Raw genomic sequence first — 57,671 nt, 5'->3', positions numbered from 1 at the left:
GCACTACTGTAGTGAATTTCACAATTGCTGCAACCACTCGTGTGCTTGATCCACAAACCTCGCAATACAAAGATGCCGGCACCGTTTTTATGCGCTGCACAGCATGGAGAGCGTTAGCAGAACATGTAGCTAAAAGCCTTACAAAAGGCATGAGAGTTATCGCGTATGGGAAGCTAGAACAAAGCACGTACGAAGCAGAAGATGGCTCACGTCACACTTCAATCAAACTCAGCGTAGAGGATATTGGAGCATCAATGCGATTTGCAACAGCGCAAATCACGCAAATAAAGCAGCAAGGCACTCAGCAAATGATTTCACAGCCTCAGACAATGCAGCAATCACAACAAGCTCAAGCGGCTAGTCAAGAACCTTGGGCTTCAAAAAGCAATATAGACAACTACTACAGCGAAGAACCAGCATTTTAATAACTAAATTAACGAATTTTAGAAAACTATATACAAACCTTACGAAAGGAACAATAATGGCACCACTATCTGCAGCAAGGCGAAAAGAAGCGTGCGAATTGGTTATTATCGCAAAATGCGATGGTATTAATACGTTAGATTCTAGAGAATTGAGACTTGTTAAACGATACATGCAAGAAATAGGCGTGGAATCGTTAGAAGAAGCTTACAAGCAGGCTTTAGAAGAAAAGAAAGCTCCTGAGGATCAGCAAAAACCAAGGAAAGCAAAAGAAAAGAATCTTAATCAACAGAAAAAGCCAGAATCTAAAAGCAACAATATTTCTACAAATTCGGAGGAGTTGCTTGAAAACTGGCCTGAAGGGTCATTTGAGAAGTTTGCTTATCCATTGCATTACAAAGATTTTGTTGACAAATGTAAAGCTAATCCAAATCGTGTGGCGCTGTTCAAAGAAGGTCTTACAAGGCATACAGCATCTGATACGGCTTTACGAGTAAGGAATGCTAGATATAGGGCGTTTGTAGCCAGTAAAGGCCATTTTGAGGCACGAATACTGCAATGTGATGAATCCTATTCGGTATACGTGAAATATGTTCCACAAAAAGCAGCGTAAAAGGGAGTAAACAATGATAAAAAGATATTCTGAGTATAAACCTTTGTATCCGAGATTGAGATATTTTGAACAGGCGCATCGCATTTATGCTAATAGCGCGTACGCAAAACCTGAGATAGTTCCAGTTGCGCTTACAGGTTCGCAGTACTTCAATAAAACCATTTTTGCCAATAGGCAAGAAGTTGTAATAAAACCACAAAACTACAACAAGCTTGTATATGCACATAGTTGCAAGACGAATAGATCATATCCGTATGCTTTAGAACTTTATGGGTATTGGGCAAAAAATGAGCAAGATGAAAAAGCGAGTTCTAACCAAAAACAAAAAATCAGCGTAAACCCTTTTAAGGCATATTAGAACGTTAAATCTGCAGGGGGCAGTTGGAATAGGTAAAAGTTTTTCTAGTTCCTCTACAGTACTCGCATTGGCCAAATGCGGGACAATTTAATGCGGCATAGACTTACGCCTCTTAGGCAGCGTAAATAGCCGCTGTAAAGACCTATATCGGTTTCCCTACCGATAACATAAGCGTTCCGCGGTATTGAGCGGAAAGAGTCGGGAATTGATGCTGCAAGGTGTCTTATGACAGGACGACCAGATAAGCGAACATGGCAAAGCCAGAGCCTTACAGCAAACCGCCGTGTGGATATTTTTTTTTCACTCGTCATACGCGATGGCATGGCTCCGCCGAAAGCGCTGTATGGACGACCTAAAAGTCATTGAGAAAATGAGATTGAGAAAGCCGAAAAAGCTTTCTCAATTTTTATTTTTCCCCTTGACTAGGTCGTCCCACTCAAGCAATTCACCACCGAAAGTACATGGAATTTTCGAGAGGAGGAAATTGTGAAACATAGTCAAGATAAAAATATTAGTAAAAAACAAGAGAGGTTAAAAAAACTTACTTTTAGACTTTCTTACTTGTACAAAATTCTTAACTCAATACACAAAATAGAAGTAGATGAAAGTTACATTATTACTGCACTCGGATTAAGAACATTAAGTAAGTATGACATACATGGGATTCATGCATTGCAACAACTTATAAGTAGCGGTTTAATGCCGAGACCATTTAAGAAACATGGAATACGCTACTGGAATACTGAAAATCTTATAAATCATTTGGAAGGAATCTTATGATCTACACTGTAAAAGAGCAACGTGAATATATGAAGCTTCTTGGTTCGCTTCCATCGTTAAATAAGCAGTTATCAATGTTGGCATATTGCGAAGTAAAGCGTAATCAATCGGGGTATCATACTCATGTAAACAGAAGTGTAACTCCAGTAAACTTGAGCGCGCTTGATAAACTTGATGAGTTGGAAAGTTTAGAGCGTGAAATATTAAGCCAACTCGGCAGCAACAATTTAGCGATTGCACAAACTTCACCAATCATTACAGTAGTTAAAGCACTTAAAGATAATGCAAAAGAAATAGTCTTATTGGCCAGCGCGTCAATATCTTATGAGCAATTAAAAAATATTAGAGATAAAGTGCTAGCAGATACAAACCCAAAATTCTTAAAAACATTTGGATTATGCCCAAATTGCAGAAGGCCATTGAGGTATGAAAGCACTAAAGAATGCATTACTTGCCAATCATGTAGATCAGTGACGAATAGCAATGAAGTTTTAAGCAATACTCGTAAAGAATTATCAAAGCTTACTTATGTTGGGAGTAGCAAGCAAGCGTCGGAGTTTATCAGAGAGAAAACAGGCATAGATATAAAGCCTGCTACTTTGCGCAAACTGTCAAGTACTGGAAGGATTCATATTTCAAAAAGCGTAAATGGAATTAAATGGCCAATAGGAGAAATAGTAAAGAAGAAATTGTTTTAATCATTCAACACTCCCGAAAAGAAAAGTACTTGACAAAGATTCACAGTTATTTGATATAATCACACTGAGGTGTGAAGTGGCCGCAAAGAAAGAAACCACACGCACTAGAAAATAAAAGACGTTAAAGAAAGCCTCGTGGTTAATACCTCGGGGCTTTTTGCATACACAAGGAAGTAACTATGAATCAGCCCACAATTACACTTACTATTACTCCTGATTTAACAGAAATAAAAAAGTTCGCTCACGCTTTCGCAGATTGGATAGACGAATACGCAAACGAACAGAATAAGAGCATTACTCAAGCTCAGATGCACACTGAGGATGAATAGCGACAATGTTATTAGAAGGACAATCTACAGGTTCAATTGGGTTTCCACATACAATGCACATACCTTTAGATTGTTCAACAAATTGGCTCATAGCTTCATCGGCTAGTTGGTTCAAAGCATTTGAATCAACTTTTATTTTAATAGACACAAATACCACCTCCTTTCGCTTTTATTAGTCTTATATTAAATACATCATATGCCACAGAAACCAAAGAGTAACCCCCGTAGTAAGTATGGGAGCAGACGCAAAGCAATGCGCAAACGAGTGCTTGCTTACTATGACACTTGCTACTTGTGCGGCAAGCCAGTAGATAAAACTATTAAGACTCCAGACCCATTGAGTCCTGAAGTAGATGAGATAGTTCCAGTGAGTAGAGGTGGAAGTCCAACGGATTGGAACAACGTTCGACTTACACACAGGCAATGCAATCAACTTAAGAAAGCACACACTGCAGCTTGGGCACAAGCAAGAATATACGAGAAAGAACACGGATTAGACACAGGTGTAGCGCCTGAAGCATGTTGCGACGCTTACAATCAGAAAAACAGACACTCGAATTGGTAGACACGAGTAACGCAACACAAAACGTTGCAACCTTAGAGCATGTTGGCAGGGGGAGTAACCCCCCGATTTTATAAAGGAAACCAAGCCGGACAAAGGGCTAAAATCCCCCCACTAAATAGCCATTACGTTACAGCCAAATCGTTACACGGTGATTTTTTCATTACAAAAAGGAGCAAAAATAGCCATGAAATGCAAAAATTGTGGTCGTTTTTTCAAAACAACAGGCCGCGGACGTGCTCCAATGTACTGTAGCGAGAAATGTAGAGTCGATGCGCACCGAAAAAAGAACCCAAAATCAACAAAATCAAAAAGACAAGAAGTACTTTTTGAGATTCCAGGCGAATCAAAACCAATAAAAACGACAATACCGACCGACGAATTAACAAAAGACGCATTCGATAGAATGTGTGACAGTAGGCTTGAAGACGAGTTAAGATTCGCGCGCGACATTTTGCATGCAGCTCTCATAAGTCCAGATACGCCGCCAAGCGCATTGGCAAGCATGGCAAAACAATACATAGAAATAACAGAAAAGCTAGCAGGCGTAGTTGATGACGAAAAAGAAGACGACGAAAATATGGATTCGGAGGTAACTTTTGACGCAGTCTTTACTCCAGACCAAAGCTAGGCACTTTATATACCCAGATGGAATAGTTGCATCAGAATTCCCAGCATTACAAAAGAAAGCATTACGATACGGCGTAACCTTTGACTCGTGGCAGTCTGAATTAGGCATGTACATATTAGGCAAACGCAGTAATGGCAAGTTTGCTGCAGGAGTGTCTGGCGTAGTAATGAGCTTGCCTCGCCAAGTTGGAAAAACGTATACGATCGGAATGATTGTAGTCTTTTTATGTTTAATGCACGAGAAAACTATTGCTGTTTGGACGGCACATCACTCAAGAACAAGCGATGAAACTTTTCGCGACATGAAAGAACTGATAGAAAACAACAGAGGAATAGCAAGATTTGTAAAAGAAATACGCAAAGCAAACGGTCAACAAGCGATTGAATTTACAAACGAATCACGAATTTTATTCGGTTCTCGCGAGAGAGGCTTTCGAGGGTTACATGAAGTTTCCGTTATAGTTTTCGACGAAGCGCAAATTTTAACAAATAGAGCACTTGACAACGCATTGCCAACATTAAATACAGCTTCAAACCCATTAGCTTTCTATATGGGCACGCCGCCGAGACCATGCGACCCTGGAGAAGTATTTAGAGATAAGCGCACAGCATTATTAAAAGGATCAGATAGAGATGGAATATATCTAGAATTTAGCGCAGACAGAGATTGCAACTTAGATGATAGAGAAGAATGGGCCAAAGCAAACCCATCTTATCCATCAAGAACAAGCGAACTGGCTATATTACGCTTACGAAGACAATTTTCTGAAGATTCATTCAGGCGCGAAGCTCTTGGAGTATGGGACGAACTCGCATTAGCAACATCCGCAATCAGCGACAAACAATGGCAAGCGGCAACAATAAGCAATCGCATAGAAGGCGGCGTTAAAGCATACGGCGTAGAAATTCCACCATCGCGAGACCGCTTAACATTATCTGCTTGTATGAAATACCCCGACGGATACGCACACATTGAATTTTTAGAATCACATCCACTCACAGAAGGCACAGACTGGCTCATCGACTTTCTAGCAGAGCGCAAACGCAACATGTTAGGAGTCGGAATAGACGCAGGAAGTGCAACAGGCATACTCTTACAAGATTTCGCAGACGCACACATCCCAACAATATCGCTAACAATGCGAGACGTAGGGCAAGCATGCGGAAGATTCATGGACATGCTAGCAGCTGGGAAACTTACACACCTACCAGATGAAGATCAGCCAGCACTCGCAGCAGCAGTAAAAGGCGCATCAACAAGACCTCTTGGCAAAAGCGGACTTTTTGCCTGGGGAAAGTTAGGCGATGACGTAGATACCACACCACTCGTGTCTTGCACAATGGCATTACACGCAGCATTCGTGAGCAAACGACACCCTGGAAGAAAGCAGAGGCTATTAGTATGACGTTACAAGATTTTGAGAACACAAGCTCGCAACTGTTGTCATTCGGTAGCAAAATTGATGGCGTAGACGAAAAAGACATGCCAACCATTAAAAGGCTCTACGACACATGGCAACAACATTACGAAAGTAATCAAAAACGAACAAAATACTTTAACGCAGACGAAACAGTTAAAAACCTGAACATTTCCATTCCAGAAGATGTAGCTCGCAGAGTTAAAGCAGTCGTTGGTTGGAGCGCGAAAGCAGTAAGAGCATTAGCTGATTTAAGCGTTTACGACGGATTACAAATCAACGGCGACGATGTACACAACATGCGCGCAATCGCAGAAGCAAACCAGTTCAGTGTGATTTTGCCACAAGCTATCATCAGTGCATACAAGCATTCATGCAGCTTCTTGGCAATATATAAGGACGCTGATGCAGATGGAGCAGTAAGAATCGTACCTAGAAGTGCGCTCAATAGTTCCGCATTATGGGACATGGCTCACCAAGAAGTAAAAGCCGCAATGACCATTACAGGAACAAATGAGAAAAACGAAGTCAACGAAATAAGATTCTGGCTCAAAGGCTACTCATACGAAGTTAAAAAAGTTGAAGGCGCATGGAAAGCAACACTCGCTAAACAGTCTTATCAAGGCGTATCCGTAGTACCAATTTGCTACGATCCACAGCTCGACAGGCCATTTGGGCGAAGCCGAATCACAAGACCGCTTATGAGCTATACAGATATGGCAATTAGAACCTTCGTAAGAATGGAAGCAACTGCAGAATTCTACAGTATTCCAAAGCTATGGTTCTTAGGTCTTTCTGAAGATGCACAAAAGGCGCAATGGAGTAACTACATTAGTGCAATCAACGGTGTAACGAAAGACGAGGACGGAGACACTCCAACCTTGCAACAGATTACGCAAGCAAGCATGACTCCACACTCGGAAATGCTAAAAACGATTGCACTCATGGTAGCTAGTGAAACAGGTTTGCCAGCATGCGACCTTGGTATTACAACATCAAACCCAACAAGTGCTGAAGCAATGAGCGTAGCAGAACGCAAATTAACGCGCGAAGCAGATAGGCAAAACCTGATTTTTAGCCAATCAATCATCAAAGCGCTCGGCATTGCAGTTTGCTTACAAAATGACGGAATGACAACAATTCCTCCAGATGTTTATGCGGCACAAGTTGTATGGAAACCAACGCAAGAAGTAAGCATGGGAGCTAGAGGCGACTTCTTCAATAAAGTTGCAGCAACATGCCCATCGTACGCAATGAACGAAATCGCATGGCGACAACTAGGGTTCAGTGACGCAGAAAGCAGGGCCCTACTCAGCGAAGCACGAAAAACGCGTGCGCTTGATTCACTTAACAATTTGCTAGGCAAGGAGACGACAATTGGTAACAAGGGAGGATACGAATCGTCTAGCAGCAGCCAACAAGAAGATAAGCGACTCAGCGCAACAAGCAGCACAGGAAGTACTGCAGAAAATAGCTAGTGCACCAACAGAAGCTGCTCGAATTGCTCTCATAGACGAACTAATCCCAGCAGTAGCATCACAATATAGCGAACAAATCGCCATGGCTGCTGCAAAATGGTATGAAGAAGTCCGTGCAGACGCATTGCCTGATGTTGATGATGGCTTCGAAGCGTCACTCGCACAAACTTATTCCAAGAAAGCAATCGTTGAAGAAATACACGATCACATACTTTCAAACAGGAACAAGTTTGACGAAGCAATAGTTGATGCCATGGATAGATGGGTCAAAATACCAGGACGCGCAACAATCGCAGAAAACTGCAAGCGCGACCCCCAAAAACCACGCTATGCACTAGTGCCACAAGGCAAAACATGCGCTTTTTGCACAATGCTCGCAGGCCGTGGGTTTGTGTACAAGTCTAAAGAAACAGCTCACGCTATGCACAATCATTGCGATTGCGTAGCTTGCCCTGAGTGGGATGCAAATCCAAACAAAATTAGAGGCTACAACCCTGACGCGCTTAGTGATGAATGGGATAAAGCTAAAAAAATAGTTTGGGAGAAAAATAAGGCGGAAGCTCGCAAAAACGGTAAAAAAGCTAGCGAAGTTTTTGAACCAAGCATGAAAGAAATTCTTGCACAGTTACGGAAAACTCCTGGACTTTGTTCTGACGAATGCAAGCCAGTTAATAACGCAAAGAGTTCAAAAGGTTCAATAAATATACCCGACGGAGCGCGTGTTAACAGTAAAGAAAAGCGTGCTATGCAATGGATTGCACAATCAGGGCATAATATTACAGCAAACCCAGTTAAAAATATACAAAATCAGAAAAACCCTGATTTTACAATAGATAAAGAAATATGGGAATTAAAAACTATTTCAGGCAACGGTAAAAACACTATAATGAACGCGCTCAAGCATGGTAGCAAGCAAAGCAATAATCTCATATTGGATATTACAGATACTCCTATAAGTGAAAGCGAAATAATTAAAACAGCAAAATCTCGCTTACGGCGCGTAGAGGTACGTTTAAGTAAAGTATGGATTATTAAAGATGGCAAAACAGTTGGAATATACGAAAGCTAGTCATACCCTCAAACCAACTCGTTACGAGCTTAAAGGGTAAGAGGAGCCCTAGCTTTCATTTCAATTCTATCATATGGCTTTATCTTATTCAATACTTAGAAAGGGATTAACATGACATATCTTGCTAAAGCTGCACTATTCTGTGACCATTGCAAAGCTAAAGTCGAATGTGCACCCGAAGCAGAACCAACACTAGGATTTGACTTGAGGGAAGATTCTCCACTTAAAGGCTGGATAAATGTTGGGTTCAGTCACCACTTATGTGCTAATTGTGCAAAAGTCTATTGTGCTAAACGAGCAGAACTTGAACGAGAACTTAAAGAAGAATACTTAAACGATACTAACGAATTTACGCTATAACTTATAGCAATTATCAGATTTTAGCCACCTTGCAAAAGGTGGTTTTTTATTAACCAGCCCCGCATGGGGCTTTTTTATTAAGGAGAAAAGTTGGAAAACACAACACAAGAGACAGAAACCGAAAAGGTCGAAGAACTCAACAATGCCGAAACTACTTCAACGGAAGAAAAAACCGAGGAAGTAGATTACAAAGCGGAAGCTGAAAAATGGCGCGGGTTTGCACGCAAATGGGAAGCCAGAGCCAAGAGTTCAGAACAAGCAGCTGAAAAACTCAAAGCAGTAGAAGAATCTGAAGCAAAGCTGAAAGAAAAACTATCTGCTATTGAAACACAGCGCAAACACGATGAACTCACACAACTCGTCGCAAAAGAAACTGGCGTACCAGCTGCACTATTGCGCGGTTCAACAGAAAAAGAATTACGCGATCACGCGGCGGTAATTAAAGAGTTTTCCAAACCACGAACAGACAGCATTCGCCTTAACGATGAGCCAGACGGCTTAAAAGTAGACGATACACGTGCATTTGTTCGCAAACTTTTTTCTAATGATTAAACAAAACCCTATGTAAGGAAGGTAAAAAATTATGTCAATTTTAGAATCTAAAGACCTAAAGCTCCCTGACCACTTGGTAAAGGGAATTGTAAAAGGTGTAACCTCTGGCTCGGCTGTTGCAGCATTGTCTGCCGCAAAGCCAACACTTTTTGGTAATTCCACGCTTGTTACCTTGGACTCGAAGCCGCGTGCAGAATTTGTTGCAGAAGGCGCTAATAAAGGTGCAACTAACGCAAGTTTTGGGCATGTAACCGTAGCTCCACATAAAACTCAGGTAACAATGCGCTTTAGCAACGAAGTGTTGTGGGCTGATGAAGACTACCAGCTTGGCATTATGCAAACTCTCTCAGACGAAGGCGCTGTAGCGTTGGCTCGTGCACTTGATTTCGGAGTCTTCCATCGTGTAAACCCAGCAAACGGTACAACAACCGACTGGACGAACTATCTTACTTCTACAAAGAAAACCGTTGACGCTACTGCAAGCATTGACGCAGACATTGAGAAGGCAATTGGCTTAGTTTTAACAGACGGCGAAGGATTTGACGTAAACGGTTTAGCACTCTCCAAGCCAGCTGCTTACGCTCTTGCTACAGCCAAGGACAAGCAAGGTCATTTAATGTATCCGGAACTTGGATTCGGCACTGGAATGACTCAGTATAAGGGCATTAAGACAGCTGTATCTACTACCGTAGACGGCCGTCCTGAAATGAAGCAAGACAGTGGCATTAAAGCTATTGTTGGTGACTTTACTAATGGCGTATATTGGGGCATTCAGCGCAATCTTCCATTGGAGCTTATCCAATACGGCGACCCAGATGGTCAGGGCGATTTGAAGCGCATGAATCAGATTGCATTGCGTTTGGAAGTTCAGTACGCATGGTACGTATTCGCAGAACGTTTCGCTGTTGTTAAAGCGCCAGCTGGATCTGCAGTAGTGTCCCATTAATAGAGAGGCGTCGGCATGGAAGTGTTCGCAACGTTTGACGACGTAAAGGCTCGCTACCCAGCAGCCTCAACGCGAAACCGTGAAACGGTAGAAACACTGATATCTGATGCGTCAGCTCTTATGCAAGCAAGCGCGCCAAAACTCACAGACAACAAGCGGCTACTTTGCTTCGTTTGTTGCAGTGTAGTAAGGCGCGCTCTTGCAGCAGCTGAAAATGTCGGCGACGGAATGACTGGAGTAACGCAAACGTCACAAACCGTGGGAGCTTTCTCACAATCGTGGAGTTTTACGAATCCAGCTGGTGACTTGTATTTGACTCGTGCTGAAAAACGCTTAATACGAGGGCAAGGAGCGCAAACAGGCTTTCATGTGAACCTTATAGGAGATTCAGATGAAAGGTGAAACAGTAACCGTTCTTTTCCCAGTATTTAACGGCGTTGACGCGCTAAACAATCCTATAGAAGCAGAACCAAAAGAGGAACAAGTAGAGAATGTGCTTGTTTCTCCAGGAAGCGGAGTATTTGCTAACGCAAATGCGGATAGTGAACTACAACCATACGGCATAGAAGTGTCACGCATCTGCTACTTCCCTCGCTCATGGACTTACAAAAGCCTACGAGGAGCAAAAATTCGGATTCGAGGGCGCGAATATTCAGTGTTAGGAGATCCAGAGCCACTAGACGGCGGAATGAGCCCAACTGCTTGGAATCTCGAAGTTGACGTAACAGATAAGGAAGGATGATGTGAGTAAAAATAACGTTAAATTGAACTTTGACGGCTTCCTACAGCTGCGAAGAGCAGCAGGACACACGGTAGTAGCAAAAGTAGCACAAGAAATTGCGTCAAATGCTACATCAATGGCAACAACCACAAAAAGCGGAATACATCCGAAATATGTGGCGTTGCCAGTAAAAGATACTAAACACGGTGCCGTTGCAATCGTTACAGCAGCAAGCAATCCTTCCAAAGAATGGCTGGCAACAATGCGATCAGAAGGACGACATCACTGGTTAGCAAAAGCTGTAGGAGCAGGTAAATGAAAACCATCGAAGAAACAGTTATCACTTACCTCAACACTGATGGACGCATTGACGGGTTTGAAGCGTCAGGGCTTGTGCCACAAAATGCAACAAGCTCAAGTAGCTTCATAACGGTGGAAAAAAATGGCATAAGTATAAGCGACAGAAAAAGAATTTACGCTCTTTCTGCATCAATTTATGCACCAAGCCAAATAAAAGCCGCAGAAGCTGCAGATGCTCTTGCATTCACACTTATGGCAATGCCAGAGCATGCAGAAAACGTTGCAAGCGTGATCATCGATACAGTCACAATCTACCCAGACCCAGACACCCCATATCATCACCGTTTCATGGTGAATTTCAGAATTAACACACCTTTATAAAGGAGATTTTTATGGTTAAAAAAATTGCTATAACAAAACAATTCCCAGGCGGAGTACTTTTCGTAGCGCCAGCAGGCACGCCGTTGCCTACAAATGCTACAGACAAGCTTGACGATGCTTTTAAGAATGTAGCAGACTTGAACAAAGACGGAATTACCACCAGCACCGACATGGACACTACAGACATCGATGATATGGATGGGAAAACAGCAGCGTCATTTATCGCTTCTTATTCAGAAAAAGTTCAGTTCACGATGCTAGAAACAACAGCTACAGTGCTTAGAACTCGATACGGAAGCAATCGCGTCATAGCTAATGGAGAAGATGTAACTTCTTACACTACAGGAATGCCACAGGCTGAGCATATAAGCATTGTTGCAGAGCTTCTCTTAGAAGGTATGAACAAAAAGCAACGCAAAGTATTCCCCGATGCAATTCTTACGGATTCTGATGATGTTCAATATCATGCCGGAGATGCCATTACATACAGCGTAACATTTAACACTTTCCCAGATAAGCAAGGCAATAACTCGTACAATTACTTTGCAGATTTGGGAACATCGTTGCCAGTTAGTGGTGCATCTTCAGAGACTAATCACAGCTGATAAATCTTGCTCACGTAGGGCTTTTATTCCTTTCACTTACGTGAGCAGCTCTTAACAAACCGAAAGGAAATTTCACCCTCTTACATATTCTTAAAAAAGGAATAAATATGACACAAGAAAAGAAAATCGTGCCTAAAGATGAGCCAATTCTTGTATCCATCAAAGGCGTAGAACTTACAGTCGACCCACAAGTGCTAGACGACCTGGAAACATTGGAGCTTCTTTCACAATTAAACCCAGCAGACGATACAGAACCTAACGCTTTCGCACTTATTCCATTACTTAAACGACTTTTTGGAGAAAAGTATAAGCAAGTTAAAAACGCTTTACGAAATAAGGAAACAGGACGAATCACTATGGAAGAAGTATCCTCTTTCGTATCTGAATACTTGCGTAAAGTCTCCCCAAACTCCTCACGCTCGTAGAAATGCTACGCATCGCGCCAGATACCTTACGCGCGGACATTCAAAGATTCTACGGGCTTAACTTAGATGAAACAGGCGAAAGTATACGCGTTAGGCGAATGGCTGACTTGGCAGCAAATTTGCCAGACTGTGCACTTATTTGGGGAAAAATCAACCCACAAGCACAATGGGATACAACGCGACAATTGCTTGCAAATATTGCAGACAATACAGCTTTTCTAGCATTTTGCAAAACAAAAGACGCAAGCAAAGGCAAAAAGTTCAGCAATACGATTAAGCGGCCTGGCTCGAAAACAAACGGTAACAGCACCACAATCAAAACAGGCCATGCGGAAAGCAGTGAAGAATTTTACGCTTTGCTTGGGATAGATAGAGAAAGAGGCAAATAATGGCAAGAGGTGATACCGGTATTAACATTGCGCGCGCTTTCGTAGAAATAGTGCCATCTACAAAAGGCGTAGGTAAGGCTATTTGTGATGCTTTCAACAATGCCAACAATAGTGTTTCTCAAAAAGGTTCTGAATCTGGCAAAAAATATGCAGTTGGATTCAATCAAAACATTAGCAAAATCGGAAGCAATATTGCCCAAAAACTAACATCAGCCAACTCTACTGTTATACAAAAAGGCTCACAAGCAGGCACAGGTTACGCAAGCACTTTTTCGCAAAAAGCAGCAGGGATAGGCGGGAAAATCCAGCAAGCACTCAACTCTATGGCATCTCATGCGCAAAAAAGCGGTGAAAACGCAGGTAATGGGTTTGCTAAAGGTTTTGGCTTAAAAATGGGCATGATTAGCGGCATAGCACAATCTGTTACCAGCAAAATTCTTGGCGCTTTTGGCGGTATTACTAGCGAAATCATGAGCGCGTCTGACTCTGCACAAAAGTTTGGCGCAACCTTACAATTCGCAGGAGTAAGCAATAAGCAGATTAAAGAGCTTACCAAATCAACACAAACGTATGCAGATAAAACTGTGTATGATCTTGAAGATATACGCTCAACTACAGCACAGCTCGCTTCAAACGGCGTAGCAAATTACGATAAGCTCGCTGAGGCGGCTGGCAACTTGAACGCAATTGCAGGCGGCAATAAGGACACCTTTAAGTCCGTAGCAATGGTGCTTACTCAGACTGCTGGCGCTGGAAAACTCACAGCAGATAACTGGCGACAGCTTTCGCAGGCAATACCAGGCGCATCTGGCAAGATTCAGGAACAGCTTAAGAAAAACGGTGTATACACTGGTAATTTTGCTGACGCGATGCGCGCAGGCGAAATTACCAGCGAAGCATTTAATCAAGCTTTGCTTGACCTAGGTTTTAATGATGTTGCCGTAAAAGCCGCACAAAGCACAGTAACAATCGAAGGCGCATGGGGGAATCTGCAAGCGTCCGTTGTAAAAGCTGGAATGGTAATCTTTGACTCAATCAAAGGACCAACAACTCAAGCAATGAGCGCAATTGCAGATGCAATCGGAGACCTAACCAACTCAATGCAAGCACCATTGTCAGCAGCCATTAGTGGAGTTGTTGACTGGTTTGGAAAACTATTTGCAGCAATGCAAAACGTTGGAGTATTCGAGTCTTTCAAAGCAATATGGCAATCGCTGTGCGACATTTTCAAAGAGGTATTCAGCATTGTCGGAGGGTGGGGTGCGCTATTTCCCCCTAAATCTCTTGCTGTAGCATTAAAAGTTGTACTCGATTTACTAAATGGCGTTTTGCAAGTAGTTAAATTCCTTGCTCCAGTATTAACGCCTCTTGCTGGTATTTGGTTAGCTTGGGCTGGGGCGATAAAAGCAGTACAAATCGCAACAGCAATCTGGTCAACTGTAACAAAAATAGCTACAGCAGTACAAGCAGCTTTTAACGTTGTGATGAACATGAATCCTATAGGTGCACTAGTTGCAGTTATAGCAGCTGTTGTAGCTGGGCTTATTTGGTTCTTTACACAAACGGAAGTTGGGCGAAAAGCTTGGCAGAGTTTGTGTGATGCATTTATGAGCTTTATTAATACTATAGGGACAGCACTGCAAGCAACGCTCAATGATATAGGCAATGCTTGGAACGCGGGCTGGAATGCTGTGAGTTCGTTCTTTACTAACGTTTGGAACGGTATACAAGCAGCGGCACAAGCTGCTTGGAATTGGCTCACGTCAAAACTACAGTCTATTTGCCAATCGATAAGCAACGCTTGGAGCGAGTGCTGGAATGGTATTAGTTCGTTCTTCAGTAACGTTTGGAACGGTATCAAAAGCTTTGGCCAGTCGACATGGAATTGGATCAGTAGCGCTATTAGCAACGTGCTAAGGTGTATCAGCAATATTTGGAATAGCACTTGGAATTGTATTAGTTCGTTCTTCAGTAACGTTTGGAATGGCATTAAAAACGGTGCCAAAGCTGGGGTTGATGCAGTATTCCACTTTATTGCTGGTTTGAAAGATAGAATACTTGGATTCTTCAGCGGCGCTGGCCAATGGCTTTTGAATGCTGGCCGCGCGATTCTTGATGGCCTTCTTGCTGGTTTACGTCATGCATGGCAGAGTGTTTGCAACTTCGTTAGTGGCATTGGCTCGTGGATTGCCAAGCACAAGGGACCAATATCCTACGATAAGAAGCTACTTATTCCAGCTGGTAACGCCATCATGCAAGGCTTCAGCAAAGGGCTTGGCGATTCATGGCAAGGCGTACAAAAGCAGGTTGCAGGATTCACAAAGCAATCTGGAAATTGGTTCAACGATTCTAATGCTATTCGTCTGAAAACTACTGTTGTGCCACCTGATGGAGGGTGGAACGCTCAACAAAACCAGATAGCAAAAGTTGCAGCAAATTATGAAGTCGACGCATCAAGAACAGGCTTAACAAAGCAGGATCTATACGATGCGTTCGATGGAGTAATGAGCCAAGGCGTAGCACTGAAACTGAACGGTCGCGGCGGAGAAGTCATGGCTGGAATACTCGCAAAACCAATGAACAATGAGCTAAACAAAATGGCAACACTAGGAAGATAAAAGAAGGGAACAATAATGCTGGAATGTAGAATCAACAAAATCCCACTCGACGAATGGGGGCTGAATCTCGAAAAAAAGGGAATCAGCATAGAATCACCAAAACCAACTACTTCCAGCATTACAGTTCCTGGACTTAATGGCGTACTAGATACAACAGTAGAAGACGATACGCACACAGCGTTCCTACAAAAACGCGCAATCACATTAAGCCTCTACGCTTTAGGCGATTCAGCTACAGTAAGCGCTCTTTTTGAGCATATTGCCAAAGAAATTCACGGAAAGCAAGGTAGTTTACAAAAAAGCGACTCAAACGGAGAATATCGCGGACGATGGAGAATATCAAACTGGAACATAATACGAAACTGGCAAGATTCATTCCACTGTGCACTACTGCTAGAACTATCACTCGATGCAGATCCATACGTTTATGGCAAAAAGCACACATTCAGGCTGCATGAAGGCGAAAACCACGTGGCAATACCAGGCAGCAGTCCAGTGTGGCCGCAATTCTCGCTCTCCCTTGACACGGACGCAGCGTCAATAGCTAGGCAAGATGGCAAAACTCTTACCTTTAGTACAGGCTCGCACATGAATGGCGTATTGTCCATAGATACAAGTCCGCAAAGCAGAAATTGCAGGATCAACAACAATATTATTCTTCCAACAATCGATTCCGATTACTTCACGCTGCTACCAGGCGCAAACACAATCACATGTACAGGTTGCAGCGGAACGCTCGAAGTAACACCATTAACCTTAATGTAAAGGAGCATCAATGCGATTTGCTCACGTAAGCTACAACGGCACGTTAAAGCCAGATATTACATCTATTACTAAAGCGGTAAGCACATGCGCAGTAGACGGTATAGACACGCTTGACACCACTACGCTTGATAGCGGGGTGGAGAAGAATGATCGCTTGCTTTACTTAGATAGCAAAGCCTCGTGGCATGAGGATATTGTACAAAGCGTTGAAACGCAGCGAGATGAAGGCAAGCCAATTACTACAGCGTATTGTGTGAATTCTATTGCAGAACTTGGAAGCGTATACATACTAGACAAACGAGGGCGAAAAACAACCGCACCAGAGCGCGCGAAAGTAGCATTAGAAGGCACGCGATGGAACGTTGGCACTGTAGATAACGGTACCATACGCCATTACGCTGATCTAAACTTCTACCATCAAAGCGTTCTAAAATCTTTACAAGACATTGCAAAAACATACGGGCTTGAGATTGAAACTATCATAAGCGTTGAGAATGGTAAGGTTACGGCGCGCACAGTGAACTTGCTTGAGCGGCGCGGCAATAAGAATGCTGAAAGGCGTTTCGAGTACGGCTGTGATTTGAAGAGCGTTAAGCGCATTCTTATGGCTGACCAGGTTATAACGCGTCTTTACGCTTGGGGTAAAGGTGAGGAGAAAACAGACGATGATGGTAACGCTACTGGCGGATACTCAAGGCGCATTGGGCTTAAAGAAGTAAACAACGGCAAACCGTACCTTGATAATGTTGAGGCTCAACAGTATTGGGGAGTGCTTGAAGGCGACGCGGTTTTTGACGATTGCGATGACCGTAATGAGCTATTGCGGCTTGCCAATGCGCGATTGGCTCAAGTGTCGAAACCTCAAGTATCTTACGAAGCGGACGTGGTGAATCTTGGGCGTGCTGGATTTGATGCGCATGGCGTGAGTGTTGGCGACGCTGTGCAGATTGTTGATACTACGTTCACGCCTCCTATTCGCGTGGAAGGGCGTGTGCTGAAAATAGAGGAAGACTTACTCGATTCTGTTGATGCTACACGTATTACGCTCGGCAATATCTGCGAGTCGTACACTCAGAGACGCTTCGCAATGCAACAGAAGCTTGATGCGCTTATCGCTCAGTCTAGCGAATGGAATGCCGTCACTGAAGGCAACGGCTTGTATGTTCGTGACCTTATTGGGCGCGTGAATGATGTGATGAACGGTGTTGGCGGCTATACATATTTGAAACCAGGTGAGGGTATTACGGTTTACGATAAGCCTGAGAATCAGCACCCGACTCGCGCTATCCAGCTCGGTGGTGGGTTCTGGCGCACTGCTAATTCGAGGAAACCAGACGGTGACTGGGATTGGAAGAATATTGCGTCTGGCGAGGGTATTTTCGCTAACGCGATTACTACTGGCAAGTTGATGGATGCTCAAGGCCGCAACTGGTGGGACATGGAAACTGGCGAGTTTAGCTTGCAAGCGGCGACGAAGATTGGCGGCAAAACAGTCAAGCAAATCGTTGACGATAGCGCGGATAGTGTGATTTCAAAAATGGACGAGGAACTAACACAGGAAGCGATTTTCAACAAGCTCACTAATGACGGTGAGGCTCAAGGCATTTACCTAAACGGTGGAAAGTTGTATTTGAACGCGTCTTACATAAAAAGCGGTTATCTGTCTGCAAATATTATTCGTGCTGGCATAATTCAGGATAAATATGAAAATAATTTCTGGGACTTGGTTTCTGGTCACATGGAGGTTACTGACGCAACAATTGGTGGAATGACAATATCAGATAACGCTATTTATAACAAAATTATGCGTTTTGATAAAAATGGAATGGATTTTACAGTAGGCGATGAACACATTGGTAGGATAACGTGCTCACAAATGAAAAAAGATCCACGGCGTAAAGTACTGGCATTCAACTTAGAGGGCATAAATTACACGACGTGGGCATGTAGGGAAGAAGGGTCTACTGATTCGTACACTAACATGATGACATATTCGCCAGATTACTGGGACAACTACAGTAAAGGCATTAATTTTTCTTGTGATGCGGACTTTCATAACTACTCAATCAGTAAGGCAAAAATCGATAGCAGTTGCTGGTATGAGAATGGGACGAATCTGCAGAAACAGCAATTCTTGCTGCCCACAATAATTGATCGGCATACTGGCACAGTAACGGAATGGAAAATCGTTACATTCGGGTTTGAACATGGGTTCGTCATATAAAAGGGAGGAATGATATGGATAACGATCAAATAATTGTAATGCCACAAGACCAACCACGTCCTATAGAAAAATTTATAGGTTTAGAAGTAGCACATTCAACAGGCATATCTTCTATGCAACTACAGGAAGAAATAAACACAAAATTAGACTCAATACTACAAATACTACAAATGGGAAAGACCAACCAACTAAAGGAGAACCATAATGACACCAATGCAGAATAATGACACCCAAACACGGATAGCGAATAACCTACAAAGCATAATTGCGGATATGAGCGGTCGAATAGCAACGCTCGCAGCTTTATGCGAAGCAAAAGATGAAAAAATACAAAATCTAGAAACACAATTACAAGAATTAAAAAATACAAGTTCAAAAGAGGAAGCACACTGATATGACTAGCTATAAAGATGCAACAGTTAGCATAATCCACTTAGACTATGCCAATGCTTTTATCCCCGATATACGAGTGAATGCAGGAGATAAACAAGGGCGTGTTATCAACGTTCAACTCTTAAACAATGGCATGCCAGTTGATTCCGAAAACATATCAGTAGATCTTGTATATAATCAGCAGCTTGGAGTTCTTATGGGCGGCAAAGTTGCAATGAGTAAACAAGCTACAGAAAATGGAATAATTTACTCATCTAAAATACCAGCAGATGCATGTCGCATGCCTGGCAAAGTTGCTATGAGCTTTGAAATAAAAGAAGGTGATTCAGTCCTATACTCGAGAACTTTCACAGCTATAGTAGACCATGCTGTTTTTGACGATTTTGCTCCAGAATCAAACGCGTACAAACTAACATTGGCTGAAGCTGCAGAGCAGGCTCGCAATGCAAAAGATAAAGCTTTGGAAGCATCAAAACAAGCTTTAGAGGCAGCAGGTAATATAGATGAATCAAAAAAATCTGCTTTAGAAGCAACACAACAAGCATTAGCTGCAGCAGGGAATGCAAATAACGCCGCACAATCCGCAAACTCTGAAGCATTAAGAGCATCAAATGCTTCACAAAAAGTTGAATCAATCATACAAGAAGCAGAGCACGCTAAAACACATTTAGGGGCTTTAGTTAACGCGGCGGAGAATGCCAATACTGCAGCCTCAAAAGCCAATACTGCTGCATCAAACGTAAATGAAGTAATTGAAAAATGTGAACAAGAAACGGAGAAGACCAGAAAAGCTGGGTTTAACGCCGAATCTGCTGTACAAAAAGCTAATGAAACTGAGAGTAGGTATCGTAACAATGCTGCTGAAATTGATGCTGCAATCACAAAAGCAAAAGAAGCAGACAAAGCAGCTCACGAAGCATTAGACACAGTACATGCTTCCGCTGGCATTCTTGGCGAAGCCAAAAAAATAGTAGACTCAGTCAAAGAAGCTAGCGAAATAGCAAAAAGAGTTGCATCAGCAGTCGAAGAGCTTAAACCAGTTAGAGACGGAGCGTCTGAAGCAACAAGAGTAGCAAATGCGGCTGCAGAGAGTGCCAATACTGCAGCCGAGAAAGCCGATGCTTCTGTGTCAGGTATAAATGAAGTAATTGGAAAATGCAATGCAGCATCATCCGCCGCAGAAACTATATTATCCAAATCTTCTGATGTTCTCACTAAAGCAGAAGAAGCCACCGCTACAGCTCAAAGAGCAGCAGAACAGGCATTAACCGCAGCACGAGAAGCAAAAAATTCAGTAAATGAAGATTCTAAAACTCTTGTATGTGGATTCAAAGTAAGTGTCGATGGCGGGAGCAATAAAGAAGCTGATGTGCCACTGTTCAAAGGTATACCCGATTGGAAAACAATCATCGTATATCCAGAAAGTGGAACAAGTAACTTGCAAGAATACGCAAAGGCGCAACCAGTTTTCAACTTTGGGTTTAGCGGAGGGGTCTACACGGGTAAAGTAACCGTGTCTGCACAAAAAACTGTAGAAAGCCTTCGTCTTATAGCTATAGCATTAGGCGATAAAAAAGGCGGTACATCAAACGAATCTTATATAAATAATCACCTATAGAGGAGAGATAATGCCAGTATGTCAAATGCCATTTATAATTGCTAATGCAATTAGTGAAGAAGAAAAAATAGCTTGGCACAATGCACGTCTAGCAGAAGTAGCCGCAGGAACATACAAAGGAAAAGAAATTACACCTGATTTTGAACCTATCGAAGGGTGGAAACCTCTCAAGAGATATGGGCCTAATCCAGCCCTAATTATTAGGAATGCGGTATATGATCATTCTAGAGTAGGTATATATCCAGGAGACTACATTCGCGAAACAGTACTAGGGACACAGTACAAGTTCATTATAGTAAAAATAGGCATCACTCCATATAAGAATTATCCAGTTGCATTAATGATGGCGGACAAGCCATCTACTATGAAGTTTAATGCTTCAGATTCACTGGATATTCGAACTCCCCTTAAGGGTGAAGAGATCCCTGCAGGTGTGGATGAATGGGTATATCGGTATAGTAGGATTGCTCAGTATTGCAATTATTTCTACAAAAAAATGCCAGGTTATCTCCAGGACAATATTTTGGTGTCATCTGTTCCATGTGCATATCTTAATGTGGATCGCAAAAAATGGGAGGTTGATTTTTATGAAACGAGAGTATTTACACCAAGTGTTAATGAATTTTGCTCCGAGAGGTCTTTTTCTGTAGAAAACAGATTTAAAGAAAGTTTCATTCTATGGCCAAAAATATATCAAAACTCTATAGATGACATCAGTGAGCTAAATGATTGTTGGCTTAGAACAATAACGGTAGGTATAAATTCTAATAGGCAATTTGAATATAAGACAGGGCGTACTACAGACGTAGAGAATGGGGGAAAACCAAGCTACGCACGAAGCCGTAACAATGCTAAACGCGCTTTGCTGTGCTTCTGCATTGGATAGATAACAGCTTATCTGCATCTTTTAACACTTTTAGCCACGCAAACAGCGTGGCTTTAATATAAAGGAGGAAGAATGAGAAACTGGGAAACTTGTGACGCAGATGAAATTAAGCTGCTCACAAAACACTACACTAAAGGGCGGCAAGGTCTAAAAATCAACAAGATTGTGTTACATCACAACGCGGGGAATTTAAGCATTCAAGACTGTTACAACGTTTGGCAAACGCGCGAAGCAAGCGCGCACTATCAAGTACAGTCAGACGGGCGAGTTGGGCAACTCGTGTGGGATTACGATACAGCGTGGCACGCTGGGAACTGGAGAGCAAACGCTACATCAATCGGAATCGAACATGCAGATATCAGTACCTCGCCATGGCAGATCAGCGCTCAATGCTTGGAAAACGGAGCGCATTTAGTTGCCGCATTATGCAAGCTTTACGGTTTAGGCAGACCTACATGGATGAAAAATGTTTTTCCACACTCATATTTTTATGCAACGGCTTGCCCTTGCAGTATCAGAGATTCTCAAAATTCAGATTACATGAAACGTGCTGGAGACTGGTACGACGCAATTACAGGAGTTATAAAACCACAAAATCAAACTAGGACGATGGAGGAATATCCAATGATTAAAAGCGAAATAGTAGTTGACGGAGACGTTAGCAGCGTTGAAATCCACGTGCCTTGGGGAGTGAACAACAGTATTGGCATGACTTTAACTCGCACGGGCAATGTTGTGACAGCTAATGGCGCTGGAGGAATTAAAGCAGGAGACGCGCAATGGGCTAAAGCGAACGAAACAATACCCGAAGGCTTCAGACCTACCTCGCTCGCAACAATTGCACTCACTGGCGGACGCGGAGCGTTTCTAGTACAGCCAGACGGCTCAATCTATTACGACGGCGATGCGCGAGATTGCACTACGCACATTAGTGGCGCGTGGGTAACAAAAGATAACCAACCAAAATAACAAATAGGAGAAGAAAAGAATGAATGATATTGAAATCTTATTGCTCGAAATTGCTGGCGGCCTTGTGTTGCTCGACTATATTAGTGGTTTTGCGAAAGCAGTCTACTTGCGTTCGGTGTCTAGCAGTAAAATGCGTGACGGACTCTTTCATAAATTTGCGTACGTGTTGATAGTAGCTCTTTCGATTTTGCTGGAGTATGCTCAAACTAAAGCAAACTTAGGTATTAATCCGCCGCTTGTTGGTATTGTGAGTGGATATATTATTTGGATAGAAGGCGTTAGTTTTGCCGAAAATGTATCAGCATTAAATCTGCAAATCGCAAAAACAAGGGTTCTAAGAGTCCTCTTATCTGTGCTTGCGTGTGTAAAAACTTATGTTGATGGGCAGACAGATAATTCTATCAATACAGGCAAGCATGCCGCCGCAACCGAAGCTGATGCCGAGTTGGATGGCCGCGGCAAAATCCTGGACGACACTACTGCTGAAAATAAGTAGCGCGCGATATACGCAAAGTATTCTCTAATTGAGAATACAAGTTGAAAATTAGTATTACCCCTCGCCTCGCGCGGGGGGTAATTTTTTATAGCCTTAACTACTCTTAATCACTCTGCATAGTAGGGCGTCCGCCATGACCTGGACGGCTCGCATTCCAAGTTTCAATACTTTCACGTTTCCAACCACGAGTGCGACCAATAAACGCGTCTGGATCTGGAAGATTGTAGTTGCCAAGCGCACCAGTTTTCACACCAATAAGCTCAGCAACTTCCGTATAACTCAAATAACGCTCACTCATGCTACTTTTTACGCTTTCTTCCAGCGTCTAACGCACACACGGCGCTGATTACAGCACAGCCAGTAATGAGCCAAGGTGAAAAATGACACCATACTCCAGCGATAATAACAAGTGAGAACATAGCCGATACTATTGCATCTAATTTCATAATGAGCCTGCAGTATAGTGGATAGTGAGTCCCGGACACCTCGACTGTTCGGGACTCTTTATTTACTTATTGCGTTTCAACTCTTTGATGAGCTTTGCTATTGCTTCTATAATCTTTGCAATGCCGACCAGTAGACTTGCAATCGCAACAAGTATTTCCACTACATGCATGTCACCTCCTTTCTAGCTTACTTTACTTTATATAATAGCACAGCTATTATATAAAGTAAAGTAAGCTAGAAAAAATAGTAAGAAATTTTCTTCAATATTTGATAGAATTCAAACACGATAACAAACGTGAAAGATGTTCTAATATTTGCCGCAAAAATACAAGATAAGGCGATATTGAGCGCATTGGTACTAAAACGTTATTCTATGAAACTCTTAGAGAAATAAAGCATTAGCGGCTGTTAAATGCTAATTCCCCGCGGCTCCACAAACGCAAAAACGCCACTGCTCAAACAGTGGCGTTATTTGTAGCAAAACCCAATGTTTACAACGCCTTTAGCATAGAACAGTGGGCGTTGTTTACCGCTTGCACACAAGTATGTACGATATGTGATATAGCACATACAACAGACGGAAATAATCAGAGCAAAAGCTCTAGGTATAAGATCTAGAGCTTTTTGATTTTCCTATGCATACTTATTTGCGCCGTATGTTTTGACCTATACCACTTATTTATTTTTATTTTTATCATTAATATCATTGTTTATGTAGTCAACAAAATGTCGTGCTGTAATACGAACAATGTTTTCATCAAAATAAATTTTATTATTTTTAAGCCCATTCAATATGCTTAATTTTTCTCTTAAAATTTTTTCAGCCCGTCTTATTCTTCTAACTTTTTCATCTTGATTATATTGATTAAATTTTTCAATTTGTTCAGAAATTATATCTTGTATGTCTTTTTGTAGTTCTTCATCATCTTTTCTAAATTCTTTGCTTCGTGTTGTTTGTGAATTCGTATTAATTACTGGATGTTTTACGTAATAATCATGAATAATTTTCTTAGATATTTCTACTTCATTAGCCTTATTTGGTAATATCCCTCTGCGTGCATCAATCCATGGCATCTCACTGCGGGCGCGATTTTCTAGTTCTTCAATACTAAAATCAATTAAAGCGTCGCAAACGTTATAGATAGTGAGTAAATTAGAATAAGTAAGATGATTTTTAAGTTCATAAGGTCCTAGAACAATATCTTTACATTCTATAAAAACATCATTAATTCTGTGCATCTTAAATAAATCTAGGCATACTGGACCGTTGCGCCAAGCCTGAAAATTGTTATAGAACAAAGGAGAATTAGTGGATGCTAGGTTATAAGCTTGGCAATAGTAAGAAAGTAATTGTAAGCGATTAATATTCATTTTCCCATAACGTTTTAAAATCGCATATGCTACATGAGAAATAGTAATCATATCTATTCTCCATCGGTGCAGAAAAGACAACAAAATGATTAACGTAAAACCAAATAGAATCCTTTTATAAATCACGTTGAACGAATAATTTTAGTTGTAAAATGCACGAACACGTGTAAACAATAAAAATCATTCGGTTTTAAGTTAGCGAAAACGGTACCATATAAAATAAAACACATCAACAATAGCGCGTGTCGTCCTCAATGGGGATTGTAATACAGTGTGGTAATCAACTACTGCTTTGGTGTCGAAGCAAAATCTCCTACTACTTTTATTGACTTTTATGTATGTTTGATTGTGTAAATTTGTAGAAAAGATTCTTCTTTAAGGTTGATTTTAGTTCGTTTAATATGATTATTAGGAGCGCATTGTGTGCAAACCGCCGAAAGTGATTTCGATTGTAGGTCCAACAGCATCTGGCAAAACGAGTCTTGGTATTGCAATTGCAAAGAAATTTGCTGAACGTGGTGTAAAAGCGGAGATTATAAACGCAGACGCATATCAAATGTACCGTTATATGGATATTGGTACAGCAAAAGCCACTAAAGAAGAGCAAAGCGAGATTAAGCATCATTTAATAGATATTATTGATCCAGAAGAATCCATGAGCGTTGCAAAATTTCAAACGCTTGCTAGGCAATGCATACGCGATTTGCAAGAAAAAGGTATTCGCCCAATTCTTGTTGGAGGCTCTGGTCTATATGCACGTGCGGCTGTAGATGATATAACTTTTCCAGGTACAGATCCTAATATTCGCAAAGCTTTGGAAGATCGTGAAAAGTCGCAAGGAGCAATGGCTCTTTTTGAAGAGTTACAAAAACTGGACCCTGTGGCGGCTAAAAATATGGATCCAAGAAATTCGCGCAGAACAATTCGCGCTCTAGAAGTTATTGAGTTAACAGGAAAGCCGTATTCTGCTACTCTGCCAAAATACAAGTATTTGATTGATTGTGTGCAAATAGGATTGGACTTAAACAGAGAAGATTTGGATGCGCGAGTGGAGCTTCGCACAAAAATGATGCGCGAGCAGGGTTTTGTAAACGAAGTTAAAGAGATTCGCTCAAGGCTTGGTGTTACTGCGAGTAGAGCTTTGGGATACAAGCAAATAATGGACTATTTAGATGGCTTATGCAGCGAAGATGATGCTTTTGCTGATATTGCTCAGAAAACTAAACGTCTTGCTAGAAAACAAATGGGTTGGTTTGGAAGAGATTCGCGTATTCATTGGGTTAATGCTTTGCAGCCAGATGTGGTTGATGTCTCAATGAAGATAATTAATGCTGCTGATAATGGCGATTTTAAAGATGATTTGATTGCCGAATCAACTTCCCATCATCTCGGCGCGTTAATTGACGAATAGTAATAATAGAATAAGTTTTTAGATAATTAATCTTTAGATGTTTATGCGTGAACCCTAGCTTAGGCTGGGGTTCATTGCGTATAAGGCATATTGGGAATGATATTGAGAAACGATATCGAGATACTTATTTGTATGAACATAGGAGATTTGTGTGAATAATCATCATTTGTCAAACTCTTCCAGTGAAATCTTAGAGAAGAATGATTTAAGTACTTCTGGAACTAATGCCGCTTCTTTGCAAGATGCTATTAAAGCAAGTCATGCGCATCAGCATAAGCTAACTATCACTTTGGCTTTAACGTCTATTGTATTCTTGGCAGAAGTAATTGGATCTGTTTTAACAAATTCACTTTCTTTGTTAATTGACGCAGGACATATGTTAACAGATATTTCTGTTTTAGCTGCATCTACGGTTACTGCGATTTTGATGCGCAAAAGACCTAATGCAAAGCGCACTTGGGGTTGGGCTAGGCTAGAGGTAATTACTGCTGCTGCTGGTGCTCTTGTTCTACTTTTTGTTGGCATTTATGCGATTGTGGAATCTTGTATGCGTCTTTTTGGTGTAAATCATAATGGAATACATGATGTAAATCAGCTTCTTTTCTTTGGTATTCTTGGTTTGCTTGCAAATCTTGCTTCTCTTGTAATTCTTGTTTCTCAATCTAAAGACAACATGAATATGCGAGCAGCCTTTTTAGAAGTAATGAACGATGCTTTGGGATCTGTTGCTGTTGTAGTGTCTGCTGTAGTAATGATGAGTACTAGTTGGAATGGATTTGATGCTTTAGCTGGCGGGATTATTGCAATTTTGATGATTCCTAGAGCGTTACATTTGCTTAAAAATGCTGTAAAAGTTTTGCTTGAGCAAACGCCGGAAGGATTGGATATAGAAAAAGTTCGCGATCATCTTGAACACGTTCCTCATGTTCTTGCTGTTCACGATTTGCATGCAAGTACTGTTTCTACAGGAATGCCTATTTTTATGGCACATGTTGTTGTAGAGCGCGATTTAACAATGGATCAGTGTGCTGATATTTTAAGCCAGCTTCAAGATTGTTTGCGTGAGCATTTTCCAGTTTCTGTTTCGCACACCACATTCCAACTAGAACCTGAAGGATATACCACTCAAAGTTCGTCGGAACATCATGAGTAGTTTCGTTGAGTAGTTTTGTATTGCAACATTTACGCGTGTTGTAACTATATGTAAAGTAGAGTGATATTATGCCGTTAAAAGAGTTAATAGACAACGCGCATAGCGATCGCGTTAAGCGTATTTGCGCAATAAGTCGTGCAAAATCGCGAGTGGATGGGCGCTTTTTAGTAGAAGGTCCGCAAAGCGTTAGGGAAGCGGTAAGGTACGCGCATAAGTCGATTCTAGACATTTACGTTTTGCAAGATGCTGTTAATAGTGACTACATTGATGTCAATTCTTTTAAAAATCTTAAAAATGGCATTTTGCAAAATGGATCTTTAGAAACAATAAGCAAAATTGTTGACGAATCCTTAAAAAATCAGTGCTATGTGCACCCTGCAACAGCAGAAGTTATGCATAAGATCAGTACGGATTGTCAAGGGATTGTTGCCGTTTGTGATTCTACTATTTTAGATAAAGAATTTATAAAAGAATTTAATAGTATTGGGGTAGAAAGCAAATATAAGTCTGGTTTTGCTTATGATCCTATATTGATTGCAGCCTGCTGGCAGGTAAGAGACCCTGGCAACGCTGGTGCGATTATTCGCGTTGCAGATGTAGCTGGTTGTAGTGCCGTTGTTTTTGTTGACGATTGCGTGAATCGTTTTAATTCAAAGCTTGTTCGTTCTACTGCAGGCTCATTATTCCATTTGCCAGTAGTGACAATGAGTGAGGATGATTGGTTTGATTGGACAAAGTCATTAAAAATAAGGGTTATTGCAGCTGATATTTATGGAACGGAAAATAAAAAACCAAAGTCTTTTGCAAATCTTCTAAAACCACTAAGTGATGATTTAAATAAAGGATATAACGAAGTATCTAATGCAATATTATTTGGAAACGAAGCCAGAGGATTGCCAGAAGAAATATTAAATAAAGTAGACGAAATATCGGTAATACCTATTTACGGAAAAGCAGAATCAATGAACTTGGCAACCAGCGCTGCAGTAATGCTAATGGGCTTGGCTATGTCTAGTCATGAGCGAAAAATGTAGATTTGAGACGTTTTTTGAATGCTTCACAAAAGTACACATAACACGGATAGGAAGGGTGCTGTGGCAAGTAGTAAGCCGTTCGACTCGAAGGCAATTACAAAGGTAGTAAAAGAGGGTATAGCTTGTGTTCAAGCCGCTAAAACAATGGAAGAGTTGAAAGCGGCAAAAACTAAGTATGCAGGAGCTCAGTCTGCAATGACCCTTGCCAGCAAGTCTATTGGAAGTCTTCAAGTAGAAGAAAAGAAAGAAGCTGGCAAGATAATGTCGGCTTTACGCGCTGATTTTGGTCGTGAATTTGCAGCAGCCCAAGAGCGTATTAAGGCTATTGAAGAAGCTAATATGCTTCAAAAAGAAACAGTCGATATGACCTTGCCAATAAATCGTAAGCCGCTTGGCGCTCGCCATCCGATTGCGCGTATTATTGAAGACTTTGAAGACTTCTTTGTGTCTATGGGTTGGCAGATTTCTGCAGGACCAGAGGTAGAAACAGAGTGGTTCGATTTTGACGCGTTGAATTTTGGTCCAGATCATCCTGCTCGTCAAATGCAAGATACTTTTTATGTGCAAGGTAATCAAGCAAAGGATGCTGCAGGATTTGTTGGATCTAACATGGTTTTGCGTACGCAAACTTCTTCCGATCAGGTTCGTGCGTTAATTGAGCGAGGAGTACCTCTGTATATTGCGTCCCCAGGCCGAGTATTTCGCACGGATGAGCTTGATGCAACGCATACTCCAGTTTTCCATCAGTGTGAAGCTTTGGCAGTAGATAAACATTTGAGCATGGCTGATTTAAAGGGTGTTCTTGATCGCCTTGCTGTTGCAATGTTTGGTCCAGATGCAAAAAGCCGTTTGCGCCCAAGCTACTTCCCGTTCACGGAGCCTAGTGCGGAGTTGGATCTTTGGTTCCCAGATAAGAAGGGTGGCCCAGGTTGGATTGAATGGGGCGGATGCGGAATGGTGAATCCGAATGTTCTTAAGTCTGCAGGCTTAGACCCAGATGTTTATACGGGATTTGCTTTCGGTGTTGGCTTGGAGCGCACTTTGCTGCTTCGTCACGATATTAACGATATGCACGATTTGGTTGAAGGCGATAAGCGCTTCAGTGAACAGTTTGTGATGGGAGAGTAGTACTCATGCCAATGGTAGATATTGACTGGCTTAAAGATCATGTTGAAGTGCCAGAAGGTTTGACTTATGAGCAGCTTGCTAAAGATTTGGTGCAAGTTGGCTTAGAAGAAGAAGAGATTCACGACTCTCAAGTTACAGGTCCTATTGTTGTAGGATACGTTGTTGATGCTATTCCTGAGCCGCAAAAAAATGGCAAAATTATTAATTGGTGCCATGTTGATGTTGGAGATAAATACAACGAGGTAGACGAAAATGGCAATAAAGTTCCTCGTGGAATTATTTGTGGCGCTCCAAATATGGCTGCTGGAGAAAAAGTTGTTGTAACTCTTCCTGGGGCAGTTTTGCCTGGCGATTTTAAGATTGAGCCTCGCAAAACTTACGGCCACATTTCTAATGGAATGTGCGCATCCGAGCGCGAGCTTGGTTTGGGAGATAGCCACGATGGCATTATTTTGCTTCGCGAATACGGTTTCTCTAAAGCTGAATATGATGCTTTGAAACCTGGAGACGACGCAATGTCGCTTCTTCACTTAAACAAGCCTTTGCTGGAAATTAACATCACTCCTGATCGTGGATACGCGTTTTCTTATAGGGGTGTTGCGCGCGAATATCACCATTCAACTGGTGCAACTTACACTGATCCAGTAATTGAACTTAATAATAAAGCTGATCAAGTAGTTTCTATGTCTGATGGAGCTTCTAAAGATATAGAAGTTAGTATTGAAGATAATAATCCTATTCATGGTGTTGTTGGATGCGACCGTTACTACGCTCGCGTTGTTAGAAACTTTAATCCAGATTCTTCTAGCCCTAATTGGATGCGTAGGCGTTTAACTCGTGCTGGAATGCGTGGTATATCTCTTGCAGTAGACGTTACAAATTACGTAATGCTCGACTTAGGTCAGCCTCTTCACGCTTATGATTTAGATAAGATTGAAGGTCCTATTGTTGTTCGCCGCGCTAAAGCTGGAGAGCGTTTAACAACTTTAGATAGCAAAGACAGAGAGCTTAACGTTGAGGACTTGCTTATTTGCGATTCTCCAAAGGGAAATCACGGTTCGCGTGTTCTTGGACTTGCTGGCGTAATGGGCGGAATGTATGGAGAAGTAACGAGCGAAACGAAGAATATTCTTGTTGAAGCTGCACACTTTGACCCCGTTTCTATTGCACGTACAGCTCGTAGACATAAGCTTCCAACTGAGGCATCTCGCAGGTTTGAGCGTGGCGTTGATACTGCTTTGCAGCCAGCAGCTGCGCAAATGGCTGTTACAATGCTCAGCGATTTTGGTTCTGGAGAGCCTTCTAATACGCCTACAGACGTAAACAATACTGTTGATAGAAGTGTTATTGTTTTCAAAGCTAGCGAAGTAGAGCGTGTTTCTGGCTTAAGCATTGATTTGAATCGTATTAGCGATATTCTTACGGATATTGGTTGCTCTGTTGCTGGCGGCGGAAACGGATCCTTCTCTGTTTTGCCTCCAACTTGGCGCCCAGACTTAAATGAGCCATGCGATTTGGTCGAAGAAATCGCGCGCTTGGTTGGCTACGATGAGATTCCTGTTAAGGTTCCAGCTGTTCCTGTTACTGGCAAAACTGGTTTAACGCAAGATCAAGCAACTCGTAGAGCTATTGCATATGAACTTGCTGAAATGGGCTTGATTGAATCTTTGAGCTACCCGTTTGTTGGTCAGGAAGATTTTAAAGCTTTCCGTGAAGACGTTGATTCTGTTGCTAAAGTCAGCATAAAAATCGCAAATCCTTTGGCTGGCGATCGTCCTTGGCTTCGAAGGAATGTTCTTACCACTTTAGCTGGAACGGTTCGCAGAAATATTCGTCGTGGCTTAAGTGATGTTTCTCTTTATGAGCTTGGTCACGTGTATTTTGCGGATCCTAATGCTCCAGCTATTCCTGCTTTGCCTGGTTCGGTTCGTCCTACGGATGCTCAGCTTGCTGCGTTGGATGCAGGTTTGCCTGAGCAGCCTTTGCATGTTGCAGCTCTTTTAACTGGTAATGCTGAAGAAACAGGTTGGCTTGGAACTCATAGAGAAGTTGATTGGAGTGATGCTGTAGAAGCTGTTAATCGTTTAGGAAAGCGAATCGGCGTTGCTTTTGACGTTCGTCAGATTAATTCTGATGATGTTCCTGCTTCTTGGCATCCAGGTCGTACCGCGAAGGTGTATATTCCTGTTGATGGTGCCGACGATGTTGAAATTGGTATTGTTGGAGAGCTTCATCCTCAGGTTGATGAGAATTTGGGTTTGCCAAAGCACTCTGCAGCATTCGAGCTTGATTTGAGCGCATTGTTTGATGCTATGCAAGTTAAGCCTGTTCAGGCAAAACCTGTTTCTACATTCCCTCCTGTTAAGCAGGACTTCGCGTTTGTTGCTCCTTCTTCTTTGACTGCTCACGATTTAAAGGAAGCTATTGTTAAAGCTTCTGGTGATTTGCTTGAGTCTGTAGAGTTGTTCGATGTTTATGAAGGCGAACAACTTGGAGAAGGGCTAAGATCTCTTGCTTATTCTGTAACATTTAGGGCTGCTGATAGAACGCTTTCTAGCGATGATATGGAAGCGGTTCGAGAGGCTATTACAAAGTCTGCTCAAAAATTGCATGCAACATTGCGAGTATAAGTTCGAGTATAAGTTACAGAGTCGCGTTTTTTAAATTAATACGGCTGAATGATCGGATTATCTGGTTGTTCAGTCGTATTTTTTAATAAATAGAACAGTATTTATGGCTTTGTTAAAATGTATATATGCATGAATATATTTATGTATTCATGTATATTAGATTGGAGTGCTCTTTAGAAAGGTATTGCCAATTATGGTTGAGTCTAATAGGAATTCAAATAATTTTAGCGGCGATGATGAGCTTAATTATAGTTATGTGAATGAAGATAATAATTTTGACGATGCTTTTGATGATAATGACGATTTTGGTTCTATTGAATCCGCTGGAAAGCAGCGTCCTACGACTAAAGCTGCACGTTTAAATGCGATTGAACAGGCACTTTTAAGTGAGGTTATTACTTCGCAGTCTCAGCTTGCTAAAGTTTTGGCTCGTCATGGTTTTGAGGTTACTCAAGCAACTTTGAGTAGAGATTTGGATGAAATAAATGCAGTTAAAATTCGTCTTACAGACGGCAGAATTGCTTATGTTCTAGGAGATGGAACTGGTAATCGTCATGCGATGGATACTGTTAGGATTGATCAGCAGGTTGCTAGGACTCTTTCTGGGCTTATTACAGAAGTTGGCTTTGCTAATAATATAGTTGTGATTCACACTCCTTCTGGAGCTGCTCAATATGTTGCAAGTGTTATTGATAGGCAGCCTTTAAAAGGTATTTTAGGTTCTGTTGCTGGCGATGATACAGTGCTTATGGTTTGTGTTTCTAACGAAGAAGCAGAAGATCGAGCTAATTGGATGCTTTCAGTTGCATCTAGGTGATTCTGTATATAGTTTATTCATTTTATAGTTATATTTGTGTCTAATATGCATCGATGGATGTTGAATTTATAATACTTGTTGCAAAGATTATAGCGTTGTGGTTTTTGCACTTTGTTATAGTACAATCAATTGCATAAGTATTATTCCTATTGTCTTATTTTTCTAAATATTATTTTTCAGAATGTGATAGAAACGTTGTATTTCTAAGCGTGTTGAGATTTTATCTATGGTTGTATAATATACTATATATTGTTTATTTATTCAATATATGACCTTGGGAGGTCACTATGACTAGTAAGAAACGTATTGTATTGGCGTATTCGGGTGGCCTTGATACATCTGTAGCTATTCCGTACCTTAAAGAGCAAACAGGTCAAGACGTTGTAGCTGTGTCACTAAACGTTGGTCAAGGTGGAGAAGCGCTCGAGGTCATTAAAAATCGTGCTTTGGCTTGTGGCGCAGTTGAATCGTATGTAGTTGATGCTCGTGAAGAATTTGCGGATAACTATTGCATGCTCGCATTAAAAGCAAATGCAATGTACGAAGACGTGTATCCTTTAGTTTCCGCGCTTTCTAGACCACTTATTACTCGTCACTTAGTTCACGCAGCGCACGAATTTGATGCTGATACAATCGCACACGGTTGCACTGGAAAAGGAAACGATCAGGTTCGCTTTGAAGTTGCAATCCAGTCTTTGGACCCAGATTTAAAGGCAATTAGCCCAATTCGAGATTTGTCGCTTACTCGCGATGTGGAAATCGCTTTTGCAAATGACCACAAACTTCCAATTACTCAAAGCAAGAAGAGCCCATATTCTATAGATCAAAACGTTTGGGGAAGGGCTATTGAAACAGGCTTCTTGGAAGATCCATGGAATGCTCCAACCGAAGAATGCTACTCTTACACAAAGAATCCTTTGGAATCTACAACTCCAGACGAAGTTACAATCACGTTTGAAAAAGGTATTCCAGTTGCAATTGACGGTCACAGCGTAACTCCATTGCAAGCAATCGAAGAGATGAATAAGAGAGCTGGTGCTCAAGGAATCGGCAGAATTGACATTATTGAAGATCGTTTGGTTGGCATCAAGTCCCGCGAATTGTACGAAGTTCCAGGCGCGCAAGCTTTGATTACGGCTCATCAAGAGCTTGAAAATTGCTGCTTGGAGCGCGAACAGCATAGACTTAAGCGTGCTCTTGATAAAAAGTGGGCGGAATTTGTGTACGACGGCCAGTGGTTCTCGCCAGTTGTGCGTTCTTTGAATGCGTTTATAAACGAAACTCAAGAGCATGTTTCTGGCGATATTCGTATGACTTTGTATGCAGGAAAGGCTGTTGTAACAGGCAGAAAGTCGGATGAGTCTTTGTATGACTTTAACTTAGCTACTTACGATTCTTCCGACACTTTCGACCAGCGAGCTTCCAACGGATTTATTGAAATCTACGGATTGTCTAGCAAGGTTGCAGCCGCTCGAGATATGCGCGTTGCAAAGAACAACTAACAAGAGGAAAGAATGACGACTATGCACGATGCAAATACCAATACTAATCATCCAATAGCCTTGTGGGGCGGACGTTTTAGCTCAGGACCTTCTGCAGAACTCGCAAGGCTTAGCAAGTCAACGCAATTTGACTGGCGATTAGCGGATGACGATATTGCAGGCTCTCGCGCGCACGCCCACGCTTTGCATCGTGCAGGTTTATTAACAAAACAAGAATACGAGGATCTTCAAAAAGCTCTAGACGAGTTGCAAAATCGCGTAGATAATGGCACTTTTGCGCCAATTGAAGAAGACGAGGATGAAGCAACAGCATTAGAGCGTGGTCTGCTTGAGATTGCAGGAAACGATCTTGGCGGAAAACTTAGAGCTGGCCGCTCTAGAAACGACCAAATCGCAGCTTTAATACGCATGTTTTTGCGCAGACATGCGCGCGCGTTAGCTGCCCTAGTGTTAGATGTTTGCAATGCTTTAGTCGCTCAATCTTTAGAAGCAAAAGACGCTGTAATGCCTGGTCGCACTCATATGCAGCACGCTCAGCCTATTTTGCTTGCACACCAGCTAATGGCTCATGTTTGGCCGCTTTTGCGAGACGTAAATCGCCTTGCGGACTGGGATTTGCGCGCAAACAAAAGCCCATACGGAGCAGGAGCTTTGGCTGGTAACACTCTTGGGCTAGACCCAGAAGAGGTTTCTAAAGAACTTGGTTTTTCTGCTGTTTGCGCGAATTCTATTGATGCTACAGCAAGTAGAGATATTGTTGCGGAGTTTTCGTTTATTGCAGCCATGATTGGCGTTGATATTTCTCGCTTAAGCGAAGAGATTATTATATGGAATACTCAAGAATTTGCGTTCGTAACTTTAGACGATGCTTATTCTACTGGGTCTTCGATTATGCCTCAAAAGAAGAATCCAGATATTGCGGAGCTTGCTAGAGGAAAAGCAGGACGATTAATCGGAGATTTAACTGGATTAATGGCCACTCTTAAAGGTCTTCCTACTGCTTATGCAAGAGATTTGCAAGAAGATAAAGAGGCAGTTTTTGACCAAATTGACACTCTAGAAGTTCTGCTTCCAGCATTCGCAGGAATGGTTAGAACAATGCGATTTAATATTGATAGGTTGCGTGAACAGTCGGCTACTGGTTTTGCCTTAGCTACAGATATTGCTGAATGGCTTGTAAAACAAGGTGTTCCATTTAGAAATGCGCATAAGTTATCAGGATTATGCGTAAAACGTGCTGAAGAACTTGGTGGGGATTTAGACGTTTTAAGTGATGATGATTTTGATAATATTCTGAATGATTTTGTAGATCGAGCCGATATTGAGAATCTTAAACTTGTTCTTTCTAGTGATGGATCAGTAGCTTCTAGATGTGGAAAAGGTGGAACGGCTTTTGTTCGCGTAAAAGAACAAATTACTCAAGCTCAGCTTGCGATTGATGAGTATAAGAAATTTTCTGAATCTGTAAGTGATGGAACTGCTTATAAGAGTGTCGCCCTGTGCTGCCAAAATTGAAAGGCTTGGATTGCGCTTTTAGCGCCCGATGCCTAGGTAAGTTTTGGCAATAATAAGGAGATACGAATGGCTCAGGTCAGGAATTACAAGGAAGCTGGATTTGCTTCCTTGTTTGAAGAGCTAAAGTGGCGTGGATTAATTTCACAATCTACTGATGAGCAGCAGCTTGCTCAAGCGCTTGACGGAGAACCATTAACGTATTATTGCGGTTACGATCCTACTGCTGCTTCATTGCATATTGGTAATCTTGTTCAGCTTATTAATATGCGTCATTTGCAAGCTGCAGGTCATCATCCTATTGCGTTAGTTGGTGGTGCTACTGGTTTGATTGGTGATCCTCGTCAAAGTGGAGAACGCACGCTTAATTCTAAAGATATTGTGGCTGGTTGGGCAGAGCGCTTACGCAAGCAGATTGGCAGAATTTTGCCTCTTGATGGTGAAAATCCTGTTCGTTTTGTTAGCAATTACGACTGGGTTTCTAAGATGTCTGCTATTGACTTTTTGCGTGATGTTGGTAAGAATTTCCGTGTTGGCACAATGCTTTCTAAGGATATTGTGGCTCGCCGCTTAAACTCCGACGAAGGAATTTCTTTTGCTGAGTTCAGCTATCAGGTTTTGCAAGGAAACGACTTCTTGTACTTGTTTGATAATTACAATGTTACTTTGCAACTTGGCGGATCTGATCAGTGGGGTAATTTGACTTCTGGCATGGACTTGATTCGTAAGGTTCGCGGAGCTTCTGTGCACGTGTTTACAAGCCCGATTATTACGGATAATCAAGGTCGTAAGTTTGGCAAGTCGGAGGGTAACGCAATGTGGCTTGATCCTACAATGCTTAGCCCTTATCGCTTCTATCAGTTCTGGTTTAATCAGCCAGACGATGAAGTTGTTAAGCTTCTTAAAGCTTTTACGTTCTTGCCTAAGAGCGAGATTGAGCGTTTGAACAAGCAAATTCAAGAAGACCCAGGAAGTCGTGAAGCTCAGCGTGTTCTCGCTTGGGAAGTTACAAGCTTTGTTCATGGTGAAGATGTTACGAATCAGGCTATTGCTGCTTCTTCGGCATTGTTTGGTAAGGGTGATTTAGACGCTATTGATGCGCAAACTCTTGAAGCTGCCTTGGATGGTGTTAAGGTTAAGGCGCAGGATGGTAGTTTAGAATTTGCTAAAGCAAATAGTGGTGATCGCGTTGTTGAAGCTGCTGTTGCTGCTGGATTGTTCCGCACAATTTCTGAAGCTCGTCGTGCTATTGAAGCCGGTGGTTTGTACGTTAACAATAATCGAGTAGACAGTGTCGATGACATTTTGAATGATAATTCATTCTTGCATGGTCGTTTTGCTTTGATTCGTAGGGGCAAGAAGGCTATTGGCGCTGTTGAGCGTGCTTAGTTTTTTAAGCGTGTTTGATTTGTTTTTAATATTAGATTTTTAGTATAATTTTATATTTTTAGAATTTGAAAGGTATGCCAATAATGGGCGAAGAACGCGGATCGCGTAGTGGTAAGTCGTTTGGTAATCGTGGCCATTTTAGCCGTCAAAATGGCGGTAAAAATGGTGGAAACGGCGAGCATCGTGGCGGATTCCATAAGGGTGGATTCCACAAAGATGGTGGCAGAAAGTTTAATCACCGTGATGGCGAACGTAGATTTGAGCACAATGATCGCAGATATGATGATCATAAGAACGGTCGTCGTGACGATTTTGAGCGTGATTCTGGTAGTTCAGAAGGTTTAAGACGCAATGGATTCCACAAAGGTGGATTCAATAAGAGCGGTTTTAAGAAGGATAACGATCGTAGGTTTAACCATCGTGATAATGATCATAGGTTCAACCGTGATGATCGTGATAACCGCAGTGATCGCAGATTCGATAGAAAAGATAATCACGAAACTCGCAGAAATCGTGGTTTTGATGTCAAGTCGGAAGAAAATGGCAATCCAAGGTACAAGAAGTTTGATCGTGATAATCGTGGCGAGCGCAATGATCGCCGCTTTGAAGATAATCGCGGTGGCTTCCACAAGGGTGATTTTAAGAAGAATGATTCTAGAAAGCGCGATTCAAAGTCGTCTTTCCGCTTTGAAAATGGTCCTCGTAGAAACTCGGATGGAACTGTTTCTTACCCATCTCAAAACCCTTATACTGATAGGCGTCCAGGCGAACCTAAGATGCCTAAGGGCTTAGAATATTCCATGCTTTCTAAAGAATCTCGTGAGCGTTTGCGCGGTCTTTCTAAGGAACATTCTGAAAATATTGGTTTGCATATTCTCGCAGCTTATGCTTTGCAAGAAGAAGATCCAGAGCTTGCATTGGAACATGCAAAGTGGGCTGCAAAGCAGGCATCGCGTATTGATTTTTCGCGCGAAACATTAGGATTTATTGCATACCGTCAGGGTGATTACAAGCTTGCTGCGCGCGAGTTTAGAACAGCTATGCGAATGAATGGATACATGGATTATCTTCCATTTATTGCCGATTGTGAGCGCGGTATGGGCAACCTTGATAAGGCTTTGGAAATCTGCATGTCGGATGAAGCTAGAAGGGTTACTGGCGAAGTCAAGGCAGAAATGTTCCTTGTGTACGCAGGTGTTTTGGCAGATACAAACCATTCAGATAAGGCTATTGAGCTTGTTCACGCAATGGGTAGGTCTAAGGGTTTGCCTGGCGAGTATAGAATGCGTGCAGTTCAAGCGGAACAGTACTTCCTAGAGGAGGCTGGGCGAAGTGATGAGGCTATTGAGCTTGACTCTTTGCTTGATCGCTTAGAAGAGCAATACGCAGATATTGAAGACGAAGAAAATCCAGAAGATGTTGTGATTGACTACGATTTGGAACATCTTAATGACGCGATTATGGACGAAGTTGGCATTAGTGAAGATGATGCGCAATTTGCTCCAGATGATGACTCGGATGATTCAGACGATTCGGATGATTCAGATGACGATTCGGGCGAAGATTCGGATGATCCAGACGATGATTCACAAATCGCAGACAATACTGAAACTATAGAGATGAGTGCAGTTAAGTCTGAAGAGGAATAGTACAACCATATTTTCTAAGCCCGGCTTCTGTATTATGAGAGTATAGTAAGCCGGGCATTTGCTACTTTGATATTTTTAAAATCATGCGGGGATATTCTATGCAATTTGATGAACGAACGAATTTTTCAAATAGTAAATCTGCGTTAAGCAAGAATTTTCGCTTAGCTTTGCTTGACTTAGACGGCGTAGTGTATAGAGGCGGAAAATCCGTTGAATATGCTGCTGAATCAATTGAAAATGCTCAAAAAAATGGCATGTTTATTGAATATACGACTAATAATTCTTCTCGTTTTCAAGAAGTTGTAGCAAGTCAACTAGAAAGTTTCGGCTTAAAAGTAGAGCCGTGGCAGATTATAACTTCTTCTGTTGTTGCAGCAAGAATGGTTGCTCGCTACGTTCCGAGAAATTCTAATGTTTTAGTGCTTGGAGCCGATCATCTCATACAAGAGGTTCGTAGTGCTGGTCTTAATCCAGTAAAGTCTTGTAAAGACAATCCAAAAGCTGTTATCCAAGGCTGGTATCCGCAAATGACTTGGCAAGAAATGGCACAAGTCGCTTTCGCAGTAGAGCATGGAGCTAAGTATTTTGTTACTAATCGCGATTTAACAATTCCACGTGAATTTGGTATAGCTCCTGGATGCGGTTCTATGATTCAAGCTGTAGTAAATGCAACTGGAGTTGAGCCTATTGCTTCTGCTGGAAAACCCGAGTGCGCAATGTATGACGAAGCGAGATTGTTGGTTGCTGCAAATGCAAATCACAATGATGAAGATGTTAAAGAATATGCAGAAAAAGATGAGTTTGGGAATCCTGTAATAAGTATTTCGCGCTCGCTAGCCGTAGGAGACCGATTGGATACAGACATCGAAGCTGGTACCAGAGGGGGATATGAGTCTCTTCTAGTGCTTACTGGTGTCACCAATCCGCGTATGTTGCTTGAGGCTCCAAAACACTTGCGACCAAGCTTTGTTTCTAAGGATTTAAGAGGACTAAACGAGGCTCATGAGTCTCCAAAGCGTGTTGACGACGTTACATTTGTATGCGGAACTTCTAGAGCACAAATTGTTTGTAATTTTATTGAAGTAAACAATCCTAATGATTGCAACGCTTTGCGTGCTGCTTGTGTGCTCGCTTGGTGTTTAAAGGATAGTGGAAAATCGCTTGAAGACTACATTCTTCCAGAGTTTTCTTTATGAATATATGAGTTTGCATATGTGTGTATGAGGATTTTTCAATGTCTGACGGAGATGATTTAGTTCAGCGATTAGATTGTGAACTTGTAAATCGCGGATTAGTGAAAAGTAGAACGACAGCTCAGCGTTTAATTAAGTCTGGGTTAGTAAAAGTAGATAATCGAATTGTTTATAAATCATCATTTTTAGTGGAAAAAGCGCAAGAAATAAGTTTTGATGAATCAAAAAAAGAAAATTCTTGTCTTAAATATGTTTCTAGAGGAGCACTCAAATTAGAAGGTGCGTTCTCTTTATTTGAAGATTTAGGATTAAAAGTTTATTCAAATACTAAAGCGCTAGATATTGGTGCTTCAACTGGCGGTTTTTGCGATTATTTGTTGCAAAATGGCGTTAATCGCGTTATTGCTTTAGACGTTGGACACGGTCAATTGCACCCAAAGATCGCAAGCGATCCGCGCGTTATCGAAATGAGTGGCGTAAATATTAGAAATGTTTACGCGCAAGATCTGCCTTACAAGCCTAATCTTATAGTCTCAGATGTTTCTTTTATATCTCTTACTTTTGTTATTCCAGTAATCGCGCGTATTGCGCAAAACAACGCGAATATTGTTCTTCTTGTAAAGCCACAATTTGAAGTTGGTAAAGGAAATCTTGGAAAAGGCGGAATTGTAACAGATAAAGACCTAAGACTTAAAGCATTAGAAAATATTAAAGAATGCGCTAAAAATAGTGGTTTAAAAGTTGTTTCAACTCATGAATCTCCTATAGAAGGAACTCATGGAAATATTGAATATCTTCTTTATGCGCAATTTAATAGTTAAAAATAATTATTTGATAAATATTTTTTACATAAGCAGTACAATGCGCAATATGTAGTGCAACAATTACAATATTTATTGTTATTTGCAAAACCACAAAGGGGCTGTGTTATGCCAGAACTTTTAGTAGATGATGATGCTTCTTATGCTCGTCGCGCTCTGGTAGTTACGCATGCGCGTCTTGATAGTCACAGTGCCGTTGTAAATCAAGTTACCACGCAGCTTAGTAGTGCTGGTTTTCATGTAGATGTGTTTCATAGTGCTGCCGTATCTGATTTTGCGCAAAAAACAGCACATGTTATTGATGAAAACACAGAGATTGTTGTTGTGCTTGGTGGAGATGGAACAATGCTTCAAGCTGCAGAATTGGTGCATTGCACTCCTGTTCCAATCATAGGTATAAATCTTGGTCATGTTGGATTTTTGGCGGAATTTGAAAGCTTCCAAATAGATGAGGCTATTAGAAGAATTGCTCAAAAAGATTACTTTTTAGAGCATAGAATGGAAGCTCATGTAGACGTTTGGCTTCCTGGAGCGAGTGATCCTTTAAGTGATTGGGCGCTTAACGATATTACTTTAGATAGGGCAGATCGCGGTAGAATGGTGGAGCTTTCGATTCGCGTTGATAATGTTGAAATGTCGTCTTTTGGCTGCGATGGTGTTATTGTTTCTACTCCTACTGGATCCACAGCTTACGCATTTTCGGCAGGAGGTCCAATCATGTGGCCAAACGTTGAGGCTTTGCAACTGGTTCCTTTGGCTGCACACGCGCTTTTTTCTAGACCATTGATTATCGGAGCAGGTTCAACTTTTACTATTGATATTTTGGAAGATTCAGCTTCTGGTGGTTGGATTTGTTGTGATGGTAGGCGTCAAAGGGCTTTACCGCAAGGATCTAGGATTCAAATTCGTCAGTCCAAAGATGAGCTGTTTTTAGCGCGTCTTTCTGGTGTTCCATTTACGCAAAGATTAGTTACTAAGTTTGATTTGCCTGTAGTTGGTTGGCGTGAAAATCGTCGTAAAAAGTCTTCCAAACCTAAGGAATATGAGGCTAATCTGCATAATGAAACCGATAGGAATTATGCAGATGTTCCAAATGTCTCAAATAACTACCATAACCCTAATAGCTTAAACTCGTAGGGGGCATCCTTGCTTGAAGAATTAGAAATTCGTAATTTAGGACCAATCTCTCACGCGGTTATTACTCCCTCATATGGAATGACTGCTATTACTGGAGAAACAGGGGCTGGAAAATCTATGCTTCTAAGCGCTATAAGACTTATATCTGGAGGAAAAGCTGATTCTTCTAGAATTGCATCTTTTGCGTCAGAATCATGGGCGCAAGGCGTTTTTTCTGTTTCAAAGTCAGGAATTGTTTCTAATCTTTTGCAAGAATCTGGGATAGATGTTGAAGAATCTGAAGGCGATGATTCTAAAATAGATGTTTATGTATCTCGTACTGTTCCAAAATCTGGTAGGTCTAGGGCGGTGGTATCTGGTTGTTCTGTTCCTAAGACTTTGCTGGATAAAATTTGTTCGCAAACAATAACAATTCATGGGCAAAGTGATCAGTTGCGTATAGCAACAAGTGCAAAACAGCGTGAGTTCTTGGACTCAATTTCTTGTGATTCAAAAGAATTACAAGAATATTCTGTGGCATTTAAAGAATGGCAGGATTCTGTTGAATCTTATAACAGGCTTATAAATCAAGAATCTTCTTCTAGGCAGCGTGCAGATTATTTGCGAGAATCGCTAGAAAAAATTCGCCAAATCGATCCAAAACGGAATGAAGATGAAGAGCTTAAAGCTAAAAGAGATCGCATAGAAAACGCTGCTCAAATCGTTGGAGCTATTAGCGAAGCAATTTCTTCGTTAGACGCAAGTCAAATTGACTACGGCGCAATAGATTCCGTTGACGCATTACATTTGGTTGACAATGCATCTAAGGCAATTCGCTCAATTCGAGTTGATGGAGATTATAGCGCGATTGCAAATCAACTTGACAATATTTCTTCCCAAATTTCCGACATTGTTATGCAGCTCGCTCAGCAATTAGATGTTGATGAGAGTCAGGAAGATTTAGACGCTATTAACAATCGTATTCACGATTTAAGCGATTTAACACGCAGATGGGGTCCACAGATCGACGATGTTTTAGAGTGGGCTAAAAAGGCACAATTTGAGCTTGAAGATTTAGATGATTCACCTGAGGCTATTGATCGCGCTAAAAAAGCCTGTGATAAGTATTATTCTAATGCCAAAAATTTAGCAGATAAACTTTATGATTTGCGCAAAAGTGCAGCAGAAAAGTTTAGTTTTGAAGTTAGTAAAGAGCTTGAATCTTTGGCTATGCAAGATGCTCAGCTTTTAATCAAAGTTAATAGGCGTAAAGTAGATGAAACTGGAGTAGTTGACTTAGATTCTCATGGTTTAGACAACGTTGAGTTTCTTTTTAAGCCTTTCCCGTCGTCTGATTATTTGCCAATGGGTAGCAGTGCTTCAGGTGGAGAGTTAAGTAGACTTATGTTAGCTATGGAGTTGGTTGCGGCAAAATTCAATAACAGCGACTCTCATTCTATGACTTTTATTTTCGACGAGGTTGATGCGGGAGTTGGAGGAGTTGCAGCAGTGGAATTAGGCAAACGCTTAGCTCAACTTGCTAAAAGTTCTCAGGTGATTGTTGTAACGCATTTGGCTCAAGTTGCTTCTTTTGCTGATGTTCAATTTGTGGTTAGAAAAAGTTTTAGTGATTCATCGGTTTCTGGTGATTTTTCTAATGATTTTAACTCTTCATTAGTCGTAGATACTACTGTTACTAAGTTGGATGATTCACAGCGTGAGCAGGAAATAGCCAGAATGCTTTCTGGAAGTCAGTCGCAAGCTTCTTTAGAGCATGCTAGAGAATTGTTAAAAACAAGCAAAATTTAATCTAAAATCTGAATCTAATTCAAAGTAATTTTTATAAAACAGGATTAATATCAGGATTAATAATATGAGCGAAAATGTGTTAGTTGATAATTCAAATTGTGCAGCAATTTTTGATTTTGATGGTACTTTGCTTGACTCTTTACATGTTTGGGATGATATAGACGAAAAGAGTTTTGCTAAACGCGGTATTAAAGTGCCTGATGATTTTGCTGATTCCACTGCAACAATGACTCCTCGAGAAGTGGCTGATTATGTTATTGCACGTTTTGGTTTTACGGATTCTCCCGAAGATTTAATGCAGGAATGGAATGATATGGCTAATGAAGCTTATTCTAATCAACTGCTTCTTAGAAAAGGTGCAAAAATTTACGTGGATTATTTGCATAAAACAGGTGCAAAATTAGTTCTTATGACTACTCTTTCTAAATCTTTATGCGAATCATCTTTAAAGCGAACAGAATTATGGCAATATTTTGATTTGATGATTTTTGGTGAAGATTTACAATCAGATGGGAAAAATAGTCCTCAAACTTATTTAGATTTGTCCAATAGAATAGGTGTAAAACCAGAGTATTGCACTGTTTTTGAGGATTCAGCTATAGCTTTAAAGTCGGCTCGTTTGGCTGGAATGAAAACTTGTGGTGTAGCGGATTTAGATAATAGTGATTTAAATCCAGAATTTAATAATTGTTTCACAGTTTTTTGTGATTTTGATTTCGCTCCAAAAGTGTTATGCAAAAAACTAAGTGAAAATCAAAATTAAGTTGAGGTTTCACATACCCCGGGTTTTGTCGCGTGCAAAATGCACACGGATGACCATCCATCTCGATTTGACGTTACCGCCAAACTCTAGCAGTCTACCCGAAGACTTAGGCGAGCAGCCCTTAAACACCTTCTACTTGACCTTGCTCCCAATGAGGCTTGCCATGCGGCTAACTGTTACCAGAAGCCCGGTGGTCTCTTACACCGCCGTTTCACCCTTACCTAAACAAAAGTTTAGGCGGTCTATTCTCTGTTGCGCTATCTCTCAGGTTGCCCTGGGCGGACGTTATCCGCCATTGTGCTCTACGGAGCCCGGAAGTTCCTCAGCTGCTCCGAATGAACATTGCAGCCGCGGTCATCGTGAAACCTCAACCTTCCCAATTATAACAGACGTTTTAATTTTGCGCATATTTTGCGACTCGCTAGAAAATGGCGGCTTTTAGCGGATATAATGGATGTATCAGCGGCGCTGGTGCCGTTGACGTGTACACAAACCGATTTATATCGGATTACTTAAGGAGGTTCGCATGGAAATCGTCATCACCGGACGTCATACGCAGATTAAGCAAAGATTCCGTGACGTTGTGGAAAGCAAGATGAATCGTGTGACCGCCATTGCTCCAGATGCGCAGCGCATTCAGATTGTGCTTAACACTGAGGGCAATCCAAGGCAGGCAGATACTGCAAAGAGAGTTGAAATTACTGTAGTTGCAGGAAGTACGGTTATTCGCGCAGAAGCATCTAGCACAGACCAATACAGTGCATTGGATATGGCTCTTGATAAGTTGACGCTTCGTTTGCGCAGAACTCGCGATCGTCGTAAGGACCATCGTCGTGGATATGAGCAGATGGTTCCAGTTGATTTGGGTGTTGTAGAGCCAGAAGTTGAAACAACTGTTGAAGAAGTTGCACAAGAAGATGGAACGAATAGTGCAGATGCTGCGGTTGCTTCCGACTTGGGTCCTGGCGAATCAGTAGAGGTGAGTGTTGGAGATACTCCTATTGTGATTCGTCGCAAGCTTCATATTGCTGAGCCAATGAGCATTGACGAAGCGTTGTATGAAATGGAACTTATTGGTCATGATTTCTTCCTGTTCGTAAATAAGGAAACAATGAGACCTTCGGTTGTGTATCGTAGGCATGGATGGAGTTATGGTGTGTTTGAAATTGATACTCCAGAAAACGTTTCTAAAAAGAAGTAATAAAACAGTAAAGAAACAATAGAAGAATAAGGGTAAATAAAGTAAATAAAATAACTCATATGAGTTTAATGCCCGTCTAGTAATTAGCTAGGCGGGCATTTTATGCGTTGTTTTGGACTCGCTAGCTGCAAAAATCGTAGCCGTCGCGTAATATAGGCACAGTTTACGTCTATATTGGCTAGCCGAATAATAGACACGACCTAAGGGAGCTAAACGTGGTAGATATCGTCGATAAAGCCTTGCGCATGGGTGAAGGCCGTCAATTGAAGCGCCTTGAGAATGTTGCAAAGGCTGTGAATGCGCTAGAAGATGAGATTTCTGCGCTTTCCGATGAAGAGCTTAAAGGGCAAACGGCAAAATTCAAGCAGAAGTTAGACAATGGTGCAAAACTTGATGATTTAATGCCAGAAGCATTTGCTACAGTAAGAGAGGTTTCAAGGCGTACTCTTGGTCAGCGTCATTTTGACGTTCAGCTCATGGGCGGTGCAGCATTGCATTGGGGCAATATTGCAGAAATGAAGACTGGTGAAGGTAAAACACTTGTTGCAACACTGCCTAGCTATTTGAACGCTTTGGAAGGTAAGGGCGTTCATGTTGTTACTGTTAACGACTATCTTGCTAGCTATCAAAGTGAGCTTATGGGTCGTATTTACAGGTTCCTTGGCATGAGCGTTGGATGCATTATTACAGATCAGCAGCCTCCAGAGCGCAGGAAGCAATACAACGCAGATATTACTTACGGCACAAACAACGAGTTTGGTTTCGACTATTTGCGTGACAACATGGCTTGGGAAAAGGGCGATCTTGTTCAGCGTGGTCATCACTATGCAATCGTCGATGAGGTTGATTCCATTCTTATTGATGAGGCTCGTACGCCACTTATTATCTCGGGACCTGCCGAAGGTGATGTTACGCGTTGGTATCGCGAGTTTGCAAAGCTTGTTCTAAAGCTTGATCGCGATGTTGATTACAAAATTGATGAGAAGCGCAAGACTGCTGGTATTTTGGATCCAGGCATTGCAAAGATTGAAGATTATTTAGGTATTGATAATCTTTACGAGCCAAGCAACACTGCTTTGATTGGCTACTTGAACAATGCTTTGAAAGCTAAGGAATTGTTCCTTCTTGATCGCGATTATGTTGTTACTAATGGCGAAGTTTTGATTGTTGACGAGCACACTGGCCGTGTTCTTCCAGGTCGTCGTTATAGCGAAGGCTTGCATCAGGCGATTGAAGCTAAAGAGAATGTTGAAGTAAAAGCAGAAAATCAGACTTTTGCAACTATTACTTTGCAAAATTACTTCCGCATGTACGACAAGCTTGCTGGCATGACTGGTACTGCAGAAACGGAAGCTGCCGAGTTTATGGGAACATACAAGCTTGGCGTTCTTCCAATTCCTTCTAACCGTCCAGTTATTCGTATGGATAAGGATGATTTGATTTTCCGCACTAAGAAGGAAAAGCTTGCTGCGATTGTTCGAGACGTAGCTCAGCGTCATGCAAAGGGTCAGCCTGTTTTGCTTGGTACTGCATCGGTTGAATCTTCCGAAATCGTTTCTTCGCTTTTGGATGTTGCTCGTATTCCTCATCAAGTGTTGAATGCTAAGCAAAACGCTAAGGAAGCAGCTGTTGTTGCTGTTGCAGGTCGTAAGGGTGCTGTGACTGTTGCTACAAACATGGCAGGTCGTGGTACAGATATTATGCTTGGCGGAAACGTTGAGTTTTTGGCAGATGCAAAGCTTAAAGCAGAAGGCTATTCTCCAGACGATACTCCAGAGGAGTACGAGAAGCGTTGGCCAGGTGTTTTGGCAGAAGTTAAGGAACAAGTTAAAGACGAGCACGAAGAAGTTAAGAAGCTTGGTGGCTTATATGTTTTAGGCACTGAGCGCCACGAATCTCGTCGTATTGATAATCAGCTTAGAGGTCGTTCTGGCCGTCAGGGTGATCCTGGTGAATCGCGCTTCTACTTAAGCTTGGAAGATGACTTAATGCGTTTGTTCAACACTCAGCTTGTTGCGCGTGTTATGGCTAAGGGCTTGCCAGAAGGTGAGCCAATCGAATCTAAGTATGTTTCTAATGGCGTGCGCACGGCTCAAAAGACTGTTGAGGCGCGTAACTTTGAAATGCGTAAGAACGTTTTGAAGTACGATGATGTTATGAATAAGCAGCGTACTGTTATTTATTCAGAACGTCAGATTGTTCTTAAAGGTGAAGATATTCATGAAGATATCTTGAAGTTTATTAAAGATACTGCCGATAGCTATGTTCGCGGAGCTATGAACGGTTCTGATAAGCCAAAGAACTGGGATTGGGAAGGTCTTAAAGACGCTGTTAATGCTGTTATGCCAATTATTTTGGATTGGGATCAGCTTCGCCTGCAAATTGAGTCTCTTAAGGGAGAAAAAGCTGTTGAAGCTTTGCGAGACACTATAGTAGATGGCGTTACTACTATTTACGCTGTGTTTGAAGAAAGAATGGGTTCTGATAACTTGCGCCAGTTTGAGCGTAGAGTTGTTCTTGCTGTTCTTGATCGAAAGTGGCGTGAACATCTTTATGAGATGGATTATTTGAAGGATGGTATTGGTTTGCGCGGTATGGGTCAGCGTGACCCTTTGGTTGAATATCAGCGCGAAGGATTCCAGATGTATAACTCAATGATTGAGGCAATTAAGGAAGAGTCTATTCAGCTTCTATTCCGTATGAATCTCGAGCAGATTGTTGCGGAAACTGAAAACCAAGATGATTCTTATGTTGATGCCGATATTCAGCAAGCAGAACAAGAAGAAGATGAGCATTCTGGAATCGTTGGTCCTGCTCCTATGAGCCATGCTGATGGTGAAGTGCCATTGAGTAAGCGTCCAAAGGTTGAAGAATGGAAGACTCCTTGGGCTGATGGTCGTACCTTCCCAGGAACGAACAAGAATGATGAGTGCCCATGTGGCTCTGGCAGAAAGTACAAGTTATGCCATGGTCAGAATGAGGATTAAAATAATTTTAGTTTAAACGAAGATTAAATTTTAAGTTGTAATCTTTAAAAAATGAGGCTGGTGCTTTAACATCAGCCTCATTCTTTTGTATAAATGCACTTAAACTCGTGCGCCTTTTCCGTAGTCGTTGTAATCTTCACTAGAAGTATAATTTTTCTTTCTACTCATAAGTAAGCCTGCAGATCCAACAAGAAACAGAAAAGCGCTTATAGTACCTGAGTATGCTGCGAAATATGGCACTAAGACGCTAAGAATTACGCCCAAAATACCCAGAATAAGAATAGTCCATAAAACTATGAGGGTAATAGAAATATTCTTAAAATGTGGGTTTGGTGGAACAAAATCGTCTCCGTAAGAATCCATTGTTTCATCAACATCTAACCAACTGGTCTTAACGTTATCTCTTGGACCAGCATTATTGTATGACGCTATTTTAGTAAGTGGTTTTGTCGCCTGACTAATACGTTTTTTAAAGATTTTCGCACTTTTAGATTTCTCTATTTCTTTAAAATCTTCTGCATGATCTCTAATAAAATCAGACCAATTCTCATTAAAAGAATTATCGCCAAAAGAATCGTCATTATTGTTGTTTGAGTTTTTGTCCTCAGGGTGAGGGGAGTTGGTATTCTTAGAAGAAGTCATAAATTATACTGTAGCAAGTCTGCTTGATTGCGTAATGATTCGCTTTTAGTAACTCTTGCTAGAAGGGGTTTTTAGAATGTTGTATTGGTTCTTTGTAAAGGGGTTTGGATTTATTGCGCGTTTACGGATTAATCCTACTGCTCAAGGCGTTAACAACATTCCTAAAAAAGGTGGGGCTATTATTGCCGCAAATCATCTTGCCGTGATTGACGATGCACTTTTGCCTCTCACATGCCCTAGGATGATTCATTTTATGGGTAAAGCCGAGTATTTCGAAGGCAAAGGATTAAAGGGTCGCTTTAAAAAATGGTGGTTTACGTCCGTTGGCGTATTCCCAGTGGATCGTTCTGGAGGTTCTAAATCTCTTGGGGCATTGAATCATGCTCGTGCGATATTAGAAAATGGACAGCTTTTTGGAATTCATATTGAAGGAACTAGAAGTCCTGATGGAAGATTATATAAGGGACATACTGGTGCAGCTCGCTTAGCTTTAGAAACAGGATGCCCGATTATTCCAGTTGCGATTATTGGTACTAGGGAATTACAAAGGCATGGTCAGGTTATGCCTGCAAAGGGCTATACAAAGGCTATTTATGGCGAGCCTATTGAAGTTGAAAAAATGAATCCAGAAGATATTACGCACGATATTCTTCGTGAGCTTACCGATAGAGTAACCAAGACAATTCAAAAAATGAGCGGTCAAGAATATGTTGACGAATATGCTCAAACCGTTAAAAAGCGTATTATGACAGAATCAGCGAAATAAGCTGGTAAATTGTTTGTTGTAGATTATTTGAGTAAAAATATTTTGATTCAAACAACCTACAACATAACTCACAACATTTCATACAACATTTTATACAATGTGTGTGTAGCATTACCTACGTTATTTGTATAAATCAAATAACGGTTAATGTAACAACTGTTGGGTTTCCTCTTTCATCAAGAACACGAACTTGTGTACCAGGAGCTACAGACTGGAATCTTACCGTGTGCATAAAGTCTCCAAGCGGAGCGGAAACATTTACTTTTAGTCCTAGGGCTTCAAGAGCTTTTCGAGCGTCGTTAGCATTTTTATTGCGAACATCTGGCATAGTAACAGTTCTTGGACCTTTAGAAACAACGACATTGAGTTTATCTCCCCAATGAAGTTGCGCTCCTTTTTCTACAGATGTGCTAATAATTTTGCCTTTTTCAACGGTATCATTGAACTCTTCACTGTATGTTGGAACAAGTTTTGCGTCGTTAAATGCTTTATCCGCATCTTCTTTTGTTCGGTTAACAACATCTGGCATAGAAACAGGCATAGGACCTTTAGATAATACAACAGTAATGTTCTTATTGTGATTCATTTGCATTCCTGGTGTTGGAGAAATTTCTACAACACAGCCTTTAGGAACATCTAATGAATAAACGTCGTTGCTTTCTTTGTGATTAATAGAAGTAAAACCAGCTTTGCGTAAAGCTTTTATAGGATTCTTACCAGTTGTTGATGTTGGATCGATAATATCTTCAGGAATTGTAGATTGTCGTATTCCTTTTGACACAATAACATGAACTTTATTATTTCCGTGTTTAGATACATGACCGCCACTGAAATCAGGATTAGTGGAAATAATGTTTCCAGAAGGTATATTATCGCTAAATTCTTTTTGAACAGAATAAGGAATATTGGATATTTTAAGAGTTTGCTCGTAATCAAACCATGGAATATTTGTGATTTTGCAAGCTTCTTGTGTTTTGCATGACTGCGTATTTGGTTTCGGCAAAGACCAGTAGCTTCCAGGTCCTAGATAATACCAGTAAGAACCAAATGCGATTGCTGCTGCAACAACTGCCGCGCTGCTAACAGCTATAATAACAACTTTATTGTGTAATTTTTTATGATTAGAGTTTTGACTTTTACCGTCAGTGCTTAAATCATTCTTATTAAATTGAGGAGCACGCATAGCAATAGTTAGCATATTGCTATCATTAAAATCTTCAAGTTGATTCACACTGTTTGAAGAATTTTGACTATTGGAATAGTTAAAATCAGTGTTACTGTTTTTTTGAACTATTGTCATAGTTGCATCAATATCAGCTGTTTTATCAATATCAGTTGTTTTATCAATGTCTTTAGTTTTAGACAATACCTCATTTCCAATATTGTTAGGATTAGAACTACTCTGATTTACATTCTCTTTACTAACTTTATCAGCATTATTCGCATCGTTCGCATTAGGAGGAAGAGGTATGTTAGAGTAATTTCTTTTATCGAATTTATCTGAATCAGACATTCTATTTTCAGTTTTGATTGCGTCTAAAGTCGTATTTAAAAGTTGATCTTCATTATCGTAATTTGGATTAAACTTATATTGCCAATCTTCTTTAGGCATATTAGCGCAAATTTGTCTAAGCATACTAAGTGCTTTAGAAGCGTCACTCGGTCTTTTTTCCATTTCTCGAGCAGTAATAGAGGCAAGAAAATCAGCTATAGAAGAGTTGATGTCGCTACAAATTGTTTTTATAGATGGAGTGTCTTCATGAACGTGCTTAAAAACAAGCGTAACAGGATTATCTGCGCTAAATGGAACACGTCCAGCAAGCATTTCCCAAGCCATCATTCCAGCAGAGTATAAGTCTCCTTGAGGAGTGGCAAGATTTTTTTCAATCATTTCTGGAGCTAGGTATGCGGCGGTTCCAAGAAGAAGACCAGTAGAAGAAAGTGTAGCTTGCGATATAGCGCGAGCAAGACCAAAATCAGTTATTTGCACGTGACCGCGGTCGTTAATAAGAATATTTTCTGGTTTAATATCCCTGTGTACAACACCAGCAAGGTGTGCGGATGCAAGACCATCTAAAGTTTCCGCGAGAACTCGAAGAGTGTCTTTTAGGCTAAATGTGCCATATTTGTTCATTTCGTATCTAAGATTTACTCCATGAACATATTCCATCACCAAGTAGTCAAGCCCTTCAAATTCGCCAGTATCGTAAACCTGAACAATATGAGGATTCGCTATTGCAGCGGCAGATGTAGCTTCACGCCTAAATCTTGCAATAAATTGCTCTCTATGCACTCCTTGAGCTAGTTGAGTATGCATGATTTTAAGCGCAACTGGGCGATTAAGACGCTCATCTTGCGCTTGATAAACGGTAGCCATGCCGCCTTCTGCTATCTTCCGCATTATGCGATAGCGATTCTCAATACACATTCCTGGTTGCGCTTGAACTTCACTCATGTAGTAAATCCCTTATACGCGTATTAAACCAACTACCTAAAAGTGTACAGGCAATACAGTATCCACTAAATATTTAGTATATCAGTGATTTTACTGCCATTCTCTAGGAATGAATTTGCTAGAAACCTCGTTCAATATGGATTTTCCAAATTCAGATAATGTACTGTTATCTATTTTTTCTTGCGATTCAACCCAAAGATTGTGAATGCGCTTTTTAGACTTACTTATAGCACCACTCTGATTGAAAATGTTAATAATCCTATTAACATCATCTTCATTGCGATTATTAGAATTATAAGCATCTATCAAAAATAGACGGTCTTCGCTTGAAGAAAGATCTAGAGCATCAGCCAAAAGGACAGTGCGTTTACCTTCTCGAATATCGCCTCCAATAGGCTTTCCAGTGTGAGCAGAATCTGAAACAATATCAATAAGATCATCTGCAATCTGAAAAGCAATTCCCAATGGTTCACCAATATCATTCGCCAACTTAATAGCGTAATTTTTATTAAGTCCAGCAGATAAAAATCCGAGCGCAAGTGGAGCTATAGTTGTGTAACTTGCAGTTTTCCAACGAAAAACATTTATTGAGGATTCTGCTAGTTTCTTTGGATTTTTAAGGCTCATCATTTCTATGGAAAGATCTAAAACTTGACCAATACCAACATTTCTTTGCATATTTGCAAACTCGCCTAAAACTTCTTGAGGATTGCGCAAATTAGTACATGCTTTTCTAGTTATGTCAAAGCTTTGAGTTGCTAAAATATCTCCAAGCATTAATCCAAGTCCAATGCCGATATGCTTGCTATTGCATGCTTTGCTCAATGCGCAATATGCGCTTGGTCTTCCTCGTCTTAAAGCAGATTCGTCGATTATATCGTCATGTACAAGTGCTGCAGTTTGAAAGACTTCTAAAGCACATGCAACATCTAGCATTGCGCAATATGCAGTGTCTTTAGAGCAGTTACAGCGTACTGCATCGAAAGCTTCTAAAGCTAAGTAAGCTCTGAGTCTTTTGCCGCCTTCACTAGAAGAAATTGCTTGTTTCACTACATCTTTAAGTGTTTTATCACAACTAGAAATAAGGTTTTTACAAGCTAAAGAATTAAATTGGTCATAAATTAATTCGCTTATACGCGTCTCTATACATGACTTTTGCGAATCTAAACTCATATTAAGAGTTATCCACATGCCTTAGACATTACAAAATGAGTATTTTTCTAGTATTTTCTAGGATTTTATAGCCTTTAACCACATTGCGTTATTTTTATTGCACTAATTTGTTTCTGCTGCAAAACTCTTATTACCAAGTTAAAAACAGTATAAAAACACAACAAAATAAGGAGGAATTATGCAAATAAAAAGTGAATTGAAAAACAAGCAAGTTTTTGAAGATAATGATCATGAATATTCAACTTTGAAAGAATTAACAAATTTATATGCTGCAGGTACGTTTTGCGGAATATCTGAAGAGTACTTTGCTATGACTTGTGTTGCTGGAAATAGTATAGAAAAAGTGAATATCAGTAATGTTCCAAAAGAATGTATGACAGTTTTAGATATTCCTAAAGATTATATTAACAAACATCATAATTATGAAGATTATTGGATTAAATGTCTTAGAGATTTAACGCCAGATCTTTTTGAAAAATACATAGGCATAGATTATATGAGCAAAAATTTGAATGTTAAAAAAGAGGAAGCTGTATTTTCAAGTTATGATATTTTTGTTACACAATCTATACGAAACTGGCATAACATGGTTTCTAAAAAAGACGGCAATATTGTGGGTTATGACTTAATAATGTTGCCGATTGCAATGCTAAATAACATTAATGTTCGAGATACTCTGCTTGTGTCTTTACTAGACAGTAAAGGCGAGTATTACAACATAAATGATCTACTCGTGCTAGCTTTAGCTCCACGAGAAAAAGAAAGATCTAAGGAATTAAGAGATTTTCTAGAAGAAAAATTTAACGAAGAATATGAGTTGCCTGATATTTGTAAAGCGCTAGACGTTGTTAACTTGCTAAAAGCTATGACTTATGTTGTAGATAATAATCCTAAATTAAAAGTACAAGTTTACGCATTAATGTCTTATATAAGCTGGTGGTTTAAGCTAGGAGATGTTGAAAGATACGTTTCAATGGCGTTAGAAATTGATCCTGATTGTTCTATGGCTATGATTGTGGATAATGCATACAAAAGTCATGTTGAGCCAGCATGGTGTAGAAAATTCGCCACGCCGCAAGTAGGGAAGCAGAAAAAATCGTCCTTAGAAGATGATTTACTTCTTAAGTAAAAGTTGCCCTTGCCATAACTATGCCTTTGTGGTATAGTGAGATGCCTTTAAAGGGCATAGCAAGGTATGATGAATGCCTTAATATGGCGGATTACTTTGCACATAGCAGGGAATCTACAGGAGGAAAAGTTTGGCGAGCGAAGATACATCTATTGTCGATTCCAAGATGGGCAAGGAAGAAAATCAGGAATTTAAAATGTCAGAAGATGTTGATGATCAAGATGTAGATGTTGACGTTGATGCAGACATGGATACAGATGAAGAACATATGGATTTAGAAGATTTTGATGAAATCCATGATGATCTTGATGTAGACGATGTTGACAATTTAGATGACGTTGACGATATGAATAATCTGGATGACATTCCAGATGATGAAGATTCCGAAGATTCTGACGATAATAAAGAAGAAGCGCCACAAGTTCCACAAGCAAAAGGTGCTTTTATTGTTCGAGATGATGATGACGACGATAATCTTACACCTTCTGGAAATCCTAAGCGTCGAGTAATCGCCACTGGTGCTACAGCGGATCCTGTTAAGGATTATTTAAAGCAGATTGGTCGCGTGAGCCTGCTTAACGCAGAGCAGGAAGTTGATTTGTCAGAGCGTATTGAGGCTGGTTTGTATGCTCAGCATTTGCTTGATACGCAAATTGACCAAATGGAGTTTAAGCGTAAGCGTGAGCTTAAGTGGGCTGCAGCAGACGGTAAGAAAGCTAAAGATCATCTTCTCGAAGCAAACTTGCGTCTTGTGGTTTCTCTTGCAAAGCGTTATACAGGTAGAGGCATGCTTTTCCTTGATTTGATTCAGGAAGGTAATCTTGGTTTAATTCGCGCAGTAGAAAAGTTCGATTGGAAGAAGGGCTTTAAGTTCTCAACCTATGCTACTTGGTGGATTCGCCAGGCTATTACTCGTGCTATGGCAGATCAGGCTCGTACTATTCGAGTTCCAGTGCATATGGTTGAAGTTATTAATAAGCTTTCTAGAGTTCAGCGCCAGATGCTTCAAGATTTGGGTCGCGAACCTACACCAGATGAGCTTGCGCGCGAGCTTGATATGCCTGTTGAAAAGGTGCAAGAAGTACAGAAGTATGGTCGTGAGCCAATTTCTTTGCACACTCCTTTGGGCGAAGATGGTGATTCTGAGTTTGGCGATTTGATTGAAGATACTGATGCAATCGCTCCATCGGACGCTGTAGCATTCTCGCTTCTTCAGGAACAATTTAGACAAGTTCTTGAAACTTTGTCTCCTAGGGAAGCTGGCGTTATTAAAATGCGCTACGGTTTGGAAGATGGTCAGCCAAAGACTTTAGACGATATTGGTCGAGTCTATGGTGTTACTCGTGAGCGTATTCGTCAGATTGAGTCTAAGACAATGTCTAAGTTGCGTCATCCTTCCAGATCGCAAACTTTGCGTGACTTCTTAGATCAGTGATTTTAGAATAATTAACAAGTAAAGTGTCGTATTGTTGCTTTGTTTAGCAGGGATGCGACACTTATTGCTTAGTGGTTGCTTAATATTCGTGTTGTACAAGGGGTAGAAGTGGTCTCTAATAAAGATCGAGAACAGTATGATGCCGACAGTTTGACTGTGCTTGAAGGCTTGGATGCTGTACGAAAGCGCCCAGGCATGTATATTGGCACCACTGATAGTCAAGGTTTAATGCATTGCCTTTGGGAAATCATTGATAATGCTGTTGATGAGGCTTTAGCTGGGGCTTGTGACCATATTATCGTCACTCTTCACGACGATGGTTCTATTGAAGTTGCAGATAATGGACGTGGTATTCCAGTAGATGTAGAGCCTAAAACAAAACTTACAGGTGTTGAAGTTGTTTTAACTAAGCTTCACGCTGGAGCTAAGTTTGGTAATGCTTCGTACAATGCTGCAGGTGGCTTGCATGGCGTTGGATCTTCTGTTGTAAATGCGTTGAGCTTGCGATTGGATGTTGAAGTTGATCGTGATGGTAAAACGCATCACATGGCTTTCCATCAGGGTCATCCTGGAGTTTATAGTGACGCAGATTCAATGCATCCGTCTCCAGCTTCTCCGTTTAAGCGCACTCGCAAGAACAAGCCTACTGAGCTTGAGATTATTGGTACTGTTTCGCCAAAAACTACAGGTACTCGAGTTCGCTATTGGGCTGATCCTGAGATTTTTAACTCAACAGCTCGCTTTAGTTATGAACAGTTAATTGATCGAGTTCGTCAAACTAGTTTTTTGGTTCCAGGCTTGCGCATTACTGTTATTGACGAACACGTGCCAGAAGGCGAATTTAGCGATATTCAAGAGATTGATGTTAGCGCTAGTGATGATGCGAATGCTAATACTAGTGATTTAACAGATGATTTGGCTTTTAAGGATGAATCGCAAGCAACCGTAGATAATGAATCTAATGAGCTAAATCAATCTGAATATGAATCAGAAGAATCTGAATCTGATGGCGAATCAGAAGAAACCACTGCGCAATCTGTTGCAAATAGTGAGTCTTCTAGAGAATTGCAAAATAAGCATCATCCTCGAGTGGTTGAATTTTTGCATAACGGCGGAGTAAGAGATTTCGTTG

58 protein-coding genes and 1 other RNA gene (2 of these 59 only partly in view) are annotated in these 57,671 nt (G+C 41.1%); 51 read left to right on the top strand and 8 right to left on the bottom strand.

The window, feature by feature from the left end; translation table 11 throughout:
- From ssb to HXT55_RS05155, 6 genes are all read left to right on the top strand, one after another.
- On the top strand, positions 1 to 425 hold the 3' portion of the coding sequence (gene ssb, locus HXT55_RS05180; protein WP_421792649.1) for a single-stranded DNA-binding protein. The gene continues 70 nt to the left of window position 1, outside the view; only the last 425 of its 495 coding nucleotides appear in the window; the start codon falls outside the window, past its left edge; its stop codon occupies positions 423 to 425.
- Between the two features lie 56 nt (positions 426 to 481).
- Positions 482 to 1,036, top strand: coding sequence for a hypothetical protein (locus HXT55_RS05175; protein WP_075038561.1), 555 nt, complete (start codon positions 482 to 484; stop codon positions 1,034 to 1,036).
- 13 nt (positions 1,037 to 1,049) lie between these two features.
- Positions 1,050 to 1,394, top strand: a complete 345-nt coding sequence (locus HXT55_RS05170) for a hypothetical protein (RefSeq protein ID WP_004137943.1) — start codon at positions 1,050 to 1,052, stop codon at positions 1,392 to 1,394.
- Positions 1,395 to 1,880: 486 nt separating this feature from the next.
- A complete protein-coding gene (locus HXT55_RS05165; protein WP_410312248.1) occupies positions 1,881 to 2,174 on the top strand; it encodes a hypothetical protein in 294 nt (97 codons plus the stop codon).
- A gap of 29 nt (positions 2,175 to 2,203) precedes the next feature.
- Positions 2,204 to 2,872, top strand: coding sequence for a hypothetical protein (locus HXT55_RS05160; protein ID WP_421792646.1), 669 nt, complete (start codon positions 2,204 to 2,206; stop codon positions 2,870 to 2,872).
- Between the two features lie 179 nt (positions 2,873 to 3,051).
- Positions 3,052 to 3,201, top strand: coding sequence for a hypothetical protein (locus HXT55_RS05155; protein ID WP_421792644.1), 150 nt, complete (start codon positions 3,052 to 3,054; stop codon positions 3,199 to 3,201).
- Here HXT55_RS05155 and HXT55_RS05150 read toward each other — a convergent pair.
- Entirely contained in the window at positions 3,167 to 3,349 is a 183-nt protein-coding gene (locus HXT55_RS05150) for a hypothetical protein (protein ID WP_421792642.1), read from the bottom strand. The two genes, HXT55_RS05155 and HXT55_RS05150, sit on opposite strands and share 35 nt — an antisense overlap.
- Positions 3,350 to 3,397: 48 nt before the next feature.
- On the opposite strand from HXT55_RS05150, the gene HXT55_RS05145 reads away from it, so the two are divergent.
- The 24 genes from HXT55_RS05145 to HXT55_RS05030 all read left to right on the top strand — a co-directional run bounded on the left by HXT55_RS05145 (position 3,398) and on the right by HXT55_RS05030 (position 23,006).
- The gene (locus HXT55_RS05145; protein WP_016797643.1) at positions 3,398 to 3,766 is read left to right on the top strand and encodes an HNH endonuclease; all 369 of its coding nucleotides are present in this window, start codon (positions 3,398 to 3,400) and stop codon (positions 3,764 to 3,766) included.
- Positions 3,767 to 3,950: 184 nt separating this feature from the next.
- Positions 3,951 to 4,394: a hypothetical protein gene (locus HXT55_RS05140; RefSeq protein WP_421792640.1), complete on the top strand. Its 444-nt coding sequence runs from the start codon at positions 3,951 to 3,953 to the stop codon at positions 4,392 to 4,394.
- Entirely contained in the window at positions 4,363 to 5,799 is a 1,437-nt protein-coding gene (locus HXT55_RS05135) for a phage terminase large subunit (protein WP_421792638.1), read from the top strand. The genes HXT55_RS05140 and HXT55_RS05135 overlap by 32 nt, the downstream gene beginning before the upstream one ends.
- Positions 5,796 to 7,289 carry a phage portal protein gene (locus tag HXT55_RS05130; protein WP_421792636.1) on the top strand — a complete coding sequence of 498 codons (1,494 nt, stop codon included), beginning with the start codon at positions 5,796 to 5,798 and terminating at the stop codon, positions 7,287 to 7,289. The genes HXT55_RS05135 and HXT55_RS05130 overlap by 4 nt, the downstream gene beginning before the upstream one ends.
- A complete protein-coding gene (locus tag HXT55_RS05125; RefSeq protein ID WP_230479115.1) occupies positions 7,189 to 8,358 on the top strand; it encodes a hypothetical protein in 1,170 nt (389 codons plus the stop codon). Before HXT55_RS05130 ends, HXT55_RS05125 begins: the two co-directional genes overlap by 101 nt.
- A 111-nt stretch (positions 8,359 to 8,469) precedes the next feature.
- Complete coding sequence (locus HXT55_RS05120; RefSeq protein ID WP_016798148.1) at positions 8,470 to 8,718, top strand: hypothetical protein; 249 nt, start codon at positions 8,470 to 8,472, stop codon at positions 8,716 to 8,718.
- 90 nt (positions 8,719 to 8,808) lie between these two features.
- Positions 8,809 to 9,270, top strand: a complete 462-nt coding sequence (locus HXT55_RS05115) for a hypothetical protein (protein WP_415702311.1) — start codon at positions 8,809 to 8,811, stop codon at positions 9,268 to 9,270.
- 31 nt (positions 9,271 to 9,301) lie between these two features.
- Positions 9,302 to 10,216, top strand: a complete 915-nt coding sequence (locus HXT55_RS05110; RefSeq protein ID WP_415702309.1) for a phage major capsid protein — start codon at positions 9,302 to 9,304, stop codon at positions 10,214 to 10,216.
- 15 nt (positions 10,217 to 10,231) lie between these two features.
- Complete coding sequence (locus tag HXT55_RS05105; protein ID WP_016809872.1) at positions 10,232 to 10,618, top strand: hypothetical protein; 387 nt, start codon at positions 10,232 to 10,234, stop codon at positions 10,616 to 10,618.
- Positions 10,608 to 10,958 carry a hypothetical protein gene (locus HXT55_RS05100; protein ID WP_016809871.1) on the top strand — a complete coding sequence of 117 codons (351 nt, stop codon included), beginning with the start codon at positions 10,608 to 10,610 and terminating at the stop codon, positions 10,956 to 10,958. The genes HXT55_RS05105 and HXT55_RS05100 overlap by 11 nt, the downstream gene beginning before the upstream one ends.
- A 1-nt stretch (position 10,959) precedes the next feature.
- The gene (locus HXT55_RS05095; protein WP_016809870.1) at positions 10,960 to 11,256 is read left to right on the top strand and encodes a hypothetical protein; all 297 of its coding nucleotides are present in this window, start codon (positions 10,960 to 10,962) and stop codon (positions 11,254 to 11,256) included.
- A complete protein-coding gene (locus tag HXT55_RS05090) occupies positions 11,253 to 11,618 on the top strand; it encodes a hypothetical protein (protein WP_421792631.1) in 366 nt (121 codons plus the stop codon). Before HXT55_RS05095 ends, HXT55_RS05090 begins: the two co-directional genes overlap by 4 nt.
- An 11-nt stretch (positions 11,619 to 11,629) precedes the next feature.
- The gene (locus tag HXT55_RS05085; protein WP_016809868.1) at positions 11,630 to 12,223 is read left to right on the top strand and encodes a hypothetical protein; all 594 of its coding nucleotides are present in this window, start codon (positions 11,630 to 11,632) and stop codon (positions 12,221 to 12,223) included.
- Positions 12,224 to 12,330: 107 nt separating this feature from the next.
- Positions 12,331 to 12,648 (top strand): hypothetical protein, encoded by a 318-nt coding sequence (locus tag HXT55_RS05080; RefSeq protein ID WP_016809867.1) that lies wholly within the window; start codon positions 12,331 to 12,333, stop codon positions 12,646 to 12,648.
- Between the two features lie 2 nt (positions 12,649 to 12,650).
- On the top strand, positions 12,651 to 13,037 hold the full coding sequence (locus HXT55_RS05075; RefSeq protein ID WP_016809866.1) for a DUF5361 domain-containing protein: 387 nt from the start codon (positions 12,651 to 12,653) through the stop codon (positions 13,035 to 13,037).
- The gene (locus HXT55_RS05070) at positions 13,037 to 15,655 is read left to right on the top strand and encodes a tape measure protein (protein ID WP_421792628.1); all 2,619 of its coding nucleotides are present in this window, start codon (positions 13,037 to 13,039) and stop codon (positions 15,653 to 15,655) included. Before HXT55_RS05075 ends, HXT55_RS05070 begins: the two co-directional genes overlap by 1 nt.
- 15 nt (positions 15,656 to 15,670) lie before the next feature.
- A complete protein-coding gene (locus HXT55_RS05065) occupies positions 15,671 to 16,420 on the top strand; it encodes a phage distal tail protein (RefSeq protein WP_421792626.1) in 750 nt (249 codons plus the stop codon).
- A 10-nt stretch (positions 16,421 to 16,430) separates the two neighbouring features.
- Positions 16,431 to 18,644: a phage tail spike protein gene (locus tag HXT55_RS05060; RefSeq protein WP_421792624.1), complete on the top strand. Its 2,214-nt coding sequence runs from the start codon at positions 16,431 to 16,433 to the stop codon at positions 18,642 to 18,644.
- Positions 18,645 to 18,658: 14 nt separating this feature from the next.
- Entirely contained in the window at positions 18,659 to 18,868 is a 210-nt protein-coding gene (locus HXT55_RS05055) for a hypothetical protein (protein WP_410314259.1), read from the top strand.
- Positions 18,858 to 19,037, top strand: a complete 180-nt coding sequence (locus HXT55_RS05050; RefSeq protein ID WP_020758143.1) for a hypothetical protein — start codon at positions 18,858 to 18,860, stop codon at positions 19,035 to 19,037. The genes HXT55_RS05055 and HXT55_RS05050 overlap by 11 nt, the downstream gene beginning before the upstream one ends.
- Before the next feature lies 1 nt (position 19,038).
- Positions 19,039 to 20,655: a BppU family phage baseplate upper protein gene (locus tag HXT55_RS05045; RefSeq protein WP_421792622.1), complete on the top strand. Its 1,617-nt coding sequence runs from the start codon at positions 19,039 to 19,041 to the stop codon at positions 20,653 to 20,655.
- Positions 20,656 to 20,665: 10 nt separating this feature from the next.
- A complete protein-coding gene (locus tag HXT55_RS05040; RefSeq protein WP_421792620.1) occupies positions 20,666 to 21,541 on the top strand; it encodes a hypothetical protein in 876 nt (291 codons plus the stop codon).
- A gap of 72 nt (positions 21,542 to 21,613) precedes the next feature.
- Entirely contained in the window at positions 21,614 to 22,510 is an 897-nt protein-coding gene (locus HXT55_RS05035; RefSeq protein ID WP_116285967.1) for a peptidoglycan recognition protein family protein, read from the top strand.
- 19 nt (positions 22,511 to 22,529) lie between these two features.
- A complete protein-coding gene (locus tag HXT55_RS05030) occupies positions 22,530 to 23,006 on the top strand; it encodes a phage holin family protein (RefSeq protein WP_421792617.1) in 477 nt (158 codons plus the stop codon).
- 103 nt (positions 23,007 to 23,109) lie between these two features.
- On the opposite strand, the gene HXT55_RS05025 is transcribed toward HXT55_RS05030, so the two are convergent.
- From HXT55_RS05025 to HXT55_RS05015, 3 genes are all read right to left on the bottom strand, one after another.
- The gene (locus tag HXT55_RS05025) at positions 23,110 to 23,304 is read right to left on the bottom strand and encodes a helix-turn-helix transcriptional regulator (RefSeq protein WP_004575053.1); all 195 of its coding nucleotides are present in this window, start codon (positions 23,302 to 23,304) and stop codon (positions 23,110 to 23,112) included.
- Between the two features lies 1 nt (position 23,305).
- A complete protein-coding gene (locus tag HXT55_RS05020) occupies positions 23,306 to 23,452 on the bottom strand; it encodes a hypothetical protein (protein ID WP_162861525.1) in 147 nt (48 codons plus the stop codon).
- 676 nt (positions 23,453 to 24,128) lie between these two features.
- Entirely contained in the window at positions 24,129 to 24,875 is a 747-nt protein-coding gene (locus HXT55_RS05015) for a Panacea domain-containing protein (protein WP_004115520.1), read from the bottom strand.
- A 370-nt stretch (positions 24,876 to 25,245) separates the two neighbouring features.
- Between HXT55_RS05015 and miaA the strand changes: the two genes are divergently transcribed.
- The 15 genes from miaA (at position 25,246) to HXT55_RS04940 (ending at position 44,751) form a co-directional block, all read left to right on the top strand.
- Positions 25,246 to 26,235, top strand: a complete 990-nt coding sequence (gene miaA, locus HXT55_RS05010) for a tRNA (adenosine(37)-N6)-dimethylallyltransferase MiaA (RefSeq protein WP_004115519.1) — start codon at positions 25,246 to 25,248, stop codon at positions 26,233 to 26,235.
- A gap of 151 nt (positions 26,236 to 26,386) precedes the next feature.
- Positions 26,387 to 27,388 carry a cation diffusion facilitator family transporter gene (locus HXT55_RS05005; RefSeq protein ID WP_004115518.1) on the top strand — a complete coding sequence of 334 codons (1,002 nt, stop codon included), beginning with the start codon at positions 26,387 to 26,389 and terminating at the stop codon, positions 27,386 to 27,388.
- A 68-nt stretch (positions 27,389 to 27,456) separates the two neighbouring features.
- Entirely contained in the window at positions 27,457 to 28,422 is a 966-nt protein-coding gene (locus tag HXT55_RS05000) for a TrmH family RNA methyltransferase (protein ID WP_421792614.1), read from the top strand.
- 60 nt (positions 28,423 to 28,482) lie between these two features.
- Positions 28,483 to 29,550 carry a phenylalanine--tRNA ligase subunit alpha gene (gene pheS / locus HXT55_RS04995; protein WP_004112530.1) on the top strand — a complete coding sequence of 356 codons (1,068 nt, stop codon included), beginning with the start codon at positions 28,483 to 28,485 and terminating at the stop codon, positions 29,548 to 29,550.
- A 5-nt stretch (positions 29,551 to 29,555) separates the two neighbouring features.
- A complete protein-coding gene (pheT, locus tag HXT55_RS04990) occupies positions 29,556 to 32,180 on the top strand; it encodes a phenylalanine--tRNA ligase subunit beta (protein ID WP_421792612.1) in 2,625 nt (874 codons plus the stop codon).
- 193 nt (positions 32,181 to 32,373) lie between these two features.
- Entirely contained in the window at positions 32,374 to 32,997 is a 624-nt protein-coding gene (locus HXT55_RS04985; RefSeq protein WP_421792610.1) for an arginine repressor, read from the top strand.
- A 287-nt stretch (positions 32,998 to 33,284) separates the two neighbouring features.
- Positions 33,285 to 34,499, top strand: a complete 1,215-nt coding sequence (locus tag HXT55_RS04980) for an argininosuccinate synthase (protein ID WP_415681332.1) — start codon at positions 33,285 to 33,287, stop codon at positions 34,497 to 34,499.
- A 12-nt stretch (positions 34,500 to 34,511) separates the two neighbouring features.
- Positions 34,512 to 36,014 carry an argininosuccinate lyase gene (argH, locus tag HXT55_RS04975; protein WP_421792607.1) on the top strand — a complete coding sequence of 501 codons (1,503 nt, stop codon included), beginning with the start codon at positions 34,512 to 34,514 and terminating at the stop codon, positions 36,012 to 36,014.
- Positions 36,015 to 36,080: 66 nt separating this feature from the next.
- Positions 36,081 to 37,400 (top strand): tyrosine--tRNA ligase, encoded by a 1,320-nt coding sequence (tyrS, locus tag HXT55_RS04970; RefSeq protein ID WP_004112539.1) that lies wholly within the window; start codon positions 36,081 to 36,083, stop codon positions 37,398 to 37,400.
- 83 nt (positions 37,401 to 37,483) lie between these two features.
- Positions 37,484 to 39,049 (top strand): tetratricopeptide repeat protein, encoded by a 1,566-nt coding sequence (locus HXT55_RS04965; protein ID WP_162861912.1) that lies wholly within the window; start codon positions 37,484 to 37,486, stop codon positions 39,047 to 39,049.
- A gap of 98 nt (positions 39,050 to 39,147) precedes the next feature.
- Positions 39,148 to 40,245, top strand: coding sequence for an HAD-IIA family hydrolase (locus HXT55_RS04960; RefSeq protein ID WP_421792605.1), 1,098 nt, complete (start codon positions 39,148 to 39,150; stop codon positions 40,243 to 40,245).
- A gap of 38 nt (positions 40,246 to 40,283) precedes the next feature.
- On the top strand, positions 40,284 to 41,063 hold the full coding sequence (locus HXT55_RS04955) for a TlyA family RNA methyltransferase (RefSeq protein WP_004112542.1): 780 nt from the start codon (positions 40,284 to 40,286) through the stop codon (positions 41,061 to 41,063).
- Between the two features lie 108 nt (positions 41,064 to 41,171).
- Positions 41,172 to 42,200: an NAD kinase gene (locus HXT55_RS04950; protein ID WP_004115502.1), complete on the top strand. Its 1,029-nt coding sequence runs from the start codon at positions 41,172 to 41,174 to the stop codon at positions 42,198 to 42,200.
- A gap of 9 nt (positions 42,201 to 42,209) precedes the next feature.
- Positions 42,210 to 43,988, top strand: a complete 1,779-nt coding sequence (recN, locus tag HXT55_RS04945) for a DNA repair protein RecN (protein WP_421792603.1) — start codon at positions 42,210 to 42,212, stop codon at positions 43,986 to 43,988.
- A gap of 64 nt (positions 43,989 to 44,052) precedes the next feature.
- On the top strand, positions 44,053 to 44,751 hold the full coding sequence (locus HXT55_RS04940) for an HAD family hydrolase (protein ID WP_421792601.1): 699 nt from the start codon (positions 44,053 to 44,055) through the stop codon (positions 44,749 to 44,751).
- On the opposite strand, the gene rnpB is transcribed toward HXT55_RS04940, so the two are convergent.
- An RNA gene (gene rnpB, locus HXT55_RS04935) (RNase P RNA component class A) lies at positions 44,750 to 45,121 on the bottom strand. The genes HXT55_RS04940 and rnpB overlap by 2 nt on opposite strands.
- A gap of 156 nt (positions 45,122 to 45,277) precedes the next feature.
- Between rnpB and hpf the strand changes: the two genes are divergently transcribed.
- Positions 45,278 to 45,952 carry a ribosome hibernation-promoting factor, HPF/YfiA family gene (hpf, locus tag HXT55_RS04930; RefSeq protein ID WP_004112546.1) on the top strand — a complete coding sequence of 225 codons (675 nt, stop codon included), beginning with the start codon at positions 45,278 to 45,280 and terminating at the stop codon, positions 45,950 to 45,952.
- Positions 45,953 to 46,167: 215 nt separating this feature from the next.
- Positions 46,168 to 48,939: a preprotein translocase subunit SecA gene (gene secA, locus HXT55_RS04925; protein ID WP_004115494.1), complete on the top strand. Its 2,772-nt coding sequence runs from the start codon at positions 46,168 to 46,170 to the stop codon at positions 48,937 to 48,939.
- 99 nt (positions 48,940 to 49,038) lie between these two features.
- Here secA and HXT55_RS04920 read toward each other — a convergent pair whose 3' ends face one another.
- A complete protein-coding gene (locus tag HXT55_RS04920) occupies positions 49,039 to 49,581 on the bottom strand; it encodes a hypothetical protein (protein WP_004112548.1) in 543 nt (180 codons plus the stop codon).
- Between the two features lie 76 nt (positions 49,582 to 49,657).
- Here HXT55_RS04920 and HXT55_RS04915 point away from each other — a divergent pair, with 76 nt between their 5' ends.
- Positions 49,658 to 50,347, top strand: coding sequence for a lysophospholipid acyltransferase family protein (locus HXT55_RS04915; RefSeq protein WP_004115491.1), 690 nt, complete (start codon positions 49,658 to 49,660; stop codon positions 50,345 to 50,347).
- A gap of 133 nt (positions 50,348 to 50,480) precedes the next feature.
- Here HXT55_RS04915 and HXT55_RS04910 read toward each other — a convergent pair whose 3' ends face one another.
- A complete protein-coding gene (locus HXT55_RS04910) occupies positions 50,481 to 52,802 on the bottom strand; it encodes a protein kinase domain-containing protein (RefSeq protein ID WP_421792599.1) in 2,322 nt (773 codons plus the stop codon).
- Between the two features lie 90 nt (positions 52,803 to 52,892).
- Entirely contained in the window at positions 52,893 to 53,975 is a 1,083-nt protein-coding gene (locus HXT55_RS04905; protein ID WP_048730343.1) for a polyprenyl synthetase family protein, read from the bottom strand.
- A 178-nt stretch (positions 53,976 to 54,153) separates the two neighbouring features.
- Between HXT55_RS04905 and HXT55_RS04900 the strand changes: the two genes are divergently transcribed.
- The 3 genes from HXT55_RS04900 to HXT55_RS04890 all read left to right on the top strand — a co-directional run.
- A complete protein-coding gene (locus tag HXT55_RS04900; protein ID WP_004112552.1) occupies positions 54,154 to 55,104 on the top strand; it encodes a hypothetical protein in 951 nt (316 codons plus the stop codon).
- Between the two features lie 130 nt (positions 55,105 to 55,234).
- Positions 55,235 to 56,539, top strand: a complete 1,305-nt coding sequence (locus HXT55_RS04895) for an RNA polymerase sigma factor (protein WP_004112553.1) — start codon at positions 55,235 to 55,237, stop codon at positions 56,537 to 56,539.
- A 108-nt stretch (positions 56,540 to 56,647) separates the two neighbouring features.
- Positions 56,648 to 57,671, top strand: partial view of a DNA gyrase subunit B gene (locus tag HXT55_RS04890; RefSeq protein ID WP_174142765.1) — the beginning only. It continues 1,337 nt past the right edge of the window; only the first 1,024 of its 2,361 coding nucleotides appear in the window; it begins with the start codon at positions 56,648 to 56,650; its stop codon lies off the right edge, out of view.

The sequence above is a fragment of the Gardnerella sp. KA00718 genome (genome assembly GCF_049244285.1).
Lineage (GTDB): Bacteria > Actinomycetota > Actinomycetes > Actinomycetales > Bifidobacteriaceae > Bifidobacterium > Bifidobacterium vaginale.
Note: the sequence above shows the minus strand (reverse complement) of the source record. Positions and strands in the feature narration are given on the sequence as shown.

Bases quoted from the DNA above. Each gene is read 5' to 3' on its own strand.
- HXT55_RS05090 (WP_421792631.1), top strand. From the start codon at position 11,253: ATGAAAACCATCGAAGAAACAGTTATCACTTACCTCAACACTGATGGA.
- HXT55_RS05160 (WP_421792646.1), top strand. From the start codon at position 2,204: ATGAAGCTTCTTGGTTCGCTTCCATCGTTAAATAAGCAGTTATCAATG.
- HXT55_RS04965 (WP_162861912.1), top strand. From the start codon at position 37,484: ATGGGCGAAGAACGCGGATCGCGTAGTGGTAAGTCGTTTGGTAATCGT.
- HXT55_RS05085 (WP_016809868.1), top strand. From the start codon at position 11,630: ATGGTTAAAAAAATTGCTATAACAAAACAATTCCCAGGCGGAGTACTT.
- HXT55_RS04985 (WP_421792610.1), top strand. From the start codon at position 32,374: ATGGTTGAGTCTAATAGGAATTCAAATAATTTTAGCGGCGATGATGAG.
- HXT55_RS05145 (WP_016797643.1), top strand. From the start codon at position 3,398: ATGCCACAGAAACCAAAGAGTAACCCCCGTAGTAAGTATGGGAGCAGA.
- HXT55_RS05065 (WP_421792626.1), top strand. From the start codon at position 15,671: ATGCTGGAATGTAGAATCAACAAAATCCCACTCGACGAATGGGGGCTG.
- HXT55_RS05100 (WP_016809871.1), top strand. From the start codon at position 10,608: ATGAAAGGTGAAACAGTAACCGTTCTTTTCCCAGTATTTAACGGCGTT.
- HXT55_RS05025 (WP_004575053.1), bottom strand. From the start codon at position 23,304: ATGAGTGAGCGTTATTTGAGTTATACGGAAGTTGCTGAGCTTATTGGT.
- pheT (WP_421792612.1), top strand. From the start codon at position 29,556: ATGCCAATGGTAGATATTGACTGGCTTAAAGATCATGTTGAAGTGCCA.
- HXT55_RS05130 (WP_421792636.1), top strand. From the start codon at position 5,796: ATGACGTTACAAGATTTTGAGAACACAAGCTCGCAACTGTTGTCATTC.
- HXT55_RS04955 (WP_004112542.1), top strand. From the start codon at position 40,284: ATGTCTGACGGAGATGATTTAGTTCAGCGATTAGATTGTGAACTTGTA.
- HXT55_RS05060 (WP_421792624.1), top strand. From the start codon at position 16,431: ATGCGATTTGCTCACGTAAGCTACAACGGCACGTTAAAGCCAGATATT.
- argH (WP_421792607.1), top strand. From the start codon at position 34,512: ATGACGACTATGCACGATGCAAATACCAATACTAATCATCCAATAGCC.
- HXT55_RS04900 (WP_004112552.1), top strand. From the start codon at position 54,154: ATGCAAATAAAAAGTGAATTGAAAAACAAGCAAGTTTTTGAAGATAAT.
- HXT55_RS05035 (WP_116285967.1), top strand. From the start codon at position 21,614: ATGAGAAACTGGGAAACTTGTGACGCAGATGAAATTAAGCTGCTCACA.
- HXT55_RS05170 (WP_004137943.1), top strand. From the start codon at position 1,050: ATGATAAAAAGATATTCTGAGTATAAACCTTTGTATCCGAGATTGAGA.
- HXT55_RS05040 (WP_421792620.1), top strand. From the start codon at position 20,666: ATGCCAGTATGTCAAATGCCATTTATAATTGCTAATGCAATTAGTGAA.
- HXT55_RS04910 (WP_421792599.1), bottom strand. From the start codon at position 52,802: ATGAGTGAAGTTCAAGCGCAACCAGGAATGTGTATTGAGAATCGCTAT.
- HXT55_RS04960 (WP_421792605.1), top strand. From the start codon at position 39,148: ATGCAATTTGATGAACGAACGAATTTTTCAAATAGTAAATCTGCGTTA.
- tyrS (WP_004112539.1), top strand. From the start codon at position 36,081: ATGGCTCAGGTCAGGAATTACAAGGAAGCTGGATTTGCTTCCTTGTTT.
- HXT55_RS04950 (WP_004115502.1), top strand. From the start codon at position 41,172: ATGCCAGAACTTTTAGTAGATGATGATGCTTCTTATGCTCGTCGCGCT.
- HXT55_RS04905 (WP_048730343.1), bottom strand. From the start codon at position 53,975: ATGAGTTTAGATTCGCAAAAGTCATGTATAGAGACGCGTATAAGCGAA.
- HXT55_RS05105 (WP_016809872.1), top strand. From the start codon at position 10,232: ATGGAAGTGTTCGCAACGTTTGACGACGTAAAGGCTCGCTACCCAGCA.
- HXT55_RS05045 (WP_421792622.1), top strand. From the start codon at position 19,039: ATGACTAGCTATAAAGATGCAACAGTTAGCATAATCCACTTAGACTAT.
- HXT55_RS04940 (WP_421792601.1), top strand. From the start codon at position 44,053: ATGAGCGAAAATGTGTTAGTTGATAATTCAAATTGTGCAGCAATTTTT.
- HXT55_RS05120 (WP_016798148.1), top strand. From the start codon at position 8,470: ATGACATATCTTGCTAAAGCTGCACTATTCTGTGACCATTGCAAAGCT.
- hpf (WP_004112546.1), top strand. From the start codon at position 45,278: ATGGAAATCGTCATCACCGGACGTCATACGCAGATTAAGCAAAGATTC.
- HXT55_RS05020 (WP_162861525.1), bottom strand. From the start codon at position 23,452: ATGAAATTAGATGCAATAGTATCGGCTATGTTCTCACTTGTTATTATC.
- HXT55_RS05055 (WP_410314259.1), top strand. From the start codon at position 18,659: ATGGATAACGATCAAATAATTGTAATGCCACAAGACCAACCACGTCCT.
- HXT55_RS04915 (WP_004115491.1), top strand. From the start codon at position 49,658: ATGTTGTATTGGTTCTTTGTAAAGGGGTTTGGATTTATTGCGCGTTTA.
- HXT55_RS05140 (WP_421792640.1), top strand. From the start codon at position 3,951: ATGAAATGCAAAAATTGTGGTCGTTTTTTCAAAACAACAGGCCGCGGA.
- HXT55_RS05175 (WP_075038561.1), top strand. From the start codon at position 482: ATGGCACCACTATCTGCAGCAAGGCGAAAAGAAGCGTGCGAATTGGTT.
- HXT55_RS05075 (WP_016809866.1), top strand. From the start codon at position 12,651: ATGCTACGCATCGCGCCAGATACCTTACGCGCGGACATTCAAAGATTC.
- HXT55_RS05080 (WP_016809867.1), top strand. From the start codon at position 12,331: ATGACACAAGAAAAGAAAATCGTGCCTAAAGATGAGCCAATTCTTGTA.
- HXT55_RS05000 (WP_421792614.1), top strand. From the start codon at position 27,457: ATGCCGTTAAAAGAGTTAATAGACAACGCGCATAGCGATCGCGTTAAG.
- HXT55_RS05070 (WP_421792628.1), top strand. From the start codon at position 13,037: ATGGCAAGAGGTGATACCGGTATTAACATTGCGCGCGCTTTCGTAGAA.
- HXT55_RS04980 (WP_415681332.1), top strand. From the start codon at position 33,285: ATGACTAGTAAGAAACGTATTGTATTGGCGTATTCGGGTGGCCTTGAT.
- HXT55_RS05050 (WP_020758143.1), top strand. From the start codon at position 18,858: ATGCAGAATAATGACACCCAAACACGGATAGCGAATAACCTACAAAGC.
- HXT55_RS05030 (WP_421792617.1), top strand. From the start codon at position 22,530: ATGAATGATATTGAAATCTTATTGCTCGAAATTGCTGGCGGCCTTGTG.
- HXT55_RS04920 (WP_004112548.1), bottom strand. From the start codon at position 49,581: ATGACTTCTTCTAAGAATACCAACTCCCCTCACCCTGAGGACAAAAAC.
- HXT55_RS05015 (WP_004115520.1), bottom strand. From the start codon at position 24,875: ATGATTACTATTTCTCATGTAGCATATGCGATTTTAAAACGTTATGGG.
- HXT55_RS05155 (WP_421792644.1), top strand. From the start codon at position 3,052: ATGAATCAGCCCACAATTACACTTACTATTACTCCTGATTTAACAGAA.
- HXT55_RS05110 (WP_415702309.1), top strand. From the start codon at position 9,302: ATGTCAATTTTAGAATCTAAAGACCTAAAGCTCCCTGACCACTTGGTA.